Origin of the sequence: Stenotrophomonas sp. RIT-551 (assembly GCF_026241915.1) — a bacterium.
In the GTDB taxonomy this organism is placed as follows: Bacteria; Pseudomonadota; Gammaproteobacteria; order Xanthomonadales; family Xanthomonadaceae; genus Stenotrophomonas; species Stenotrophomonas bentonitica_A.
This window is the reverse complement of sequence record NZ_JAPJIU010000011.1, coordinates 57,672-114,178: the sequence shown is the minus strand read 5'-3', so window position 1 is coordinate 114,178 and position 56,507 is coordinate 57,672. Positions and strand designations below refer to the sequence as shown.

Annotated in this window: 58 protein-coding genes (2 of these 58 cut by a window edge); 7 read left to right on the top strand and 51 right to left on the bottom strand. The window is 67.0% G+C overall.

Annotated features, from left to right (window positions below; genetic code table 11):
• The 38 genes from ORK51_RS13815 to ORK51_RS13630 all read right to left on the bottom strand — a co-directional run.
• Positions 1-106 carry the start of an AAA family ATPase gene (locus ORK51_RS13815; RefSeq protein ID WP_266085213.1) on the bottom strand. The gene continues 1,727 nt to the left of window position 1, outside the view, so 106 of the gene's 1,833 nt are visible here — the first part of the coding sequence; its start codon is at positions 104-106; its stop codon lies beyond the left edge, outside the window.
• A 70-nt stretch (positions 107-176) separates the two neighbouring features.
• The gene (locus ORK51_RS13810; RefSeq protein WP_266085211.1) at positions 177-2,321 is read right to left on the bottom strand and encodes a putative bifunctional diguanylate cyclase/phosphodiesterase; all 2,145 of its coding nucleotides are present in this window, start codon (positions 2,319-2,321) and stop codon (positions 177-179) included.
• 179 nt (positions 2,322-2,500) lie between these two features.
• Positions 2,501-3,292, bottom strand: coding sequence for a flagellar biosynthetic protein FliR (gene fliR / locus ORK51_RS13805; RefSeq protein WP_266085208.1), 792 nt, complete (start codon positions 3,290-3,292; stop codon positions 2,501-2,503).
• Positions 3,293-3,303: 11 nt separating this feature from the next.
• A complete protein-coding gene (locus tag ORK51_RS13800; RefSeq protein WP_019184809.1) occupies positions 3,304-3,573 on the bottom strand; it encodes a flagellar biosynthetic protein FliQ in 270 nt (89 codons plus the stop codon).
• Between the two features lie 35 nt (positions 3,574-3,608).
• Positions 3,609-4,391, bottom strand: a complete 783-nt coding sequence (fliP, locus tag ORK51_RS13795) for a flagellar type III secretion system pore protein FliP (protein ID WP_019184808.1) — start codon at positions 4,389-4,391, stop codon at positions 3,609-3,611.
• Positions 4,392-4,393: 2 nt separating this feature from the next.
• Positions 4,394-4,795 (bottom strand): flagellar biosynthetic protein FliO, encoded by a 402-nt coding sequence (gene fliO / locus ORK51_RS13790; protein ID WP_266085207.1) that lies wholly within the window; start codon positions 4,793-4,795, stop codon positions 4,394-4,396.
• Complete coding sequence (fliN, locus tag ORK51_RS13785) at positions 4,792-5,130, bottom strand: flagellar motor switch protein FliN (protein WP_046273536.1); 339 nt, start codon at positions 5,128-5,130, stop codon at positions 4,792-4,794. Before fliN ends, fliO begins: the two co-directional genes overlap by 4 nt.
• The gene (gene fliM, locus ORK51_RS13780) at positions 5,127-6,134 is read right to left on the bottom strand and encodes a flagellar motor switch protein FliM (protein WP_019184805.1); all 1,008 of its coding nucleotides are present in this window, start codon (positions 6,132-6,134) and stop codon (positions 5,127-5,129) included. Before fliM ends, fliN begins: the two co-directional genes overlap by 4 nt.
• An 8-nt stretch (positions 6,135-6,142) precedes the next feature.
• Positions 6,143-6,661: a flagellar basal body-associated FliL family protein gene (locus ORK51_RS13775; protein WP_266085206.1), complete on the bottom strand. Its 519-nt coding sequence runs from the start codon at positions 6,659-6,661 to the stop codon at positions 6,143-6,145.
• A gap of 121 nt (positions 6,662-6,782) precedes the next feature.
• Complete coding sequence (locus tag ORK51_RS13770) at positions 6,783-7,943, bottom strand: flagellar hook-length control protein FliK (protein WP_266085205.1); 1,161 nt, start codon at positions 7,941-7,943, stop codon at positions 6,783-6,785.
• Positions 7,943-8,401, bottom strand: coding sequence for a flagellar export protein FliJ (gene fliJ / locus ORK51_RS13765; protein WP_266085204.1), 459 nt, complete (start codon positions 8,399-8,401; stop codon positions 7,943-7,945). The genes ORK51_RS13770 and fliJ overlap by 1 nt, the downstream gene beginning before the upstream one ends.
• Positions 8,402-8,404: 3 nt before the next feature.
• Entirely contained in the window at positions 8,405-9,784 is a 1,380-nt protein-coding gene (locus tag ORK51_RS13760) for a FliI/YscN family ATPase (RefSeq protein ID WP_266085203.1), read from the bottom strand.
• Complete coding sequence (locus tag ORK51_RS13755) at positions 9,781-10,416, bottom strand: FliH/SctL family protein (protein WP_046274284.1); 636 nt, start codon at positions 10,414-10,416, stop codon at positions 9,781-9,783. The genes ORK51_RS13760 and ORK51_RS13755 overlap by 4 nt, the downstream gene beginning before the upstream one ends.
• Positions 10,413-11,399, bottom strand: coding sequence for a flagellar motor switch protein FliG (gene fliG / locus ORK51_RS13750; RefSeq protein ID WP_026070041.1), 987 nt, complete (start codon positions 11,397-11,399; stop codon positions 10,413-10,415). The genes ORK51_RS13755 and fliG overlap by 4 nt, the downstream gene beginning before the upstream one ends.
• 13 nt (positions 11,400-11,412) lie before the next feature.
• Complete coding sequence (fliF, locus tag ORK51_RS13745) at positions 11,413-13,053, bottom strand: flagellar basal-body MS-ring/collar protein FliF (RefSeq protein ID WP_019184798.1); 1,641 nt, start codon at positions 13,051-13,053, stop codon at positions 11,413-11,415.
• A gap of 12 nt (positions 13,054-13,065) precedes the next feature.
• Entirely contained in the window at positions 13,066-13,428 is a 363-nt protein-coding gene (gene fliE / locus ORK51_RS13740; protein WP_019184797.1) for a flagellar hook-basal body complex protein FliE, read from the bottom strand.
• Positions 13,429-13,711: 283 nt separating this feature from the next.
• Positions 13,712-15,208: a sigma-54 dependent transcriptional regulator gene (locus ORK51_RS13735; protein WP_266085202.1), complete on the bottom strand. Its 1,497-nt coding sequence runs from the start codon at positions 15,206-15,208 to the stop codon at positions 13,712-13,714.
• Positions 15,205-15,582: a response regulator gene (locus ORK51_RS13730; protein ID WP_026070040.1), complete on the bottom strand. Its 378-nt coding sequence runs from the start codon at positions 15,580-15,582 to the stop codon at positions 15,205-15,207. The genes ORK51_RS13735 and ORK51_RS13730 overlap by 4 nt, the downstream gene beginning before the upstream one ends.
• A gap of 14 nt (positions 15,583-15,596) precedes the next feature.
• On the bottom strand, positions 15,597-17,009 hold the full coding sequence (gene rpoN / locus ORK51_RS13725; RefSeq protein WP_266085201.1) for an RNA polymerase factor sigma-54: 1,413 nt from the start codon (positions 17,007-17,009) through the stop codon (positions 15,597-15,599).
• Between the two features lie 263 nt (positions 17,010-17,272).
• Positions 17,273-17,905 (bottom strand): response regulator, encoded by a 633-nt coding sequence (locus ORK51_RS13720; RefSeq protein ID WP_026070039.1) that lies wholly within the window; start codon positions 17,903-17,905, stop codon positions 17,273-17,275.
• A gap of 87 nt (positions 17,906-17,992) precedes the next feature.
• Positions 17,993-18,574: a PilZ domain-containing protein gene (locus ORK51_RS13715; protein WP_019184792.1), complete on the bottom strand. Its 582-nt coding sequence runs from the start codon at positions 18,572-18,574 to the stop codon at positions 17,993-17,995.
• Entirely contained in the window at positions 18,571-18,867 is a 297-nt protein-coding gene (locus tag ORK51_RS13710; RefSeq protein ID WP_070427330.1) for a hypothetical protein, read from the bottom strand. The genes ORK51_RS13715 and ORK51_RS13710 overlap by 4 nt, the downstream gene beginning before the upstream one ends.
• Entirely contained in the window at positions 18,864-19,280 is a 417-nt protein-coding gene (gene fliS / locus ORK51_RS13705; protein WP_070427331.1) for a flagellar export chaperone FliS, read from the bottom strand. The genes ORK51_RS13710 and fliS overlap by 4 nt, the downstream gene beginning before the upstream one ends.
• Positions 19,281-19,408: 128 nt before the next feature.
• Complete coding sequence (fliD, locus tag ORK51_RS13700) at positions 19,409-20,791, bottom strand: flagellar filament capping protein FliD (RefSeq protein WP_266085200.1); 1,383 nt, start codon at positions 20,789-20,791, stop codon at positions 19,409-19,411.
• Between the two features lie 453 nt (positions 20,792-21,244).
• Entirely contained in the window at positions 21,245-22,564 is a 1,320-nt protein-coding gene (locus tag ORK51_RS13695; RefSeq protein ID WP_266085199.1) for a flagellin, read from the bottom strand.
• A 72-nt stretch (positions 22,565-22,636) separates the two neighbouring features.
• Positions 22,637-23,920: a flagellin gene (locus ORK51_RS13690; protein WP_266085198.1), complete on the bottom strand. Its 1,284-nt coding sequence runs from the start codon at positions 23,918-23,920 to the stop codon at positions 22,637-22,639.
• A gap of 371 nt (positions 23,921-24,291) precedes the next feature.
• Positions 24,292-25,494 (bottom strand): flagellar hook-associated protein FlgL, encoded by a 1,203-nt coding sequence (gene flgL / locus ORK51_RS13685; protein WP_266085197.1) that lies wholly within the window; start codon positions 25,492-25,494, stop codon positions 24,292-24,294.
• Positions 25,491-27,371 (bottom strand): flagellar hook-associated protein FlgK, encoded by a 1,881-nt coding sequence (gene flgK / locus ORK51_RS13680; RefSeq protein ID WP_266085196.1) that lies wholly within the window; start codon positions 27,369-27,371, stop codon positions 25,491-25,493. Before flgK ends, flgL begins: the two co-directional genes overlap by 4 nt.
• 8 nt (positions 27,372-27,379) lie before the next feature.
• Positions 27,380-28,594, bottom strand: a complete 1,215-nt coding sequence (gene flgJ, locus ORK51_RS13675; RefSeq protein WP_266085195.1) for a flagellar assembly peptidoglycan hydrolase FlgJ — start codon at positions 28,592-28,594, stop codon at positions 27,380-27,382.
• Between the two features lies 1 nt (position 28,595).
• Positions 28,596-29,693: a flagellar basal body P-ring protein FlgI gene (locus ORK51_RS13670; protein ID WP_192814286.1), complete on the bottom strand. Its 1,098-nt coding sequence runs from the start codon at positions 29,691-29,693 to the stop codon at positions 28,596-28,598.
• Positions 29,694-29,754: 61 nt separating this feature from the next.
• Complete coding sequence (gene flgH, locus ORK51_RS13665; protein WP_266085194.1) at positions 29,755-30,447, bottom strand: flagellar basal body L-ring protein FlgH; 693 nt, start codon at positions 30,445-30,447, stop codon at positions 29,755-29,757.
• A 22-nt stretch (positions 30,448-30,469) separates the two neighbouring features.
• Positions 30,470-31,255, bottom strand: coding sequence for a flagellar basal-body rod protein FlgG (flgG, locus tag ORK51_RS13660; protein ID WP_019184780.1), 786 nt, complete (start codon positions 31,253-31,255; stop codon positions 30,470-30,472).
• Positions 31,256-31,360: 105 nt separating this feature from the next.
• Positions 31,361-32,116 (bottom strand): flagellar basal body rod protein FlgF, encoded by a 756-nt coding sequence (locus ORK51_RS13655; RefSeq protein ID WP_019184779.1) that lies wholly within the window; start codon positions 32,114-32,116, stop codon positions 31,361-31,363.
• Between the two features lie 32 nt (positions 32,117-32,148).
• Positions 32,149-33,372, bottom strand: coding sequence for a flagellar hook protein FlgE (flgE, locus tag ORK51_RS13650; RefSeq protein WP_266085193.1), 1,224 nt, complete (start codon positions 33,370-33,372; stop codon positions 32,149-32,151).
• Between the two features lie 31 nt (positions 33,373-33,403).
• A complete protein-coding gene (locus tag ORK51_RS13645) occupies positions 33,404-34,090 on the bottom strand; it encodes a flagellar hook assembly protein FlgD (protein WP_266085192.1) in 687 nt (228 codons plus the stop codon).
• Positions 34,091-34,116: 26 nt separating this feature from the next.
• Positions 34,117-34,524 carry a flagellar basal body rod protein FlgC gene (flgC, locus tag ORK51_RS13640; RefSeq protein WP_019184776.1) on the bottom strand — a complete coding sequence of 136 codons (408 nt, stop codon included), beginning with the start codon at positions 34,522-34,524 and terminating at the stop codon, positions 34,117-34,119.
• Between the two features lie 3 nt (positions 34,525-34,527).
• Positions 34,528-34,923 carry a flagellar basal body rod protein FlgB gene (flgB, locus tag ORK51_RS13635; protein ID WP_070427343.1) on the bottom strand — a complete coding sequence of 132 codons (396 nt, stop codon included), beginning with the start codon at positions 34,921-34,923 and terminating at the stop codon, positions 34,528-34,530.
• A gap of 159 nt (positions 34,924-35,082) precedes the next feature.
• The gene (locus tag ORK51_RS13630; protein WP_070427598.1) at positions 35,083-36,027 is read right to left on the bottom strand and encodes a chemotaxis protein; all 945 of its coding nucleotides are present in this window, start codon (positions 36,025-36,027) and stop codon (positions 35,083-35,085) included.
• A gap of 105 nt (positions 36,028-36,132) precedes the next feature.
• Here ORK51_RS13630 and flgA point away from each other — a divergent pair, with 105 nt between their 5' ends.
• The 4 genes from flgA to ORK51_RS13610 all read left to right on the top strand — a co-directional run bounded on the left by flgA (position 36,133) and on the right by ORK51_RS13610 (position 38,835).
• A complete protein-coding gene (gene flgA / locus ORK51_RS13625; protein ID WP_019184773.1) occupies positions 36,133-36,780 on the top strand; it encodes a flagellar basal body P-ring formation chaperone FlgA in 648 nt (215 codons plus the stop codon).
• A 109-nt stretch (positions 36,781-36,889) separates the two neighbouring features.
• Complete coding sequence (gene flgM, locus ORK51_RS13620; RefSeq protein WP_019184772.1) at positions 36,890-37,192, top strand: flagellar biosynthesis anti-sigma factor FlgM; 303 nt, start codon at positions 36,890-36,892, stop codon at positions 37,190-37,192.
• Between the two features lie 2 nt (positions 37,193-37,194).
• Positions 37,195-37,527: a flagellar protein FlgN gene (locus tag ORK51_RS13615; protein WP_266085219.1), complete on the top strand. Its 333-nt coding sequence runs from the start codon at positions 37,195-37,197 to the stop codon at positions 37,525-37,527.
• 84 nt (positions 37,528-37,611) lie between these two features.
• Entirely contained in the window at positions 37,612-38,835 is a 1,224-nt protein-coding gene (locus ORK51_RS13610) for an ATP-binding protein (protein ID WP_026070036.1), read from the top strand.
• Positions 38,836-39,003: 168 nt separating this feature from the next.
• Here ORK51_RS13610 and ORK51_RS13605 read toward each other — a convergent pair whose 3' ends face one another.
• Positions 39,004-40,761 (bottom strand): EAL domain-containing protein, encoded by a 1,758-nt coding sequence (locus ORK51_RS13605; protein ID WP_070427345.1) that lies wholly within the window; start codon positions 40,759-40,761, stop codon positions 39,004-39,006.
• Positions 40,762-40,765: 4 nt separating this feature from the next.
• Positions 40,766-42,871 (bottom strand): sensor histidine kinase, encoded by a 2,106-nt coding sequence (locus ORK51_RS13600; protein WP_046272454.1) that lies wholly within the window; start codon positions 42,869-42,871, stop codon positions 40,766-40,768.
• A gap of 150 nt (positions 42,872-43,021) precedes the next feature.
• On the opposite strand from ORK51_RS13600, the gene ORK51_RS13595 reads away from it, so the two are divergent.
• Complete coding sequence (locus ORK51_RS13595) at positions 43,022-45,808, top strand: bifunctional diguanylate cyclase/phosphodiesterase (protein WP_266085191.1); 2,787 nt, start codon at positions 43,022-43,024, stop codon at positions 45,806-45,808.
• Positions 45,809-46,175: 367 nt separating this feature from the next.
• Here the strand turns inward: ORK51_RS13595 and ORK51_RS13590 are convergent, their stop codons facing one another.
• The 8 genes from ORK51_RS13590 to ORK51_RS13555 form a co-directional block, all read right to left on the bottom strand.
• On the bottom strand, positions 46,176-46,637 hold the full coding sequence (locus ORK51_RS13590) for a hypothetical protein (protein WP_266085190.1): 462 nt from the start codon (positions 46,635-46,637) through the stop codon (positions 46,176-46,178).
• Positions 46,638-46,653: 16 nt separating this feature from the next.
• Positions 46,654-47,733: a GAD-like domain-containing protein gene (locus tag ORK51_RS13585; RefSeq protein ID WP_266085189.1), complete on the bottom strand. Its 1,080-nt coding sequence runs from the start codon at positions 47,731-47,733 to the stop codon at positions 46,654-46,656.
• Positions 47,734-47,889: 156 nt separating this feature from the next.
• A complete protein-coding gene (locus tag ORK51_RS13580; RefSeq protein WP_046272453.1) occupies positions 47,890-48,195 on the bottom strand; it encodes a hypothetical protein in 306 nt (101 codons plus the stop codon).
• Between the two features lie 98 nt (positions 48,196-48,293).
• Positions 48,294-49,484: a methyl-accepting chemotaxis protein gene (locus tag ORK51_RS13575; protein WP_019184765.1), complete on the bottom strand. Its 1,191-nt coding sequence runs from the start codon at positions 49,482-49,484 to the stop codon at positions 48,294-48,296.
• Between the two features lie 134 nt (positions 49,485-49,618).
• On the bottom strand, positions 49,619-50,233 hold the full coding sequence (hflD, locus tag ORK51_RS13570; protein WP_019184764.1) for a high frequency lysogenization protein HflD: 615 nt from the start codon (positions 50,231-50,233) through the stop codon (positions 49,619-49,621).
• Entirely contained in the window at positions 50,230-51,369 is a 1,140-nt protein-coding gene (mnmA, locus tag ORK51_RS13565) for a tRNA 2-thiouridine(34) synthase MnmA (protein WP_070471585.1), read from the bottom strand. The genes hflD and mnmA overlap by 4 nt, the downstream gene beginning before the upstream one ends.
• Entirely contained in the window at positions 51,366-51,827 is a 462-nt protein-coding gene (locus tag ORK51_RS13560; protein ID WP_070427351.1) for an NUDIX hydrolase, read from the bottom strand. Before ORK51_RS13560 ends, mnmA begins: the two co-directional genes overlap by 4 nt.
• A gap of 1 nt (position 51,828) precedes the next feature.
• Entirely contained in the window at positions 51,829-52,293 is a 465-nt protein-coding gene (locus ORK51_RS13555; protein ID WP_266085188.1) for a hypothetical protein, read from the bottom strand.
• Positions 52,294-52,387: 94 nt separating this feature from the next.
• On the opposite strand from ORK51_RS13555, the gene clpS reads away from it, so the two are divergent.
• A complete protein-coding gene (clpS, locus tag ORK51_RS13550; RefSeq protein ID WP_019184760.1) occupies positions 52,388-52,720 on the top strand; it encodes an ATP-dependent Clp protease adapter ClpS in 333 nt (110 codons plus the stop codon).
• A 368-nt stretch (positions 52,721-53,088) separates the two neighbouring features.
• Positions 53,089-55,368, top strand: a complete 2,280-nt coding sequence (gene clpA / locus ORK51_RS13545; RefSeq protein ID WP_019184759.1) for an ATP-dependent Clp protease ATP-binding subunit ClpA — start codon at positions 53,089-53,091, stop codon at positions 55,366-55,368.
• A gap of 97 nt (positions 55,369-55,465) precedes the next feature.
• On the opposite strand, the gene ORK51_RS13540 is transcribed toward clpA, so the two are convergent.
• The 3 genes from ORK51_RS13540 to aat form a co-directional block, all read right to left on the bottom strand.
• Positions 55,466-55,834 (bottom strand): hypothetical protein, encoded by a 369-nt coding sequence (locus ORK51_RS13540; protein ID WP_266085187.1) that lies wholly within the window; start codon positions 55,832-55,834, stop codon positions 55,466-55,468.
• A 212-nt stretch (positions 55,835-56,046) separates the two neighbouring features.
• Positions 56,047-56,265 carry a translation initiation factor IF-1 gene (infA, locus tag ORK51_RS13535; RefSeq protein WP_005409596.1) on the bottom strand — a complete coding sequence of 73 codons (219 nt, stop codon included), beginning with the start codon at positions 56,263-56,265 and terminating at the stop codon, positions 56,047-56,049.
• 86 nt (positions 56,266-56,351) lie between these two features.
• Positions 56,352-56,507: the 3' portion of a leucyl/phenylalanyl-tRNA--protein transferase gene (aat, locus tag ORK51_RS13530; RefSeq protein ID WP_266085186.1), read on the bottom strand. Its footprint extends 594 nt past the window's final position; only the last 156 of its 750 coding nucleotides appear in the window; its start codon lies off the right edge, out of view — the gene reads right to left on this strand; the stop codon is at positions 56,352-56,354.

The following is a 56,507-nucleotide window of genomic DNA, read 5'->3' as shown; positions in this document are numbered from 1 at the left end:
GCAGGTCGCGGATGTTCCCGGAAAGCACGAACTGGCTCTTCAAGGGAAGGAAACGAACAAGATCGCGCTGCCAGCGCGGACCTTCAAACACATTCTTCCCTGACATCCTGCTGCCTGCTGTTCCCATGGTAGGGGGCAGGGTATTGCGCGCAGGCGCCAATTTCCAGCGCGTGCGGCTAGCCCGCCGCCGCGCCTGGCCGCGCCTGCGCCTTCCATCCGGCGGCGATCTCCACCCGCGGGCGCGGGTGGTCATGCAGCTGCATGAACCGCTCCGGGTCCACCGGGCGTCCCAGCAGGTAACCCTGCAGATAGTCGCAGCCCAGCCGTTCCAGGTAGGCGCGCTGCCCGGCGGTCTCGACGCCTTCGGCCACGATGTCCATGTCCAGCGCGTGTCCCAGCGCCACGATCGCCGAGACGATCACCACGTCTTCGGAGCTGTTCTCCAGGTCGCGCACGAAGGCGTGGTCGATCTTGATCTCGGTCGCCGGCAGGCGCTTGAGGTAGAGCAGGCTGGAGTAGCCGGTACCGAAATCGTCGATGGAGATGCCCACGCCCAGCGCCGCCATCGCCAGCAGCAGCGTCAGGCTCGCCTCGGTGTCGCGCATGACCGTGTTTTCCGTGATTTCCAGGATCAGCCGGCGTGGTTCGATCCGGTGGGTCTGCAGCGCCTCGCGCACTTCCCGCAGCAGGTTGGGCGAGGCGAACTGGATCGGGGAGAGGTTCACCGAGACCGTCCAGCCGTCATGCCCGGCGTCGTGCCACACACGCAGCTGGCGGCAGGCTTCGTCCAGCGCCCACCGGCCGATCTCGTTGATCACGCCGCTGCGCTCGGCCAGGCGGATGAAGCGGTCTGGCGGAATCAGTCCCTGCTGGGGATGGCGCCAGCGGATCAGGGCTTCAGCGCCACTGACCGACTGCCCGGCCACGCGGGTCTTGGGTTGATAGTGCAGGAACAGCTGCTCGGTGCCGATCGCGCGGCGCAGGTCGGCCAACAGCTGGAACTGCTGTTCGGCGCTGTCGTTCATCCACTCGGCAAACAGCACGTAGGCATTGCGCCCAGCCTCCTTGGCCTGGTACATCGCGGCATCGGCGAAGGCCATCAGCTGCCGCTCGCTGGCGGCGTGGTCCGGACAAATCGCGATGCCGACGCTGGCCGTCACCTGCAGGTCGTGGCGCGGCAGCAACGGCTCGCGGCCGACGGTCTGGAGGATGCGGCTGGCCAGTGTCGCCACGTCTTCGTCGTTCTCGATCGGCACCACCAGCACGAATTCATCGCCGCCCAGCCGCGCCAGCATGTCCGCCGGGCGCAGCAGCTTGCGGGTGCGGTCCGCCACGGCGACCAGCAGGGCGTCGCCGGTCTGGTGGCCGTAGGCATCGTTGACCTGCTTGAAGCCGTCCAGGTCCATGAACATCACCGCAAACCGTCTGCCGCGCTGCTCCGCTTCGGCCAGGGATTGCTCGATCCGCTGCTGCAGCAGGCGGCGATTCGGCAGGCGGGTGAGCGGGTCGTGCAGGGCCGCCTGGGTCAGCTCGGCGTAGGCATCGTCAAGCGAACTGCTCAGGTCGGTGTTGCGCAGACGCAGCAGCTGGGCCTCCATGCGCTGGTCGAGCCAGGACACGATCAGCACCACCGCCAGGATCGCGATGGTCAGGGCCAGTACCACCAGTGCCAGCCACTGCGCCTGCAGGCCCTCTCCGCCGGCGGCACCGCAGATGCTGCCCGCGGGGAAGCGGGCGGCGGCCATCCCGGTGTAGTGCATGCCCACGATCGCCGTGCCCAGCACCAGTGCCGGCGCGGCACGGTCGCGCAGGCGCCGATGGCTGCTGCGCAGGCGGAAGGCGATGAGCAGCGCGGTCCAGGAGGCGACGACGGCGATGAGCAACGACAGGGCCACCCAGCCGGGGTGGTAGTCGATGCCGGGCTGCATGTGCAGCGCGGCCATGCCCAGGTAGTGCATCGCGGCGATGCCGCTGCCCATCAGCAGTGCGCCAAGCGCGAGGCGGCCGTGCGGCAGGGTCGGTTGCGAGACCAGCCACAGCGCGAAGATGGACGAGGCCATCGCAGCCAGCAGCGAAACCGTGGTCAGGCCGAGCGCATAGCCGAGTGGGATGGGCAGGCGGAAGGCCAGCATCCCGATGAAATGCATCGACCAGATGCCCAGCCCCATCGCGCAGCCGCCGCCGATCAGCCACAACCAGGTGGTACGGCGCGTGGCCGCGGTGGTGACGCGGCCGGCCATGTCCAGCGCAGTGAACGAGGCCAGCACGGCAACCAGGAATGACACGATCACCAACCACGGGGTGTAACTGCCGATCAGCATGGATGACGCTCTCCTTGGTCAACGCCTGAGCGATACGACAGAACGCGCCGCCATCAGCGCAGAGCACGGGTGAAGATTTCGTCGTCAGCCAAGACTAACGCCACGCACCGGGGGGATCGCAAGTGGCAGGCGTGCAGGGCGATGCGGTGGCCACGCGGTTGTCCCGCAGGTGTCCCGGGTCAGCGGCTGACGCTGTCGGCGGCATCGAACGCCGCATCGAACAGGCGTTGCACGGGCGGGCCCATCTCACCGGCCAGCACGGTGAGCAGGAACAGCCCCAACAGCAGCGCGACCGGCAGGCCGAGCTGGATCGGGTTCAACGCGGGCGCCGCACGGGCCAGTACGCCGAAGGCCAGGTTGATCGCCAGCATCGCAACGGTCAGCGGCAGCGCCAGCGTGAGCGCGCCGCGGAACACCTGCAGCAGGAACGTCGGTGCGATGCTCAGGAACGCCTGGGGGTCGGGCAGCGCGGTGCCGATCGGCAGGGCCTTGTAGCTGTCCATCAGCAATGAGATCAGCGCCAGGTGGCCATTGGCGGTGAAGAAGAGCAGGCCGAACAGCAGATAGAACCATTGCCCGATCACGCCGGAGCTGCCGCCACGCAGCGGGTCGCTCATCTGCGCGAAGGCCAGGCCGGTCCCCTGCGCGACCAGCTCGCCGGCCATCGCACCGGCCTCGAACACCAGCCGCAGCACGAAGCCGATCGACACGCCGATCGCCAGTTCGCGGGCAATGGTCAGCACCGTGGCCGCATCGAAGCCGGTCCATTCCGGTACTGGCGGTAGCATCGGCGACAGCGCGATGGCCAGCGCGCCGGCCAGCAGCACGCGGATCCGGGAGGGCACCGCGCGGGTGCCGATCAACGGCATGGCCATCAACATCGCGCCGATGCGCAGCATCGTCCACAGGATCGTGCCGATCATGCCGAAGGCCTGCAGGCCGTCGGCGGCCATCTGGGTCGCGGAATCCACGGCGGCTGGCCTCAGCCGATCAGGTGCGGGATGCGCTGGAACAGCAGCGTGGTGTATTCGACCAGATGGCCGATCAGCAGGCTGCCCAGCGCGAACAGCACCACGGTCAGAGCCGCCGCCTTGGCGACGAAGGCGATGGTCGGCTCGTTGAGCTGGGTCGCGGCCTGGACCACGCCGACCACCACGCCGACGATCAGCACGGTGAGCAGCAGCGGGCCGGCGACCCACAGCACGGTGATCAGGCCACCACGGAGTTCGGTCAGGGCAAGTTCGGGCGTCATGTCGGTCTCGGGTCCGTATCGATCAAGCAGGGCGGTCAGACCGCATTGAAACTGGCGGCCAGGGTGCCCACCACCAGGACCCAGCCATCCACCAGCACGAACAACAGTATCTTGAACGGAGCGGAGACCAGCATCGGCGAGAGCATCATCATGCCCATCGACATCAGCACGCTGGCCACGACCAGATCGATGATCACGAACGGGATGAAGATCAGGAAGCCGATCTCGAAGGCGGTCTTCAGCTCGCTGGTGACGAACGAGGCGACCAGGATCGGGAACGGAATGGCATCCGGGCTGGAGTAGGTGCCGTGCCCGGCCATGCCCGCGAAGGTCATCAGATCGGTCTCGCGGATCTGCGCCAGCATGAAGGCGCGCAGCGGCTGGGTGGTCAGGGTCCAGGCAGTCTGGAAATCGATCTCGCCGTTGAGGTAGGGCGCCATGCCGCTGCCCCACGCCTTCTGCCACACCGGCAGCATCACCATCGCGGTGAGGAACAACGCCAGGCCGAGCAGCACTTGGTTGGATGGGGTCTGGCCGGTGCCCAGTGCCTGGCGCAGCAGGCCGAGCACGATGATGATGCGGGTGAAGGCGGTCAGCACCAGCAGCATCGACGGGATCAGGGTGATCGCCGTCATCAGCAGCAGGGTCTGCAGCGGCAGGCTCACCGGCTGCCCGCCGATCTTGCCGACATTCACATCCGGCAGTGCGGGCACGCCCGGCACGCCGGGCGCTGCCCAGGCCAGGGCGGGCAGCGCGCACAGCAGGGCAGTCAGCAACAGCGGCAGGTAACGGGTCCAGGAGGTACGGGGGCCACGCATGTTCAGGGTTCCTTGCGCAGCCGCTGTTGCAGCAACTGGGCGAAATTCGGGAGTTGTTTGAAATCGGGAAGGCGCGCCGGCGCCGGCGGCGGCAGGGGGTCGGGAAGCTGATGCAGCGTATTGATGCCGCCGGCCGTGACGCCCAGCAGCAGCTGGGTGCCATTGACCTCGACCACCACCACGCGCTCCTTGGCGCCGACAGTGAGGCTGGCGACCACGCGCAGCCCCTCGGCCGGGCGGAAGCCGCTGCCGGGCATGCGCTTGAGCAGCCAGCCCAGGCCGACGATCAGTGCCAGCACGCCCAGCAACGCCAGCACCGCACCGAACATGCCCGGTGCGGCGGAGGCATGCTGGCCGACCTTGACGGTCGAGGCGCCGGCCGCGATCAGCAGCCCGGCACTCAACGCAGTCTCCGGATCCGTTCGCTCGGGCTGACCACGTCGGTCAGGCGCACGCCGAAGCGATCGTTGATCACCACCACCTCGCCATGGGCGATCAGGGTGCCGTTGACGAACACGTCCAGCGATTCGCCAGCGCCGCGTTCCAGTTCCACCACCGAGCCCTGGTTGAGCTGCAGCAGGTTGCGGATCGGCAGGCGCGCGCGGCCGACTTCCAGCGACAGGGTCACCGGTACATCCAGGATCACATCCAGGTTGAGCTCGTCGCCGACGCTGGCGTCGTCCGACTGCAGCTGGGTGAACTGTGCCGGTGCCGGCTCGTTGGATTCGATATCGTTCATTGCGGGTCTTCCTGCAGTACGGGAACGCGTGGGCGGATGCCCGGGGGATGGGTGGCGGTGATCTTCACCGCGTTGAAACCGTTGGCGACGCCGAACTCACCGGTGAACACCGGCACGTTTTCCACGCACAGCGGCACCTGCTTGGGCAGCTCGATCGGCAGCACGTCACCGATCTTCAGGCGGGTCAGGTCGCGCAGGCTCATGCGCTTGGTGGCGAGCACGCTGGAGAGCGTGACTTCGGCGATGTTGAGCTGCTCGCGCAGCATCACGCCCCAGCTGGCGTCGCGGTCGTTGCGGTCGCTCTGGATACCGGCGTCGAGCAGCTCGCGGATCGGCTCGAGCATCGAGTAGGGCAGGGTGACGTGGATATCGCCGCCACCGCCATCGAGCTCGACATGCAGGCGGCAGACCACCACGTACTCGCGCGGCGTCACGATGTTGGCAAAGTGCGGGTTGATCTCGGAATTGATGTATTCCAGTTCCACGTCCATCACCGGCGCCCAGGCTTCCTGGAGGTCGGCGAAGGTCTGCTTGAGCAGCAGGTGGATCACGCGCATCTCGGTGGCAGTGAACTCGCGGCCTTCGATGCGGGTCGGGTAGCGGCCGTCGCCGCCGAAGAAGTTGTCCACGATCGCGAACACCAGCGTCGGCTCGAACACGATCAGCCCGGTGCCGCGCAGCGGCTTGAAGCGGATCAGGTTGAGGTTGGTCGGCACGTACAGCGAGTGCATGTAGTCATTGAACTTGATCAGCTCGATGCCACGCACGGACAGTTCGGCCGAACGGCGGATCAGGTTGAACAGACCGATCCGCCACAGGCGCGCGAAACGCTCGTTGACCATTTCCAAGGTCGGCATGCGGCCGCGGATGATGCGGTCCTGGCTGGCGAAATCGTACGAACGCGCCTCGCCGGGCGTGGGTGCGTCGATGTCGGTCTCGACCGCACCGGAATCCACGCCGTGCAGCAGGGCATCGATCTCATCCTGGGAAAGCAGGTCATTCATGGTCGCCCTTACTGGGTCACGAAACTGGTGAACAGCAATTCGTCGGCACCGGGCTTGCCGGTCTCGGCCTTGAGCAGCTTCTGCACTTCGGCCAGGGAACTGGCCTGCAGGCGCTCTTTGCCGGCGCGGTCGGCGATGTCGCTCGGCTCGACCTGCGAGAACAGCATCAGCAGCTTGGCGCGGATGGCCGGGGCATGGAGCTTGATCGCTTCCATCGCGGCCGGGTCACGGCTCATCAGCTGCACTTCGACCTGCAGGTAGCGCGGGCCGTCGAAGCTGCTGTTGAGGTTGACCACGAACGGCGGCTCCAGGCCGAAGTACTGCGCCGGGGCAGGCACTGCGGATTTGCTGGCAGCCGGCTTGGTGGCCTTGTCGTCTTGCTTGGGCTGGGTGAAGTACCAGACGCCGCCACCGGCGGCGCCGGCGGCGAGCACCGCGGCCAGGGCGGTGACCAGGAGCGGACTGCGCGGCTTGGCGGCCTTGTCCTTCTCGGCGGATTTCTTGGTTTTATCGGCGGCTGCGGCCACGAGGGGAAGCTCCAGAGGATTGCTTCCTGCCTACATGCAAACGGTGTGCCTGAATGCCGGGGATCTGGTGCGTCGGGTTTCTGGCGGCGCGGTGGAAGCCGCGCCGCCGCACCGCGCCGGGTCACGCGTAGGCGTCGACCAGGCCGCGCTGGCGGATCAATTGCGAGGGCGACAGCGTGGTCTCGGCCAGTGACGGTTCTCCGTCCTTGCCGGTCATCCCGCTGCCGGCGTTGCCACGTCCGCCGTCCGGCGCGGTCTGCTGTTGGCCCACATCGGCATGGCCAAGCTGGAAGCCCTGTTCGCCGAGCAGCTCGCGCAGGCGCGGCAGGCTGCTTTCCAGTGCGTGGCGCACATCGGCATGGGCACTGGTGAAGCTCGCATGGACCTTGTCCCCATCCAGCTGCAGGCGCACGTCGATCGGGCCGAGGTCGTTCGGGGTGATCTTGATGTGGGCGTGGCCGATCCTCTGGTCCGCCAGCCAACCGACCCGGGCGCCGACGGCATCATCGAAATCCTCACCGCCCAGGTGTGGGGTGGCGGTGGGGGAGCCGGTGAACAGGCTGGCCATCACCGGCTTGGCTTCGGTCATGCCGTGCAGGGCATGCAGCAGCGGCGTGGCCGGTGCATCCGGACCGTCGGCGGTTGCCGCGGTCAAGGCATCGGTGAAGGTCTTGAGCAGCGGGGCATCGTCGGCCGCGGCGGCGTCCGCAGTCAGGGCGGGCAGTGCGATGCCGCCCTCGGTGGAGGGGCTGGGAGGTGCCGGCGCCGGTGCGGCACCGTCGGCCGCCTGGGCGCCCGCCGTCAACGTGGGCAAGGCCGCATTGGCGCCCGTCGCCGGGCCGGCGAGGCCTGCCACGGCCGGGGTCGGCGCGGGTACCGGCAGGCCGTTCAACGCCAGGCCGGCCAGGCCCAACGGTGGCCAGGCGGCCTCGGTGTCGTCCGCTGGCTCGGCGGCGGGCTTTTCGGCACGGGCCGATGCTGGCGTGCCGGCGTCGGCGGGAGCGGGCGTGTCCTCGGCAGTCCTGGCACCGGACGTGGCAGGACGCGTTGCTGCGTGCTTGTCCTGGCGCGATGTGTCTGTCGCCGCGTGCTTTCCGGCATCGCGGCTGCTGCCCGCCTTGCGCGGCGTATCGCTGCGCGGTGCTTCGCTGCCTGGCTTGAGCAGTGCGTCAAAGTCCCGACGGTCGCCGCTGCGTTTGTCGTTGCTGTCGGCCCGGGCACCGGAAGGCGTGCTGCCCGCGTTCTGTGCCGGCGCGGCGCCGCCGAGCAGGGCGGCGGGCATCACGGGGTCTCTCCGTTCTCGCCGTCTTCGCGCTGTGACTGGCGCGAGCGACGCGCACCCAGGTCATCCATCTCGCGCTGGTCGCGGCGGTCGGTGACGACCTTTTCCTGGGCGCGGTAACTGGCGGCCAACTGTTCCAGCACCTGCTTGTCACGGCTGGCCAGCAGCAGGCGGGCGCGTTCGGCGTCGACCTTTTCGCGGTTGTTGTCCACGGTTTTGCGCTGCTGGGCGACCGCGCTGTCCAGGCGATCCAGGAATGCGCGGCGGTTCATCAGCTGGGCCGGGCTGGTGGCCGACATCTGGGCGCCGGCGTATTCCTCGGCGTAACGGCGCAGCTCATCCAGGCGCGACACATGCGTGTCGAGCGCACGCTGGCGCTCGGCCAGGTCGCGGGCGACCTCGTCTTCGTGGTCCTGGGCTCGTTTCAGCAAGGGGTCGAAGCGCTTGGATTGGATCATGGCTTAAGTCTCTGGTTCCACCAGCCGCTTGAGGGCGGCCTGACTGTGCGGCAGGTCGGCGGCCTTGCCGACGTCCTGGCCGAGGAATTCAACGATGTCCGACCAGCGCTCCAGCGCTTCGTCGGTGGCCGGGTCATTACCGCGCTGGTAGGCGCCGATCGCGATCAGGTCGCGGTTGGACGAGTACGCCGACACCAGCCGCTTGAGCTTGCGGATGCGCAGGCGCCACGGTTCGTCGGCGATTTCCGTGACCACGCGGCTGACCGAGGATTCCACGTCGATGGCCGGGTACAGCCCGCTGTCGGCGACCCGGCGCGAGAGCAGGATGTGGCCGTCGAGAATGGCGCGTGCGGCATCGGCGATCGGATCCTGCGGATCATCGCCTTCGGTCAGCACGGTGTAGAACGCGGTGATCGAGCCGCGGCCCTTGGCGCCGTTACCGGCACGTTCGACCAGGGCGGGCAGCTTGGCGAACACCGACGGTGGGTAGCCGCGGGTGGTGGGGGGCTCACCCACGGACAGGCCGATCTCACGCTGGGCCTGGGCGAAGCGGGTCAGCGAATCCATCAGCAGCAGGACGTTCAGGCCCTGGTCGCGGAACCACTCGGCGATCGCGGTGGCGCGGTAGGCACCGTGCAGGCGGGCCAGCGGCGGACGGTCGGCCGGGCTGGCGACCACCACGGCGCGACGCAGGCCCTCTTCGCCCAGCGTGCTTTCCACGAAATCGCGCACTTCGCGGCCACGTTCACCGATCAGGCCGACCACGATGACGTCGGCCGCGGTGTAGCGGGTCATCATGCCCAGCAGTGTCGATTTGCCGACACCGGAGCCGGCGAACAGGCCCACACGCTGGCCGCGCCCGATCGGCAGCAGCGCGTTGATCGCACGCACGCCCACGTCCAGTGGCTGGGTGATCGGCTCGCGCGCGAGCGGGTTGATCGAGACGCCGGCCATGCCGACGGTGCCTTCGGCGCGGATCGGGCCCTTGCCATCCAGCGGCACCCCGTCGCTGTCGATCACGCGGCCGAGCAGGCCTTCGCCCACTTCCACGCCGCCGCGGCCGAGCGAGGGCACGACCCGCGCGTTGGGCAGCAGGCCGTGCAGTTCGGCGCTGGGCATCAGGTAGGTGCGTTCACCGGCGAAGCCGACGACTTCGGCATCGACCCAGCCGCCATCGGCAACTTCCACCTTGCAGCTGGCACCCATCGGTGCCTCGCAGCCGACCGCCTCCAGCGTCAGGCCGACCGCGCGGCGCAGCACGCCCTCGCGGATCAGGCCACGGCCGTGCGCGGTATCCGGGCAGATGTTGTCCAGCCGCGAGGCCAGCCGCAGGTTGCGGGCGGCGGTCCAGTCGGCGGGCGGGGGCAGGGTCTCGGTGTTCATGGGGTGGTTCCGGCTTTGCGGATGACCGCATCCAGTGCGCCGCGCAGGCGTGCATCCAGGGTGCCGTCGATGCGCACGGCTTCGGCGTGTACGCGCAGGTCGCCGCGGCTCAGGCTCAGGTCCGGGGTCAGGCGCTGGTTCGGGGCCAGGTTGAGCACCGGGGCCAGCGCGGCGATGTCGTCCGGGTGCAGGCGCACTTCCACATCGCGGCTCGCGCCGCCGACCGCATCCACCGCTTCGTTGACCAGCTGCGCCAGCAGTTCCGGCTCGGCTTCATAGGCCCGCCCGACCAGGTTGCCGGCCACGCGCACGGCCAGCTCGCCCAGCGCGGCGACCACTTCGTTCTCCAGCCGCACCAGCGGCCGGCTGAAGTTGTCCAGGATGCCCTCGATCTGTGCGATCAGGCGGCGCACCTCGGCCTGGCCCTGGGCCAGCCCTTCGGCGTGGCCCTGATCGAAGCCGTCCTTCTCGGCACTGTCCTGGATCGCCTGGATCTCTTCCAGGGTGGGCAACTGCAGCAGCGGCTCCGGCTCGTGGTCCGGATCGGGTTCGGTGAGCTCGAACTGTTCTTCCGGTGGCGGCTCGGGCACCGCGAGCAGGTCCGGGGCAAGCCAGCGCACGGCATTGTTCACAGCATGGCCTCCGCGTTGCCACCAATGGTGACCGTGCCTTCATCGGCCATGCGCTTGACGATGGCCAGGATCTCGCGCTGCGCCACTTCCACATCCGACAGGCGCACCGGGCCCCGGGCTTCCATGTCTTCCAGCAGGATTTCAGCGGCACGCTGGGACATGTTGCGGGTGATCTTGTCGCGCACCTTGATATCGGCGCCGCGCAGGGCCAGGCCGAGGCGCTCGCCGCTGACTTCGCGCAGCACCAGCTGCAGCTCGCGGTCGTCCAGGTCCACCAGATCGTCGAACACGAACATCAGGTCCTGGATGCGGCCGCTCAGCGGTGCATCGATGCGGGCGATTTCGCCCAGGATCGCCTGGTCCTGCCCGCTGTCCATGAAGTTCAGGATGTTGGCCGCGCACTGCACGCCGCCCACGTTGGACGACTTCAGGTTCTGGTTGCCGGCGAACTGGCGTTCCATGATCTCGTTGAGTTCATTGAGGGCGTTCGGCGGAATGCCATCCAGCGTGGCGATACGCAGCAGTACGTCCACCCGGGTGCGCTCGGGCAGCAGCTTGAGCGCGTCGGCGGCCTGGTCGGTTTCCAGGTGGGCCATCACGATGGCGATGATCTGCGGGTGCTCATTGCGGACCAGGTCTGCGACGGCACGCGGATCCATCCACTTCAGCGCGTCCAGGCCGGTGGTGTTGCGACCCAGCAGGATGCGGTCGATCAGGCTGCCGGCCTTTTCGGTACCCAGCGCCTGCACCAGCATGTTGCGGATGTAGTCGTCCGAGCCCACGCCCAGCGAGGTCTTGGAGCCCAGCTCGCTGCCGAACTGGTCCATGACCCGCTCGACCTGTTCGCGCGTGATGTCGGTCATGGTCGCCATGGCGATGCCGATCTTCTGGACTTCCTTGGGCTCCATGTGGCGCAGCACTTCGGCCGCGTCCAGTTCGCCCAGCGAGAGCAGCAGGACGGCGGCGCGCTGCACGCCGGTCAGCGGGGGAGGTGCATCAATCATTGGCCACCCAGCCCTTGACCACCTGGGCCACGCGCTTGGAATCGGTCTTTACAGCTTCACGCGCCATGCGCAGTCGTTCCTCGTAGGAGTCCACCGGCAGGGCCAGCGGTTCATGTCCGGCCGCGTGCAGGCGTTCGCTGCCGATCGCGGGCAGGCCCTCGCCGTCATCGACCAGCTGCACATCGGCACTGTGGGGTTCCAGCGCGTCGTCCTTGGGCTTGGTCTGCCCGGTGATCGAGCGCAGCGCCGGGCGCAGCACGCCGAACACCAGGGCCAGCACCACGATCGCGCCGAGCAGCAGACGCAGTGCGTCCTGTACCTGCGGCAGCTCCCACCACTTCGGCCCTTCGACCGGGGTGACCTCACGCACGAACGGGGCATTCATCACCGAGACCGTGTCGCCACGCTCGGCATCGAAGCCGACCGCCTGCTTGACCAGCGCTTCAACGCGGGTCAGTTCGGCCGCGGAGAGGGCCTGGTCGGTCATCTTGCCGTTGGCACCGGCGCGCGGCACGTTGTCCACCAGCACCGCCACCGACACGCGCTTGATGCGACCGGCCGGTTGGCGGGTGTGCTGCAGAGTGCGGTCCAGCTCGTAGTTGCGGGTGGCGTTCTTGGAGGTTTCCGTCGGTGCCTGCGCGGTGGCCGGGGCGGCCGCCGGGCCGGGCGGGGTGTTGCTGGCGGCGCCGGGCACGCCCTGTGGGCCGGGCACGTTGCTGCTGTTTTCGCTCATCTGCTCGCTGCGCAGCTTCTGCGGCTCGCCGTTGTAAAGCTCACGGGCTTCTTCGATCACCGAAAAATCCATGTCCACGCTGACTTCCGGATTGACCCGGCCCGGGCCGGTCATCGGCTCGAGCAGCTCGCGGATGCGCTGGTTAAACGAGGTTTCCTGGCGGCGCACCTGTTCGAACTGGGCGGCATTCATGGCCGCTTCGCTGTTCGGGTCGGAGACGCTGAGCATGCGCCCGCTCTGGTCAACGACGGTAACGCGCTCGGGCGCCAGGTCCGGGATGCTGGCGGCGACCATGTGCACGATCGCATCGATCTGGCCGCGTTCGAGCTGCTGGCCACCGCGCAGTTCCAGCACCACCGAGGCACTGGCCACGTCACGCTGGCGGGTGAAGGCGCTGGGCTTGGGAATGGCCAGGTGCACGCGCGAATCACGGACCGGGCGCAGCGTATTGATCGTGCGCGACAGCTCGGTTTCCAGCGAGTGCTGGTAGCGCGCGTTCTCCATGAACTGGCTGACGCCGAAGCCCGGGTCGCGCTCCATCAGCTCAAAGCCAAGGCGGCCGCTGTCGGTCAGGCCGGAGCCGGCCAGCTTCAGGCGCGCATCGTGCAGGTTCTTTTCCGGCACGGTGATGCCGCCGGTGGCGGGATCCAGCTGGAACGGAATCTGTGCCGCGCGCAGCAGGTCGGTGGCCTCGGCCGTGGCCTTCTGGTCCAGCCCGGTGTACAGCGGCACCATGCCCGGCTTCTGCGACCAGAAGAACACGAACAGGCCTGCCGCCACGGCCACGGCGATCATCGCCATCAGGCCAAGCCGACGGGTGATCTGCAGGCTTTGCAGCCGGTCGAACCACTGCCCAGCCTTTTCGGTGTTCAGTGATTCTTTGGAGAGCGACAGGGCCATGCGTTTCTATCCTTACAGCGGCATGTTCATCACGTCCTGGTAAGCCTGGACGAGACGGTTGCGGACTTCCACGGTGGCGCGGAAGGCGATCTGGGACTGCTGCGAGGCGACCATGACCTTGGCCAGGTCTGCACCGGGTTCACCCAGTTCGAAGGATCTGGCCAGGGCGCCGGATTTCTGTTGCGCATCGTTGACGCCGGCGATGGCGCCGCGCAGCGTTTCGGTGAAGCTCGGGCCCTGGATCTCCTGGGGGGACACCAGACCCTGGATGGCATTGCTGCGCGGCAGCTCCGTCAGCGGGCTGACGGCGGGCTGCCCCATCTGGGTCTGGAAGGTGCGGATCTGAGAAAGGATCGAGGTGACGGAGTGCGACATCTGGAACGTTCCGAAGCAGGGGTGGGTTACACCGGGAGACGTTGCAAGTGCCGTGCCGAAATGGATGAGTGATTCAGTTTTGTAACGGTGGCCCGGCGTTGCGCGTCACGCAGCGCCCGAGCGCGTGGCGGCCTGACCGGTGTGGGCGACCGCGTGCCCATGCGGCGGGGTGAAGCAGCGCCGTGACGGAGAGTCGACGCCGGAAAACCGGCGGGGCGGACGGTCGTGGCAACAAAAAAGCCCGGGACATGCCCGGGCGTCTGGTTTCCGCGTGCCGGCCCGCTCAGCCGGCCAGTTCGGTCTGGTCGCGTTCGATCCCGTACTTGCGCAGCTTTTCCACCAGGGTGGTGCGGCGCAGGCCGAGCAGCTGGGCGGCATGGGCGACGACGCCCTGGGTGCGCTCCAGCGCTTCGTTGATCAGGTTCAACTCGATGCTGGCCATGTGGTTGCGCAGATCCAGGCCGTCATCGGGCAGGGCCGGGGCGCGGGCGACCGGGCCGGCGCCGTTGTCCGTGGCCGTGCCGCCCGGTGCACCTGGGGTGTGGAAGGAGAAGCTGCGCAGGTCCAGCCGCTCATCGGCCTGGGCCGGCGCTGCTGCCGCGGGCACGGGTGCGGCAGCAGCGAAGTCGCCGCGATAGCGGGCCGGCAGATCCTGCACGCGCACGTTGCCGCTGGGGTGCAGCACGGCCAGGCGTTCCACCAGGTTGGTCAGCTCGCGCACATTGCCCGGCCATTCGTAGGCGGCCAGCGCCTGCAGGGCTTCGCCGGTGAAACGCACTTCACCACGGCCGGTACGGGCCAGCTGCCCGGCAATGGTGGTCACCAGCGCCGGCAGGTCTTCGCTGCGCTCGCGCAGGGCCGGCACATCGATGGGGAACACGTTGAGGCGATAGAACAGATCCTCGCGGAACTTGCCGTCGGCGATGCGCGATTCCAGGTCGCGATGGGTCGCGGCGATCACGCGCACGTTGCAGCGGATGGTCTGGTTGCCACCCACGCGCTCGAAGCTGCGCTCCTGCAGCACGCGCAGCAGCTTGACCTGCATCGGCAGGCTCATGTCGCCGATTTCATCGAGCAGCAGGGTGCCACCTTCGGCCATTTCGAAACGGCCCTTGCGTGCGCTCAGCGCGCCGGTGAAGGCGCCCTTTTCGTGACCGAACAGCTCGCTTTCCAGCAGATCCGGCGGAATCGCGCCGCAGTTGATCGCCACGAACGGACCATCGCGACGTGGCGAGCGCTGGTGGATGGAGCGCGACACCACTTCCTTGCCGGTGCCCGATTCACCCAGCACCAGCACGGTGGTGTCGAACGCGGCCACCTGCTCGATCATCCGGCGCAGCTGGGTGACCGCCGCACCTTCACCGGTCGGACCCTGTTCCTGCACGGCGCCGGCCTGGTGCTCGGCATCCAGGCGCTTGAGGCTGGCGCGACGCAGCAGGCCTTCCATCTGTGCATGGCGCAGCGGCGCTTCCAGCGGCCACACATTGGCTTCGTGCAGGCCGTACTGCTGGGCGAAAGCGGTGGTGTCGCCGTCGATCAGCATGACCGGCGGCGGCAGCGCGCCCTTGCCCAGCCAGGCAAACAGTGCATCGCTGCGCTCGGAACCGTCCAGGCCACCGATGATCGCGGCCATCCAGTCGTTGGGGCGGTGGCGGGTGATGTCGAAATCGTTGGCGTCGGCCACCCAGCGCGGGTTGAAGTCCATGAACTCCAGCAGCGCGACGGTGCGCTCGGCGCGCACGGCGTCGTTGTCCAGTACCAGGATGCGGGATTCGCTCATGATCCGTTCCCCTTCAGGCCTTCCAGGATCGGCATCACTTCCTGGATGTAGGACAGCTTGCTGACGAAGTTGTCGGCACCGGCGCGCAGGGCATGCTCGCGGTGTTCGGCGTCATCGAAGTGGCTGGCGATGACGATGTAGGGCGCGTCATCCTGCGATTTGATCAGGCGGGTGGCCTGCAGGCCGCCCATCTCCGGCATGGCCAGGTCCATCAGCACCACCTTCGGGCGCAGCGACTCGGAGCGTTCGATCGCTTCCAGGCCATTGGCGGCGCTGCCGATCACATCGAGCCAGTCGACCTTGCGGAAGTGGCGCATGGCGGCGTTGATGAAACCTTCGTGGTCGTCGACCAGCAGGACGGTGAGCTTGTTCATGTCTTCCATTTCCTTCAGCCCACCCGGGCCAGGAGGTGCGGGGTGCTGGCATGGCTGCGGCGGCGTTCGCGCGCCGGGGCGATGTCCAGTTGTTCGCGGTATTTTGCAACGGTACGGCGGGCGATGTTCACCCCTTGGCGCGAGAGCAGGCCGGCGATCGCTTCGTCGGCCAGCGGCCGGGCGGCCGGTTCGGACTCGATCAGGCGGCGCACCATCGCTTTCACGGCCTGGCCGGACACACTGGCACCTTCCAGGCGCACCGCGAAGAAGTGCTTCAGTTCCAGGGTGCCGCGCGGGGTCTGCAGGTACTTGCCGGTGGTGATGCGCGAGACGGTGGACTCGTGCATGCCGATTTCGTCGGCCACTTCCTTCAGCGTGAGCGGTGCCATCGCTTCTTCGCCACGGGTCAGGAAGCCGGCCTGGCGCTCGATGATCACCCGCGCGGTGCGCAGCAGCGTGTCGTAGCGCATCGACAGACCGCGGGTCAGCCAGCGGGCCTCCTGCATCATGTCGCGCAGCGGCTGTGCGGCGTCGCTGGTCTCGGCCAGCGCCTGCTCGTACTGCGGGTTGATGCTGAGGCGGCGGCTGGTGGCCGGGTTGAGTGCGACGCGCCACTGGCCATCGGCGTGCCAGGCGACCACGTCCGGAATCACCACCCCGTTGCTGTCCGGCAGCAGGCTCTCACCCGGGCGCGGCTGCAGCGAGAGGATCAGGCGGACGGCTTCATGGATGTCGACGACTTCGGCATCCAGCTGCTTGGCCAGCGCCGGGTAGTCGTGGGCGGCCAGCGCGGCCAGGCCATCGTCGAGCACACGCTGGGCGAGGTGGCGGGCCGGTACACGGCCGGGCAGGCAACGCAGCTGCACGCTCAGGCATTCGTGCAGGTCCTGGGCGGCCAGGCCGACCGGATCGCCGTGCAGGATCTGCTGGCGCACCGCTTCCACGCCGGCCGCATCCACATCGCAGCGCGCACTGGCCAGCAGGGTCAGCTGGGCGAGCGGGGCATCCAGATAGCCGGCGTCGTCGCAGTGCTCCAGCCAGAAACCGGCCACGGCCAGCTCGCGGGCATCCATTTCCATCGCCAGGCGCTGCAGGGCGCGCAGCTGCGGATCGGACGACTCACCGGCCGCCACGCGCTGCATGCGGTCATCGTCGCCGTCCTGCCAGCCCGCACCGGGCACGTCCCACAGGGAGGATTCCGGCAGTTCATCGAAGGCGGCCACGTCCTGGGTGGTGCCGGCCGGATCGGTGTCGGCAGCGACCGGTTCCGGCGCCTCTTCCAGTTCCAGCAGCGGGTTGGTCTCCAACGCGCGGCGGATTTCCAGTTCAAGCTGCATGCCGTCCAGCTGCAGCAGACGAATGGACTGCAGGAGCTGAGGGGTGAGGTGAAGCTGCTGACCCATCTGGGTCGACATGGAGGCTTTCAAGGTGGTTCCCCGTTCGCACCGACTCCCCGGTGCGTTATGGAACACATCTTGCTTGTGTTCCCGTACGCCGGGAATCAGGGGGTTCCTGAGTCGGGTCGTCAAATGCCTGACAGAATGTAGGGGATATCCCGACATCAGCGCGGTATTTTGACGGACGTTGGCGCGCAGGCCTTGTCTTTCCGTGCCCAGCCTGCCGACCGGGCTTCAAAAATCCGTCACCCTGCGTGGCGGGGAAGCCGTGTGTGCCGGAGAACCGGCGCTGATCACTCCAGCTCGTGCTGGTGACGGGCAGCGAGCAGCACCAGGTCATTGGCGCGGCGGCAGCCCAGCGATTCCATCATCCGGGCGCGATGGGTTTCCACCGTCTTGACGCTGATGCCCAGGTCCGCGGCGATTTCCTTGTTGCTCTCGCCCTTGCCGATACGGCGCAGGATCTCGCGCTGCCGTGGCGACAGGGCTGCGACTCCAACCGGTTTTTCCCTGCCCAGCATGGGGGCGAGCATCTTGGCCGAGATCTGCGGGCTCAGGAACACCTGGCCGGCATGCGCGGCGCGCAACGCCAGTTCCAGTTCCTGCGGCGCGGCATCCTTGACCACGAAGCCGACCGCGCCACGATCCAGCGCATCGCGAACGTGCACGGCATCGTCGTGCATGGTCATCATCACCACGCGCGAGCCGGGCGTCCGCAGGAGAATGTCGCTCAGGGCCTCCAGCCCGGTTCGGCCGGGCAGGGACAGGTCCATCAGGACGACATCCGGGGAGTGCTGCACGCTCAGCTGCAGCGCCTGCTCGGCGTTGCTGGCCTCGGCGATGACTTCGACGTCGGCAAAGCCCTGCAGCAGACGGCTGAGGCCGGCACGGACCAGGGTGTGATCATCGACGATGAGAACGCGCACAGGCTGCTTGGGGAGCGGGGAGGCCGTCACCTTAACGGAGTGAAGGCCTACCGCCAAGCCGAATGCGTCACAGTCGGGGCCGTACGGTCAACGCAGGCGACGCGCTTCTGCGATCTGGCGACGGTGCAGCCGGAACAGATGCCGCTCCAGGGCCATCTCCAGCGCATCGCTGAGCCCTTCGAAACGCAGCCACAGATAGTGCGCGCCGGAGCCATTGGCCGCTTCGGCCACGATCACCACGGGCAGGTCGATATGGTCGGGCAGCCAATCGCAGGGCTGCAGGCGGATGACGCCCATGCTGCCCGGCGCGGCGCCGCTGCGGCTGCCCTGTTCCAGGCGGATGCCACGGCGTGACCAGCGCAGGGGGCGCAGTGGCAGGTCCTGCGCACTCTGCCGGACCAGGCGCCCCAGCAGCACCATGACCAGATCGAGCTTGGCTTCCAGGCGTTGCACCTGCAGGGTGGCATCGCTGCGGTCGTCATGCCCGTCATCGCCGCGGGCATCCTCCACCAGCGCCACGCTGCGCAGCAGGGTCTCGGCCGTGCCGGGGCGGATCACTGCGCTGCCGATGCGGAACTCGGCCGGCAGCGCCACTTCGCAGCTCAGCGTCTCATCGAACAGCTCGCTTTCGGCCGGGTGATGGATGGCGCTGGTGCGAAGCTCGTTCATGACAGGGATTCTGCGGTCAGGTACGCCTGCGCGGCGCGAAGGGACTGGTGCCCACTATGGATGTGGCGGCTGGCCTCTTCGCGCTGCCGCATCATGAACAGCATGATGCGCTGCTGGCGTGCCTGCAGTGAAGACAGCCCCGGCACGTCGGACAGGGCCGAAGGACCGGCCAGATAATTGCGCTGGGCGGCATCGAGCGCGTCCAGCTGCAGCCCGGCCTCATCGAAATTCTCGTCGTGCAACGCCGTTTCCAGCGCGTCGAGGCGGGCGTTCAGCGCGCCGAGCGAACTCATGGCGCGGCCTGCGCCGTGTGGCGCTGTTGCTGCGGAATTGCGTTCCAGGCCGAGTCGATCTCGCCCAGCAGTTCGAGGGCCTCGGTCAGCGCAGCCGGGTCGTTGTGCAGGTTGGCTTCGGTCAACCGGTGCATCACATAGTCGTACAGCGAGGACAGGTTGCCGGCGATCTCGCCCCCGGCCTCATGGTCCAGCGACCCGTTGAGGTGGCCCACGATGGCGCAGACCTCGCCGATCGCCTTGCCCTTGCGCGCCTGGTCGCCACGTTCCAGGCAGGCCAAGGCCAGTCGCAGGCGCTCGCAGGCACCAGCGAGCAGCAGCGCCACCAGCTTGTGCGGGTCGGCATCAGTAACCGAACTCTGCACGCCGACCTTGCGGTACTGCTCGGTGAATTGACGGTTGGAACCGTACATCAATCATGTCTCCTTCATGCGGGGCCGCGAAGTTCGCGACATCGTCGGCACCGGGTGGAGCCTGCGAGGTGTCCTGCCAGTGATATCGGCAGCGGGCCGGTTCAACTTGAGTCCGCTGCTGCGATCGATCAACCGCTGAGCTGCGAGAGCTGCGAGGTAAGGCTGGACATTGTCTGGCTCATCTTGCTCATCAGCGCATCGAGCGCGAGGAACTGCTTTTTGTAACGTTCGGATACGCCTTCCATGCGGACATCGAGCGCCTTGCGGCGCTTGTCGATGTCCGTCAGCGTGTTGTTGATGCTCTTGGTGCGCGAGACGAACGCACCTTCCTTGCCGACGGTAGTATTGACATAGCCATCGACCACAGCGAACAGCTTGGCCGCAGCGCCATCATCCCCCGTCAACGCGTCACGCACTGCGCCGCCCTGATTGACCAAGGCGGCATCGAACTTGGCGGTATCCAGCACCAGGGTGCCATCGGCGTTGGGATAGGCGCGGGTCTGCAGGCCGATCTTCTTCGGGTCCAGGCCAGCGGCCGAGAGATCCTTGAGAATGCCGCTCATCATGCTGCGCAGCTGGCTGGAGGCGCCACGCATCTGCGCATCGCCGGTCAGCGAGGAGGGCTCCTTGTTCTCGATGTCGTACTTGGTCGCGGTGTTGATCGCCGTGATGGCGCCGTTGTAGGCGGTAACGAAGTCCTGCATCACCTTGCGCGCGGCGGCGACGTCGGTGGTGATGGTGACGGTGCTTTCGCCGGTCTTCTTGAGGTTCAGCGTCAGGCCCGGCACCACGTCGGTGACGGTGTTTTCGCTGCTGGTGACCTCCACGCCGTCGATCAGCAGCCTGGCGTCCGCAGCGGGGGTCCGTTCGGACAGGCTGTTGGCCAGAGCGGTGAGCTTGGCATTGGAGGGGTCGGCGGTCAGCTTGATTGCATTGGCCGTACCGGACTTCTCCTGGGAGATCGACAGGAACTGATTGTCGCCCGAGGAAATCAGCGTGGCCTGGACGCCCGAGGCGCGCCCAGCCTTCTCGATCTTGGTGCGGATCGAGCTGAGGGTGTCGTCTGCTTCGACGTTGATGTTCAGCGTCTTCTGCTTGTCGCCCACTCCCACGGTGAGCGTCAGGGTTCCGGCGCCAAACGTATCCGTCTTCGGGAGCGAGGTGTCGGCAATCCACTTGTTGGCCGTGGCGAGTTCCTTCACGTCAATGGCGTGGGAACCGGCGGCCGCCGCATTGGTGCCGCTGACCGTCAATATCTCGTCTGTACCGGATTTGCTCGCCGAGAAGGTACGTGCGTCGAACGCCGTGTTGGCCTTCAGCGCCTTCAATGCCGTGTTCAGGGTATCGAACGCGGATTTGACCGTGCCGATCGCCGAGAGCTGCATCTTGGCCTTGGACTGCTGCAGGTTCAGTGCGTTGTCCGCCGGCTTGCGATCCGCCGCCACCAGGCTGCTGACCATGCCGGAAATGTCCAGTCCTGAACCGATGCCGCCGTAACCGAAGTCCGCCACGTTGTATCTCCTGTTTATAGCCGCTGCCGTGAAGTCGCAGGGCGATGCCATCAACGAAAGTAGCGGCCGTAGCCGCCAGGTCTTTAGAACCACGTTGATGCAGGACTTGTGCCAGCCAGGGCAAGGGCCGGTTTGGCACGCCGGTTGCACGTGTCCTGGGGCAGGGGCGACGGTACGCGCCTTTGCTGGGTAGCCTGCAAAATACCCTCCTCCAATGCAGAGGAGGGGTCAGGCTACTGAAAAGCGGGGGGAGACGAAGCCACCCGGGGTGTTCAGTCAAACAAACAGCGCTGATAACAGTTCTGCCGCAGGGGCGGGCCATGGCCACGATGATGTGGCGACCAGAGAGAGTCCGGTCCATGGCCATGGCCCGTTCCTGCGCGTGCATTGCGATGCCCTCGGATTGCCCCCGCCGCCGGCCGGAGCCGGCGGCGGGGACGATGCAGGCGTGGATCAGCGCAGCAGGCTGAGCACGTTTTGCGGCACCTGGTTGGCCTGGGCCAGCATGGCCGTACCGGCCTGCTGCAGGATCTGGGTGCGGGTCAGCTCTGCCGTTTCCTTGGCGAAATCCGTGTCCTTGATGCGGCTGCGCGACGCGGACAGGTTCTCCGAGGAGGTCTGAAGGTTGGCGACCACGGAGGTGAAACGGTTCTGGACAGCGCCGAGGTCAGCACGGGTGTTGTTGATCGATTCCAGCGCCTTGTCGACGATCTCCAGCGCCTTCTGCGCGCCACCGACGGTACCGATGTTCACGTCAGACAAGTGGGACGCTGTCGTACCGGCTTTTACGGATTCTGCCGTGATGCCCGTTCCAAAGCCAGTCACCTTGAGTGCATCCACGTCCGCGCCCGCCTTGATCGAGGTCAGGGTGATCGAGCCCGGAGTGACCTTTCCGTCGACCGTGGTTGCTTCCGCCATCAGGCCAGTTTCACCAAGCTTTGCGTTGATAGCTGCGGTAACTGCGGAGACGGCATTGCTGGTGTTGCTTGCAATGATGCCTTCGCGAGATGCCTGCACCGCGACAGCGCTGTCCCATGCAGCCTTGTCTTCGGCATACTGCGCTTTTTCTTCCGCAGTACCCGTGTCAGCGTCGGGCGCGGTTGGCTCAGTACCCGGATCGACCTCCGCGGGCACAGCGGTGACGTCGAAAGTAACGTCATTCAGCTTGATGTCGCCAATGGCAAGCCCGCTGATCTTTCCGCTGCTGAGGTCCGCCGTGGCGCCGAAGACGATTGAACCATTCTCACCGAACGTCGCCGCACCGAGCGAATCAGACTTGGCGTTGACGACCTTGTCGATGGCGATGGCCTGGCCTGCATTGGCGCCCACCTGGAACAGCTGGCTGGAGAACGAGCCGTCCAGCAGCTTGGTGCCATTGAACTCGGACTGCTTGGCAACGCGGTCGATTTCGCTGACCAGCTGAGTCACTTCGGCCTGCAGCGCCTTGCGATCGCTGGAGGAGTTGGTGGCGTTGGAAGCCTGCACGGCCAGTTCACGAACGCGCTGCAGGTTGTTGCCGATTTCGGTCAGCGAACCTTCGGCGACCTGGGCCAGGGAGATGCCGTCGTTGGCATTGCGGATCGCCACGTCCGTACCGCGGATCTGGGTGCCGAAGCGCTCGGAGATCGCCAGGCCAGCGGCGTCGTCCTTGGCGCTATTGATGCGCGAACCCGACGACAGACGCTGGATGGTGGTGGCCAGTGAGGAGCCGCTCGTGCTCAGGTTGCGCTGAGCGTTAAGCGACATGGTGTTGGTGTTGATGACTTGTGCCATGAGGAAGGTTCCTTGAGCAGTGCACGTACGAGAGGATCAGCCGCTCCTGACGTGCTTCAGGAGCGCCGTATGTCAGCGCTGCAACAGGCTGAGCACGTTCTGGGGTACTTGATTGGCCTGGGCCAGCATGGCGGTACCGGCCTGCTGCAGAATCTGGGTGCGGGTCAGTTCTGCGGTTTCCTTGGCAAAATCTGTGTCGCGGATTCGGCTTCGGGAGGCGGAGAGGTTCTCAGACGACGTCTGCAGATTGGCAACTACCGACGTGAACCGGTTCTGGATGGCGCCGAGGTCGGCGCGGACGCTGTTGACCGATTCCAAGGCTTTGTCGACGATTTCCAGGGCTTTCTGGGCGCCTGCGACAGTGGCGATATCGATGTCGGAGACATGAGCGGCGCCAGTTGCCGCGCTTACGTCAGTCGACTTTGCCGCGTCCAGCAGTGAAGTCAGGCCGGTCACCGCGAGCTTGCCGATGTCTGCCCCGGCTTTGACCGAGGTCAGAGTGATCTGGCCTGCGATGGGCTTGTTGTCCGCGCCCACTGCTTGGGCAGCCAGTAGGCCGGTTTCACCAAGCTTGGAATTCATGGCGGCAGCGATCGCATTCACTGCGTTCTGCGTGTTGGTCGACCGTGTTTCGTTGTACTTCGCCAGCGCGGCCTGATAGGCCTCGACCTCTTCCGGGTCAGCTGCTGCATCCGGCGCAGTTGGTTCAGCACCCGGGTTTGCTGCATCGAACGTGATCTTGCCCAGCGCAACATCACCAACGCTCACACCTTCGATAACGCCGCTCGTCAGGTCTGCGGCTGCGTCGAGTACCAGCTTTCCATCGGTGGCGAACTCAGCCTTGCCGAGAGATGTAGCCTTGGCATCCACCACGCTGTTGATCGCAATCGCCTGGCCCGCATTCGCACCCACCTGGAACAGCTGGCTGGTGAAGCTGCCGTCCAGCAGCTTGGTGCCGTTGAAGTCGGACTGCTTGGCCACGCGGTCGATTTCGCTGACCAGCTGGGTCACTTCGGCCTGCAGTGCCTTTCGGTCGCTGGAGGAGTTGGTGGCGTTGGAGGCCTGCACGGCCAGCTCGCGGATACGCTGCAGGTTGTTGCCGACTTCGCTCAGCGAACCTTCGGCCACCTGGGCCAGGGAGATGCCGTCATTGGCGTTGCGGATCGCGACATCGGTGCCGCGGATCTGGGTGCCGAAGCGCTCGGAAATCGCCAGGCCGGCGGCGTCGTCTTTTGCGCTGTTGATGCGCAGGCCCGACGACAGGCGCTGGATGGTGGTAGCGAGCGAGTTGCCGCTGGTGCTCAGGTTGCGCTGAGCGTTGAGCGACATCGTATTGGTGTTGATTACCTGTGCCATGGGTCGTCTCCCTTATTGGAATCCCGGTGGTGAATGGAACGAAGCGCCGCCGTTTTTTTGTTTTTGGCTGTGTGCTTCGCTGTTGCCAAATCAATAACGGCGCTTTGTCAACAACCTTTAGGCGGAGATTCAAACGGATTTGCCGGGGCGGGGCAGGTGGCTGGATTTCACGGCGCCAGGCCGGTGGGCCGCCGCAGGCCTGGAAATGCCGTGCAGCGCTACCAGGCATCGCCGCACGCGCAGACGGGTGCCGTGAGCGTCGCGGCACTACCGGAGGATGCCGGGCAGTCGGCGCGCCGCCCCAGAACGAAAAAGGCCGCGATGCTCAAAGCATCGCGGCCTTCAGGCCGACCAGGTTGTAGGGGGGGGGCTCAGCGGATCATGTTGAACAGCGACATCGACTGCATCTGCGAGAACAGGGTCTGGGCCGCCTGCAGGGCGGTCTTTTCCAGCTGGTACTGGCTCAGCGCGTCGGCATAGTCCAGGTCGCGCATCTGCGAAAGGGTGGTCTTGAGCGTGACCACGTTCGATTCCCGCATGTCCGAGGCATTGTCCAGCGCCTTGAGCTGGGCACCGCCGGCGGCACGGGAGTCGATCATCCGCTCCGAGGCGCGGGCTACGTCGCGCAGGCCGCTCTGCAGCAGGTTCTGCTGTGCCGCCTGCTGGGCGGGGGTGCCGGTATCCATCTTCAAGGCGCCGATCAGCGAATCCAGGGTGCCGAAGATATCGCGGCTTGACGCGGGGCTGACCTCGAAGATATCGCCGGCGGCAGGCGCACCCTCGATATGCAGGCGCACCCCGTTGACCACCAGGTCGTCGCCGGTCTTGAGCGTCCCGCTGGACACCACGGCGCCACCGGCGTCGAGCAGGTCATAGCTGTCGGTGCCGGTGAAGCGCACGCTGAAGCCCTCGCCATTCCAGCTGCCGTCGCTGTCGCGGGTGATGTTGGTGAGCACGCCGCTGCCGGTGTTGCCGGCGGCGGCCCTGCCGTCCACGTGCCCGTCACCGGTGACGATGCGCATGAAGATCTCGCTGCCGGGCAGGGCGTCCTTCACGTAGGTATCCGGACCCACTTCCACTTCGCGCTGGTTCTGGTCGCCGTTGTAGACAATGCGGCCATCGACCTGGCTGAAGGGCGGGCTGGCGTCATCGGTACCACCGAACAGATAGCGGCCGGTGCCGTCGGTACTGTTGGCCACCGCGAGCAGATTGCCGCGGATTGCCTCGATTTCCGTGACCATCGACTCCTTGTCGGCGGCGGCCAGGCCCGGATTGTTGGCATAGATGGTCAATTCGGTGATGCGACCCATCATATCGCCGACCTGGGCCAAGGCGTTTTCCTGCAGGCCGAGGCGGTTCTGCACGTTACCCGCGTTGAGCTGCATGCGGTCCAGCGATGCCAGGGTACGGTCCAGGCCGACCGCCGTACCGGCCGAGACCGGGTCGTCCTTGGCCGACACGATCTTGCTGCCGGTGGCGATCTGGCGCTCGAGGTGATTCATCTTTGCCTGCGAAGCGAGCATCAGGGACACCGACTGATTGAACATCATGCCGGTGGAAATGCGGTTGTTCATCGCGAGACGGCTCCGAGGATGGTCTGGAACATGGTGTCGGCGGTGGAGATCAGCTGCGAGGCGGCCTGGTAGGCCTGCTGCAGGCGGAGCATGTCCGAGGCCTCTTCATCCAGGTTCACGCCGGAAATCGAGTCGCGCGCCGCCTGGGCCTGGTCGGTGATCACCTGCTGTGCCATCAGGGAATACTCGGCCGAGCGCGCAGCCGCGCCGACCTGGGTGGTCAGTCCACCCAGTGCCCCACTCAGGGTGATCGTGCCGTCATTGAAGGTCTTGGCCTGCTCGACTTTGGCCAGCAGCAGCGCATTGCTGTTGTCCGAAGAACCGGCCGGGGTCGGCCCGATGGTGAAGGTATCCCCCTGCTTGGGTGCGCCGTCCAGCACGAAGCTCCAGCCGTTGGCGGTGATGGTTTGCCCGGCGGTGTAGGTGTTCGGGCCGATGCCATCGATGGTGTATTCGGTGGCACTGGTGAACACGATCGCCGCAGGATTGCGCAGCGCCGGGTTGCCCGCATCGGTCACCTTGACCCCGGTGAGCTTGCCGGTGCCGGTGTTGGCCATCGCGGCGCTGCCCTTGATCGGCGCGGCGGCGGCGATGCGCGAGGTGTCGGTGATCGCCACTTCCATGCTGCCGGCCACGCCTGCGGTGGGCTGCAGCAGGAAGCGGTCGTCCTTGGCCGGCGTACCATTCATGACCAGGCTGACGCCATTGAGCACCAGCGGGTCGGCTGCGGTGCCGGTGCCGGTCATCGGGATCGTGGCGCCGGTGTCGGCGCGGGTGGCCTGCCACTGGGCGCCATCGAACTTCATCACGATGTTCTGGCCATCCAGCTTGGACAGGTCGCCGAAGCTGGCGCTCATGCTGGCCGTGCCGGTGTTGCTGCTGTTGGCAGTGATGCGTGGGTTGCCGATGGTGAAGAAGTCGCCGCCCATGTTGCCGTACAGATCCGCGCCCTGGCGGTGGACGTCGTTGAAGCTGCTGGCCATGCCGATCGCCAGCTTGCCCAGCTCGGCCTGCGCCGGGGTCAGCACGGTATTGCGGAACTCCAGCAGGCCACCGATCTGGCCACCGAGCGTCTTGCCATCGATGGTGATCTTCTGGCCCTGGCTTTCCAGCGCCAGCTGCAGGCGCTCGGGCTGGTACGGATCGGTCACGGTGGTGACCTTGGAGGCGGTGGTGCCGACCACCAGGGCCTGGCCGCCGGCGGTGTAGACATTCATGATGCCGCCGTCCTGCATCACCGCGTTGCCGCCGGTGTAGCCGACCAGGTTGGCGATCAGCTGGTCACGGCGATCGAGCAGGTCCGGGGCCGCCGTGGCTGCGTTGCTGCCGATGGAACCATTGAGCTGGGCGATCTCCTGGGCCAACCGGTTGATCTCGGTGGCGCCGGCGATCAGGCCGTTGTTGACCTCGCCATTGAGGTTGTTGAGCTGGGTATTGAGCTGCTGGAAGCGGTTGGCCAGCGTCTTGCCGCTGTCCAGCACGTTCTGCCGGTCGGCGCTGCCCGAGGCGTTGGATGAGAGTCCGCTGACCGAATCGAAGAAGTTCGACCAGACCCCGGCCACGTTGGTGGAGGCGTCGGAGAACATGGCATCGACCCGGTCGGCCATCGTGGACAACTGCTTCAGGCGCGCCAGTTCACCGCTGCCATCGAGCAGGCGCGAGATGGCCAGCTGGTCCGCCACGCGGCGGACATCGGTGATGCGGGTGCCATTGCCGACGTCGCCATACCCGTAGTTCTGCGGGTTGGCGGTGGCGAAGTCCACCTTCTGCCGGCTGTAGCCAGGCGTTTTGATGTTGGCGACGTTGTGGCTGGTGGTCGCCAGGGCCCGCTGGAAAGCGAGCAGGGCGCTGGTGCCGGTGGAGAGTACGCTGGACATGGGTTACCTCAACGACGGATGACACCCAGCCCGGTCGGGCTGGCGGTGCTGGCAAAAGTGCGGCCCAGGCGCTCGCCGGCATCGCTCACCGCCGCAACGGCGCGCTCGATGGTCGGGCCGCCGGCGATCGCGGCGATCTTGGCCGCGTAGGTCGGGTCAGTGGCGTAGCCGGCGCGCTGCAGGCCCTGCGCGAAGCTGCGCACATCGCTGCCGGCCTGCAGGGCGTTCTGGTAGCGCGGGCTGGTCTTGAGCAGGCGCACGTAGTCGGCGAAGCTCTCGCCCACCGAGTTGTAGGCGCGGAAGCTCGCCGTCTCGTTGCGGCGCACGCCGTTGACGTACTCGTGGGTGCCGCTGGTGGCGCGCTCACCCTGCCAGCCGTTGGCCTTGATCCCGAACAGGTTGTGCGAGCTGTCACCGCCATTGCGGCGGACCAGCTTGCGGCCCCAGCCGGTTTCCAGCGCGGCCTGGGCGACCAGCGCCTTGGCATCCACGCCCAGTTCGCGCGCGGCCTGTTGCGCATGGCCCCAGATGCTGGCAACGAAGCCGGCCGGGGTATGCGGACCCAGTTCGGCCGCGGCGGTGGAGGCGGCCAGGTTGTCGACCGCGCTGGGGCCGCTGGCCGCCGGGCGGGTCACGCCGCTCCAGCGGTCATCGCCCATGGCCCAGTCGACGCTGGCTGGGTCGCTCCCGGCGGCTGCCGCATACGGATCGCTGCGGCCGATCGCCTCATGCATCTGGCTGCTTTCACGGCCGGCGATCAGGTCCAGCGCCCGTTCCATCGGCTGCAGCACGGCGGACGGTGCATCGCCGTTCAACTGCTGCAGCAGGTCTACCTCGCGCGGCGCGGGCGGCGCGGCACTGGCCGGCAGCGGCATGCCGGCGGCCGGTGCATTGAGGCGGTAGGCGCGCAGCGCCGCGGCCGGATTGAGCGTGGTGTCGACCGGCTTGGCGGCCTCGCCTTCGGCGCCGCCCAGCTGGCGCGCGATCATGCTCGACAGCCCCAGGCCGCGGCCGCGGGTCATCGCATCGGCGATCTTCTGGTCGTACATCTCGCGGAACATGGTGTTTTCGCCGGGGAACAGCGAATCGCCAAAGCTCGCCTCGCGCATGCTCTTGATCAGCATCTGCGCGAACTGGCCCTCCAGCTGGCGGGCGACCTTGTCGACCTTGGCCGGGCTGTTGGGCTGGGCGGGATTGAGTTCCAGGACCGGTTGGATGCGCATGTCAGATCACCTCGAGTTCGGCACTGAGCGCGCCGGCCTGCTTGAGGGCTTCCAGGATGGCGATCAGATCGCCCGGGGCCGCGCCCACGGCATTCACCGCGTGCACGATTTCATCCAGGGTGGTGCCGCCGTTGAACTTGAACATGCGGCTGCCATCGTTGGTGGCGGTGATGGTCGACTGCGGCGTCACCACGGTCTGGCCGCCACTGAACGCGCCCGGCTGGCTGACGTTGGCGTTCTCGTTGATGGTCACGGTCAGCGAGCCATGGGAGATCGCCGCGGCGCCCACGCGCACCTGCGCGCCGATCACCACCGTGCCGGTACGCGAATTGACCACCACCTTGGCCGGCGCACTGCCGGGGGTCAGTTCCAGGTTCTCGATGCGCGCCAGCAGGCCGATGCGTGCACCCGGGTCGGACGGCGCGTTGACCGCCACGGTGACGCCATCGATCGCACGCGCGGCGCCTTCACCAAAGGCATTGTTGAGTGCCGCCACCATCCGCGAGACCGTGGTGAAGTCATTCTTGTGCAGGTTCAGGGTGATGTCGCCACCGCCGCTGAAGACATCCGGCAGCGCACGCTCGACGGTGGCGCCATTGGGAATGCGCCCGACGCTGGGCACGTTGACCGACACGCGCGAGCCATCCTTGCCCTGCGCACCGAAGCCGCCGACGATCAGGTTGCCCTGGGCGATGGCGTAGACCTGCCCATCGGCACCGCGCAGGGGCGCCATCAACAGCGAACCGCCGCGCAGCGAGACCGCGTTGCCTACCGAGGAAACGGTGATGTCGATCGGCTGGCCGGGCTTGGCGAACGGCGGCAGCTCGGCATGGATGGCCACGGCCGCCACGTTCTTCAACTGCGGATTGACGTTGGCCGGCACGTTGACGCCCAGCTCGCCCAGCAGGTTCTTCAGGCTCTGCACCGTGAAGGGCGCCTGGCTGGTGCGGTCGCCGCTGCCATCCAGGCCGACCACCAGACCGTAGCCGACCAGCGCGTTGCCACGCACACCGCCGACCTGGGCCAGGTCCTTGATGCGTTCGGCGGAGGCGGGCGCCACCAGCGCGAACACGGCCAGCAGTGCCAGCACGGCACGCATGGTGTGGAACGACGCCGCGCGTCGCTGCCGGAACGGGGAGGGGAAGAAGGTCATGTCAGGCTCAGTACGGCGCCAGCGCCGAGTTGAAGAAGCGGCTCAGCCAGCCCATCGCGTTGGATTGGGCGATCGCGCCGCGGCCGCCGTAGACGATGCGGGCATCGGCAACGCGGCTGGAGGGAATGGTGTTGTCCGGGAAGATGTCCGCCGCGCGCACGATGCCCTGCACCTGCACCAGCTCATCGCCCCGGTTCAGGCGCAGGTTCTTGGCGCCCTGCACGACCAGGTTGCCGTTGGGCAGGCGCTGGATCACCGTGACGGTCACGCTGCCCTGCAGGCGGTTGCTCTGCGCGCTGGTGCCCTTGCCGGTGAAGTCGCGCGAGCCGGCGGCGCTGGCGCTGAGGATGTCCTTGCCGCCCAGCGTCACCGGGGCACCGAAGATCGTCGGCGTGCCGATGCTCAGTTCCGATTCTTTCGAGGTGGAGGTGTTGGCAGTGGTCTGCGCGGTGGTGTTCTCGGTCAGGGTGATCGTGAGCAGGTCACCGACATCGCGGGCGCGGCGGTCCGAATACAGCTGCAGGCCCGGGCCGGCGGCGTAGATCGCACCGGCCGTGGCCTGGGCCGAGGGGGGCATGATCGGTTCCACCGGCGCCATGGCCGGGTAGGGGCGGACATCGCCGGCGATCACGCAGCCCCCGAGGGTGGCGATGAGGACGGCGGCGGCGAGCAGGCGGAGGGTAGGGGCAAGACGCGACATGGCAGGTTCCCGGGTCGACCGATCAGACGTTCTGGTTGAGGTAGCCGAGCATCGCGTCGGTGGTGGAGATCGCCTTGGCGTTCATTTCGTAGGCGCGCTGCGTTTCGATCATCGAAACCAGCTCTTCCACCACGTTGACGTTGCTGCCTTCCAGCGCGCCCTGCACCACGGTGCCCAGGCCGTTGAGGCCGGGATTGCCGTTCTGCGCCGGGCCGGAGGCGGTGGTTTCCAGGAACAGGTTTTCACCGCGGGCCTGCAGGCCGGCCGGGTTGACGAAGTCGGTCAGGGTCAGTGCGCCGATTTCCACCGAGGCGGCGTCGTCGGCCATCTTCACGCTGATCGTGCCGTCGGTGCCGATGGTCAGCGACTGCGCGCCTTCGGGAATCTGGATGCCCGGCTGCACCGGGTAGCCGCTGTTGGTGACCAGCTCGCCATCCTGGTTGCGCTGGAACGAGCCGTCGCGGGTATAGGCCGAGGAACCGTCCGGCATCTGCACTTCAAAGAACCCGCGGCCGTTGACCATCACATCCAGTGCGCGGCCGGTCTGCTGCTGGCTGCCCTGCTCGAAGTTCTTGGCGGTGGCCACCACGCGCACGCCGGTGCCGATCTGCAGGCCGGTGGGCAGCTGCGTCTGCGCCGAGGACGCGCCGCCCGGCTGACGGACCTGCTGGTACAGCAGGTCTTCGAAACTGGCACGGTCCTGCTTGAAACCGGTGGTGTTGGTGTTGGCGAGGTTGTTGGAAACCACCGACATGCGCGTCTGCTGCGCATCCAGTCCGGTCTTGGCGATCCACAATGCCTGGTTCATGGCGTCATTCCTGTGTTGTAGCGGGTGGCCGCGTGGTGCGGCCCTTGCGAAGGGCAATGCATGGCGCGTGCCAGAACCGCGCCGGGATTACGTCACGGCGCGCGGTCAACCGCCCAGCCGCAGCAGGCTGTTGGCGCTGCGTGCGTTGTCATCGCCGTGCTTGATGACCTTCACCTGCATTTCGTACTGGCGCTGCAGCTGGATCATCTGCACCAGCGCACCGGCCGCATCCACATTGCTGCCTTCCAGCTGGCCGCTTTCCAGCGACTTTCCCTGGGCCTGCACGAAGGGCTGCTGCGGGTCGTTGTTGCGCATCAGGCCATCCAGGCCGCGTTCCAGCCGTGCGTCGTCGGCCTGCACCACGCGGATGCGGCCGATGTTGGCCATCGTCTGCGGGCCTTCGCCCAGCGGGATGATCGAGATCGTGCCGTCGTTGCCGATGTCCATTGCCTGGTGCGGCGGGATCGCGATCGGGTTGCCGTTCTCATCCAGCACCGGATGGCCGCCGGCGGTCACCAGCTGGCCATTGGGCGTGATCGACAGCGCCGCGCCGCGGGTATACGCCTCGCCGCCATTGGCGCCCGGTGCCTGCACGGCCAGCCAGTTGCCGGCCTGCAGGGACAGATCCAGCGGGTTGCCGGTGATCTGCTGGGCGCCCATGCGCCGGTTGAAGCCGGCATCCACGTGCAGGGCATCCACGCGCGAGGCATAGCCGGTCCCCTTGATCGGGAAGGCCTCGGTGTTGGCGAGCGCCTCCTTGAAGCCGGGGGTATCGGTGTTGGCCAGGTTGTGCGACAGCGTGCCCTGCGCCTGCAGGGAGGCGCGTGCACCGGTCATCGCGACGTAGAGTGCCTTGTCCATCGGTGTAGTCCCGTGTTGCGGTCAGTGGCTCATCAACGCAGGTTGATGATGGTCTGGGTGATCTGGTCCTGCGTGGAGACCATCTGCGAGTTGGCCTGGAAGTTGCGCTGGGCGGTGATCATGTTGACCAGCTGCTCGGTCAGGTCGACCGTGGAGGCCTCCAGCGAACCGGCCTGGATCTTGCCCAGGTTGGAGCTGTCCGGCGCACCGGTACGCGGCGTGCCCGAGGCGAAGCTTTCCGTCCACAGGTTGTTGCCCTTGGCTTCCAGGCCCTGTGCGTTGTTGAAGGTGGTCAGGGCGACCTGGCCCAGCGCCTTGTCATCGCCATTGGAGTAGCGGGCGTAGACGATGCCCTCTTCGGAGACGGTGATCTCGTTGAGCTTGCCCGCCGCATAACCGTCCTGCTGGGTGTTGCGCAGCGCGAACTTCTCGCCGTACTGGGTCGAGCCGCTCAGGTTCAGCGACATCGACAGCACGCCGGCACCGGTGGTCGGGATGAACGGATCCATGACGATCTGGCCGTTGGCCGGGCTGGTCAACGCACCGCTGTCGGAGAACTGCAGCGTGGTCGGGGTCCCAGCGGCCTTGCCGTCCACGTAGTTGTAGACCTGCCACTCGTTCGGGTTTTCGGTCTTCACGAAGTAGGAGGTCTGGGTGTGGCTCACGCCCAGCGAGTCGTATACGGTAATGCCGCCGGTGGAGTGGTTGTAGCTGTTGGAATCGGTCGGGTCGAAGGCGGCGACCGTCGGCTGCTTGGCGTTGGCCGGCAGGGTGAAGCTCACATCGACCTTGCCGGTCTGCCGCGGCGGGCTGTCGGTGGTCATCAGCTGCAGGTCGGTCAGGCGGCCGGCATCGAAGTTGGTGCCGTCCGCATTCGGGGCGAACACCTGCAGGCGCGCACCGTCCGGGTTGGTCACGTAGCCGGCCTGGTCGGTCCGGAAATTGCCGGCGCGCGAGTACACGCGCTCACCGTTCATGGTCAGGGTGAAGAAACCTTCGCCGGAGATGGCCATGTCCAGGCTGCGCCCGGTCTGTTCGTTGTTGCCCTGCGCAAACTGCTGCGCCACATTGCTCACCCGCACGCCGGAACCGACCGCGTTCTTTGACAGGCCATAACTGGTGGCCGAGAACAGATCGGCGAACTCCGCGCGCGACTGCTTGAAGCCGGTGGTGTTGACGTTGGCGATGTTGTTCGCGGTGACGTTCAGATCGGCATTGGCTGCGTTGATGCCGGACAACGAGACGTTGAAGCCCATGGGATGCTCCTGTGGATGCGGGTAAGGCGGCTCAGCTGATGCGGAGCACGTAATCGATCGGGGCCGTGCCCAGACCCTTGAGGTTGAGGTACAGGCCGTCCGTGCCGACCGTGACGCTCTCCACCGGGGCCTGCACGTAGGTGTTGAGCTTGGTCTTGGTGCCGGCGGTATCGGTATGCGAGGCGGCGATGGTGTAGGTGCCTTCGGCCATGCGGTTGCCGTTGGCATCTTTGCCGTCCCAATCGAAGGTGACTTCGCCGGAGGCCTTGGCTTCCACGCTGATCTGGTTGACCTTGACGCCGTTGGCATCGGTGATGTCCACCGTCACGAAGCCCGCACCGGGCGCGGCGACCATGCCGGTCACATCGCCGTCCTTCTCCAGGGCCAGCTTTTCCGACGGCACCAGCACTTCGTGGCCGACCAGGGCCGCGCCGCGCAGGATCTGGTCGCTGGACATCGAATCCTGGAAGCCCTTGACCGTGTTGTTGAGGTCGGTGATGCCCTGGACCTGCGACAGCTGCGCCATCTGCGCGACCATCTGGGTGTTGTCCATCGGCTTGAGCGGATCCTGGTGCCGCAGCTGCTCGGTCATCAGGCGCATGAAATCGGCCTGGTCCAGGGTGCTCTTCTTCTTGCTGGTATCGCTGTTGGGCGCGTTCAGGCCCAGTGCGCTGTAGATGTCGCTGCTGCTCTGGCCGACGCCGGTGGTGCTGCTCATGTGAGGGGATTCCTGCGGTAAGAGGGTCAGCGACCCATGGTCAGCGTGGCCAGCGCCAGTTCCTTGGCGGTGGTCAGCATTTCCACGCCCGCCTGGTAATTGCGCGAGGTGGAGATCAGGTTGACCATCTGCGCGACCGGGTCCACGTCCGGCTGGTAGATGTAGCCATCGGCATCGGCCAGCGGGTGGCCCGGCTCGTAGCGCTGGATCGGCGCGGCGTTGCTCTGGCTGATCTCCTTGACCTGCACCGTGGTGATGTTCGGATCGTTGCGGCTGGTCACCGACTGGAAGATCGGCTCCAGCGGCTTGTAGACCGCATCGGCCGAGCCGGCGACGGTGTCGGCATTGGAGAGGTTGGAGGCGATGGTGCTCATGCGCACGGACTGCGCCTGCAGCGCGGAACCGGCGATGTCGAAGATGGGCAGATTGCTCATGGCTTACTGCCCCGTGATCGCGGTGAGCATGGAGCGCACCTTGGATTCGACGAAGCTCAGCGAGGCGCGGTACTCCAGCGCGGCGCGGCCGTAGGCGGCACGTTCTGCATCCGGGTCGACGGTGTTGCCGTCGATGCTCGGCTGCACGCCTTGCTTGGCGATCTGGAACGGGTTCAATCCGTTGCCGATCTCATAATGCTGTTCGTTGGTGGTCCTCATCAGACCGTTGGCATCCAGCCCCTGGGCATTGCGCAGGGCGGCATCGAAGTCCAGGTCCTGGGCCTTGTACCCGGGGGTGTCGGCGTTGCTCAGGTTGCTGGCGATCAGCTTCATCCGCTGCTCGCGCAACGGCATGGCCTGGGCGTGGACACCCAGATAGTTCGAAATCAGATTGGGCATGACGCACTCCCACGGGACGATGCCTGGGGCAGTGCAAGCGGCGTGCCAGAGGGGGCGGCGGGCCGGTCCCCGGCGGCGTTTTCACGCCGGGGTGGATCCACGCCGGGCGTGGATGTCGCCTAGCGGCCGGGGGTCATTCCGGCCGCGGTGGGCGGCGTGTCATGCCGCCATCGCCACCTTGCGCAGGCGGTCCAGCAGGAAGTCCGCCAGCTCGTGCGGGGAGTACTTGGCCACGAACGCGTTCGCGCCGACCCGTTCCACCATCGCGTTGTTGAACACGCCCGACAGGGAGGTGTGCAGCAGCACGTACAGGCCGGCCAGGCCCGGGTGACGCCGGATTTCCGTCGTCAGGGTGTAGCCGTCCATCGCCGGCATCTCGATATCGGAGATCACCATGGCGTAGCGCTCGGCCGGGTTCTCGCCCGAGGCGTGGATCTGCAGCAGGTGGTCCAGGGCCTGCTTGCCGTCCGAGAGCAGGGTCGCCCCGACCCCCAGCTGGTCCAGCACGCTGCGGATCTGCTGGCGGGCCACGCGCGAGTCGTCCACCACCAGCACCTGCATCGGCGGGGCATCGGGGGGCAGGGCCATGGAGGGATCCAGCACCGCCTCACCGCGGATCTCGGCGATGTCGGCCAGCACGCTTTCCACGTCGATCACCTGGATCAGCTCGCCCTGGAAACGGGTCACGGCGGTCAGGTAGCTCGACTCGGCGCCCAGTTCGGGCGGCGGGTGGATGTCTTCCACGGCGATGTTGACGATGCGTTCCACACCGCTGACCAGGAAGCCCTGGATGGAGCGGTTGAACTCGGTCACCACCAGGTAGCCGGGCGCCTTGTCGGCATCGGGTTCACGCTCGGGGTGGCCGATCGCCAGGCCCAGGTCCAGCACCGGCACCGAGCGGCCACGCACATCGGCCACGCCGGCGAACTGGCTGGGCAGCCCCGGCACCTGGAACAGGCCGGGGCGGCGCAGGACTTCCTGCACCTTGAAGACATTCACGCCAAAAAGCTGACGTCCACCCAGCCGGAACAGCAGCAGGGCCAGACGATTGTGGCCGGCCAGGCGCGTACGCTGGTCGATGCGGTTGAGCAGGTCATGGGACATGGCCTTGGTATCGGCGGCACCACCGATGACTTGAGCGCGCCGTGCGCACGGCTTCGGCACGGCCCTTGCATCGTGCTGCCCATGTTCCTTGCCCGTGGAGTGCCCATGCGTTCTCTTGTCCTTGCCGCGCTGCTGCTGGTGGCGCCCGCCTGGGCCGCCGGTGGCTGGCAACCCGTGGACAGCATCCGCCAGGCGGCGCTGGGCACCCTGCCGGCCGGCAGTGAAGGTGACACCACGCTGGACTCGGCACTGCGCCTGCCGGCCTGCGGCCAGCCGCTGGCGGCCCAGCCGACCGGCAGCAGCACCGTGGAGGTCAGCTGCCCCGATGCGGGCGGCTGGCGTCTGTTCGTGCCCGTGAAAGTACGTCGCAACCAGACCGTGCTGATCCTCAACCGTGGCGTGGCCGCTGGAGAAACCCTCTCGGCGGCCGATATCACCACTGGCCAGCGTGATGCGGCACGGATCGCCGGTGCTGCGCTGGCCGATCCGGCCGCCGCGGTCGGTCGCGTGGCACGCAGGACCCTCAGTGCGGGCAGCCTGCTCTCGGCCAATGATCTGGTCGCGCAGCGGCTGGTGCGGCGGGGCGACAGTGTCGCGCTGGTGTCGCGGCGGGGCGGGGTGGAGGTCCGGGTAGCCGGACGCGCCATGGCCGATGCCGGCGAGAACGAGCGGGTCTCGGTCGAGAACCTGTCCTCGCGCAAGATCGTGCAGGGCACCGTCGCGGCCAGCGGTGACGTTTTAGTGACGCGCTGAACACCATTGTGAATACGCGCCACTTTCCCCGCGAAACCTGCAATATTCCCCTAAAGATGGCGTCCGCCCGGCCGTTATCCCTTGTGAACCGCATTCCCAGGACAACTCCATGAGCCAGAAAATCGACGGCAACCTCCCGGCCACCGCCCATCTGCGCAGCGTCGCTCCGGGCAACAAGCCGAGCGTCAGCACCGATGCCCCGGCCCGCCCGGTGGAAGCCGCTGACAGCCTGCGCCTGACCGGCGAAGCGACCAGCCTGCAGACCCTGCAGCGTGAACTGTCCTCGGCGCCGGCGATCGATGCCGGGCGGGTGCAGGCGGTGCGCGAAGCCCTGCAGAACGGCAGCTACAAGATCAATCCTGACGCGATCGCTTCGCGCATGCTTGAGCTGGACCAGCAGCTGCAGGGATGAAGCTGGCGATGAGCGAGCCGCTGCAGCGCCTCAGCGATGCCCTGGACGTCGAACGCCAGGCCTTGGTCGAGCATGACGTGCACGCGCTGATCCGTGCGACCGGCGCCAAACTGGAAGCGCTTCGGGCGCTCGAGTCCGCGCTGCCGGTCGGCCAGGCAGAACGCGTGCAGGAACTGGCCGAGCGCAACCACGCCAACGGGGTGCTGCTGTCGCGCCGCCGCCGCGAAGTGAACTGGGCCCTGCGCCAACTCGGCCGCAGTGAAGAATCCTCGGCGTATGACGCCAAGGGCCAGTCGCACATCCTGCACACCCGGCGGCCCCTCGCGGTCGCCTGATCTCCCTGTCTGGCAGCCCCGGGCTGCCGATGTGAACGTCACCGCGTATATTGAGCGCCTGTTTCCAGCCGCCTCGATGTGACCGTGACCGTAACTTCCACCCTTGTCACCGCCCCGTTGCCTCCGCATCCGGTCCTGCTTGCCCTGTTCGAGCGGATCAAGGAGGGCGTGCTGCTGTTCCGCGAGGATGGCAGCGTGGCCCTGGCCAATGCCGCGGTCAGCGAGATCCTCGGCCAGGCCGAACGCGATGCCGAGCAGACGCCGGCGCAATGGCTGCGCCAGCTGCTGCCACCGGATGCCCTGGAACATGCGCGCCTCAACGGCCACTGGAACGGCAGCCTGCCGGTCGGCGAGCGCATGGTCATTGCCCATGTCTACCATCACGACGACGCTGGCCAGCGGCACTACCTGGCGCTGTTCCGGCGTATCGAGGGCCAGGAGGACTACGAGCGCGAACTGCAGCAGCGCCATGCCGAACTGCGCCAGGCCTACCTGCGCCTGAACGGCACCCAGGAAAAGCTGCTGCAGTCGGAAAAGATGGCCTCCATCGGCCAGCTCGCTGCCGGCGTGGCGCACGAGATCAACAACCCGATCGGTTACGTGCATTCCAACCTAGGCAGCCTGCAGGAATACCTGCGCAGCCTGTTCACCGTGATCGAAGCCTACGAGCGCGCGTTGCGTGCGCCGGACCCGAAAGCACTGATCCCGGAAATCGACGACATCCGGCAACGCTTCGACATCGACTTCATCAGCCGCGATCTGCCGCAGCTGATGGCCGAATCACGCGAGGGCATCGAACGGGTGACCCGGATCGTGCGTGACCTGAAGGACTTCTCGTATTCCGGCCGCGATGAATCGTGGAAGCTGGTGGACCTGCATGCGGGCCTGGAATCCACGATCAACATCATCTGGAACGAGCTCAAGTACAAGGTCGCCCTGCACCGCGAGTTCGGCCAGTTGCCGCTGGTGGAGTGCCTGCCTTCGGAATTGAACCAGGTCTACATGAACCTGCTGCTCAACGCCGGCCATGCCATCGCCGACCGCGGCACGATCCACGTGCGCACCGGTGTGGACGGCGACACGGTGTGGGTGGAATTCGAAGATACCGGCGGCGGCATCTCACCGGACCTGCGCCAGCGCATCTTCGATCCGTTCTTCACCACCAAGCCAGTTGGCAGCGGTACGGGGCTGGGCCTGTCGATCTCCTACAGCATCATCAACAAGCACCACGGCCGCATCGATCTGGAGAGCACCCCGGGCGTGGGCTCGAAGTTCCGCGTGGTGCTGCCGATCAAGCAGCCGCGCTGAGCCGGCAATGGTCGTGCCGGCCGCTGGCCGGCATTGCACGGGCTTTCAGGTATCGCGTTCGGTTGAGCAAGAGCAGCCGACCAACGGTCGGCTCTACCTGGATATCTGGCGCGTGCAACGTAGAGCCGACCGTTGGTCGGCTGCCGCGTCAATCCGCCTCAATCCGACTCAGTCCCCGTCAACCGCCGGCAGCGCTGCCACCGGTGCGGTGTTCGCCCGGCGTTGTTCCTCGTGCGTGCGGAATGCCTGGTGGATGTGCTTGCGCAGCTCATCATCGTTCCAGGGCTTGGTCAGGAACCGGTAGATCGCACCGCGGTTGATCGCGTCGGTCACCGTGTTGAGGTCCGTGTAGCCGGACAACACCAGGCGGATCGTGTCCGGGTAGAGCATCTTCACCCGGCCGAGGAACTCGGTGCCGCTCATGTCGCTCATGCGCTGGTCGGAGAGGATCACCTGCACATCGTTGATGGCCAGCAGATCGAACGCATCGCGCACGTTGCCGGCGGCCAGGATGCGGTAGCCGTCGCGGCGGAACAGGCGCACCAGCGAGCGCAGCACGTTCTCTTCGTCGTCCAGCAGCAGCAGCGTGCGGTCCGGACGGGTCTCGGCAAAGGCTTCCGGGCGCAGGTAACGGCGGCGCAGGGTCATCCCGGCGGCGTCTGCGGACATCGGCTCGCCGAACAGATACCCCTGGAACACATCACAGTCGTTGCGGCGCAGGAAGCCCAGCTGCGCCTGCGACTCGACGCCGTTGGCGATCACCGTCATGCCCAGCTGGTGGCCCATGGCGATGATCGCGCGCGCGATGGCGGCCTCGCGATTGCCGGCCGGCGCGCTCTTGATGAAGCTGCGGTCGATCTTGAGCTTGTCCACCGGATAGCGGACCAGCGCGCTGAGGCTGGAATCGCCGGTGCCGAAGTTGTCCAGGCTCAGGCTGATGCCTTCGTTGCGCAGGTTGACCAGGGTCTCGTGGACGAAGTTGACGTTGTTGGTCAGCGCGCTTTCGTTGATCTCCAGCGTCAGCATCTGCGCCGGAACGCCGGCCGCCTGCATCAGCGACATCACCTCGGCGAAGAAGTTCGGGCGCAGCAGCTGCAGGGTGGAGACGTTCACTGCGATGGTGAAGTCATCAAACCCCTGGTCGCGCCACAGCCTGGCCTGCTTGAGCGCGCCTTCCAGCACCCAGGTGCCGATCTGTACGATGATGCCCAGCCGCTCGGCGGTACGCATGAAGCGCTCGGGCACCAGCATCCCCAGGGTGGGCGACTGCCAGCGCAGCAGTGCCTCCATTCCCACCACGTGGCCGTCGCGGGCGCTGACCAGCGGCTGGTAACGCAGCTTGAGCTCGCCGTTGGGGATCGCATCGACAATCTGGCGCGCGATGATGCTTTCGCTGTGCGCGCTGGAGGGCGTATCCACGGCGTGGATGCGCACCGCGTTGCCGCCTTCGCGTGCGGCCTGGTACAGCGCATCTTCGGCGTGGTCGAGCAGGCGCGAGACACCGGTGGCGTGTTCCGGGCACAGGCTCACGCCCAGCTTGCCGGTCATGAACAGGGTGTAGGGCAGCACCGACAGCGGCAGCTCGAGTTGCTGGCGGATTTCCTCGGCCAGATCTTCGGGCAGTGGCATGTCGGCGGTGCGCGGCACGGCCAGCAGGAATTCATCGCTGCCGTGGCGCCACAGCTTGCCGCGGCCACGCAGATGGTGCTGCAGGCGCTGGGCGACCAGCACCAGGGCCTGGTCGCCGACCTCGGCACTCATGTTCTCGTTGACCGAGGCGAAGTGGTCGATGTCCACGTGCATCAGCATCAGCGGCGTGCCGCCGGACGCGGCCTCGGTCACCATCGCCTGCAGTTCGGGATTGCCCGCGCCCAGGCGGGCCGGGGCGTCCTCGATGCTGACCAGGGGCAGGGAAGGGTTCCACATGAGCTCAGTGTTCCAGTGCGTCGTGAGCCGTCGCGCCGGTGGCGCGGTACGGCAGGTAAAGGTCGATCAGGGTACCGGCGCCATGCGCCGATTCAATGCGTAATGTGCCACCCACGCTCTGCGCGCGCTCGCGCATGACGATCAGGCCCAGCCCGCGCGGGCCATCCGGGTCGAAGCCCTCGCCGTCGTCGCGCACCTGCAGGTGCAGGCCGTGGTCGTCCACATCGCGCAGATGCAGGTTCACCTGGCTCGCACGCGCATGGCGCAGCACGTTGGTCAGGCTTTCCTGGGCGATGCGGAAGCAGGCCTGTTCGATATCGCCGGCCGGGCGCCGGGGCAGGGACTGGATATCGGGCAGCAGCTCGATCGCCGCCGAGCGGAACAGCACGCCGGCCTGCCAGCGCAGCGCCGCTTCCAGCCCGAGTGCATCCAGCTGCGGCGGGCGCAGCAGGGTCGAGATGTCGCGCAGCTTGCCCACGGTCGCATCGGCCAGTTGGATGATCTGGGCCAGGTCCTCGTCGCGGCGGGCGGCGTCCTGCTCATCCTGGGCCGCATACGCGGACAGTTTCATCGCGGTGATCGCCTGGCCGATATCGTCGTGCAGATCGCGCGAGATGGCGCGGCGTTCGTCTTCCTGCAGCGAGAACAGCCGCCCGGCCATCGCCTGCAGCTCGCGGTTGCTGGTTTCCAGCGCCTCGCGGATGCGCTCGGGCTCACTGAGGTCGCGCACGATCAACAATTTGCAGTTGCGGCCGCCATACCGCACATCGCCGACCGCCAGGCCGGCCTGGAACGCCTGGCCGTTGAAGCGGCGCATGCCGATCACCTCGCCGGCCCCGCCATGGTGCAGCGGCAGCTGGGCGAACAGCTGGGCGCGTACACGGGGCAGATCGTCGGCGGTCACCAGCGCGGCCAGCGGCTCGCCGAGCAGGGTGTTGTGGCCATACCCGAACTGGGTGGCGGCGCAGGCGTTGGCGTACAGCACGTGTTCTTCGGACAGGATCACCACGCCATCGGGCAGCACCCGCACCAGCTCGCGGAACTGCTCTTCGCGCTCACGCAGCAGGCGCCGCGACTGCTCGCGCTCGGTGACGTCCTGCAGGGTGCCCAGCACCCGCGGGCGCCCGGCATCGTCCTGGCCGCTCTCGGCGCGCAGGTGCACCATCAAGGCGCGCCCGTCCATTGCCAGCAACGGCAGCAGCACATCGATCTGCACCGGTTCGCCCGAGCTCATTTCCTGCAACAGCTGTTCGCTGAGCGCGGCGGTGGCCGGATCGGCGGGCACCAGCAGTTCCTCGAAACGGTGCCAGCGCCGGGCCTCCGGCGCGCGCCGCCCCAGCAGGCGGTAGACCTGGTTGGCATAGCGGCCCAGCCCGGTGGCCGGATCGATCTCCCACGCGCCGATGCGCGCCATCTCGTGCGCCTCCTCCACGCGGGCCAACGCCTGGTCGCGGCGCAGCAGGGCCTGGTCTTCGCGGGTACGGTCGATCGCGATCAGCAGTCGCGCACGGCGGCCACCGTAATCGATGAAATTGCTGCGCATCTCCATGCGCCGGGTGCTGCCATCACTCAGGCGCAGATCGGCGGTGATCACGCACAGCTGCTCGGGGTTGGCGCGGATGTGGTCCAGCTTGGCTTCGAGCAGGGCCTCGTGACCGGGCGGCCACAGCGCCGTGATCGGCATCGCGGTGAAGGTTTCCCGGCTGTAGCCGAAGAAGCCCGCCGCCGCCGGATTGACGTCCAGGATCGCCAGCGATTCCAGGTCATACACCAGGATGGGGCCGGGATTGCCTTCGAACATCTGCCGATGACGGGTTTCCGAACTCTCCAGCCGCGCATGGGTGTGCAGCACGTGCTGGGCCAGCGGCCGCAGCAGCAGATAGATCAGCGCCGCACTGGCGACCACGAAGAACGTGCCCTTGATGGTCTGCCACTGCGCCGCGGTCTGCAGGTCGCCGGCCACCACCTTGACCGCCGCATCGCTGCACAGGATCCACACCAGGGCCAGCACCAGGTAGGCCACGACCACGCGCCAGCGGTCGCGGCGCAGATCGCGGGCCAGGGGCGTGTCGGCAGCGGGTGCGGAAGGGCCTGGCAGGTGGGTCGGCATGGGGCAGGGCGGGGCCAGTCGGACAAGGCGAGCGTCATCTTACCTGCCCGGGGTGAGGATGCAGGTCGCCAGGGAACTCAATAATCCGCAATCTCCGCCGTTAACGATTGCGTTCCCCGGTTGTCGGGTGCGTTTTCGGAGTTACAGGGCGTGGACCAAGGCATTATCGCGAGTCTGCTGCAGCACCCACTGGCCTCGGCGCTGGTGATCCTCGACCGTGCCGGTCGTCCGATCGCCGCCAACCCGGCCGCGCGCGAGCACGGCCTGCCGGCAACCGTCGCCGCGTACGGCGAGGTACTGGAAGATCTGCGCCTGCTCGCCGCGGACGGCGGGCTGGTGCCCTGCCAGCTGCCCGGTGGGCCCGGTGGCCGCTTCGATGGCTGGATGCGCGCCGTGCACGATCCGGATGGGCATCTGCTGGCCTTCACCCTGAGCGTGCCCGAGCCGGTCGCCGCCTATGCCGGCAGCCGTTGGGAAGTCGCCCTGGATCATGCCGGGCACGGGCTGTGGGACTGGGACCTGCCCAGCGACAGCGTGCGCCGCTCGCGGCGCTGGGATGGTCAGCCCATCGAGGACTCCCACAGCCATGCCGAGGGCGTGAGCGCGCTGCTGGAGAACGTCCACCCGGACGACCAGCCGGCGGTGCGGCTGGCGATGGATGCGCACCTGCGCGGCGAGAGCGAGGCCTATACGGCCCAGTTCCGCGCCCGGCACCCCGATGGTGAGTGGCGCTGGGTGCTGGATCGGGGCCGGGTGGTCACCCGCACGGCCGATGGCCAGCCGCTGCGCATGGTCGGCACCCATACCGACATCCAGGCCCAGAAGCAGATGGAAGTCCAGCTGCGCGAGCAGCAGGTGCACCTGCGCGAAGCCCAGCGCATCGCCAGCATGGGCAGCTGGTCCTGGGATCCGGAGGCGCGCCGGTTCTGGTGGTCGCCCGAGTTCCGCGTACTGCTGGGCACCGGCGAAACACCGCCGCACGGTCGCCGCCATTGGCTGCGTCAGCTCGAACCGCAGTCGCGCGGCCGGTTGCGCAATGCCTGGCGCCGGATGTGGCGCGACGGTGCGGCCACCACGCTGGAGCTGGAGCTGATCCGCGACAACGGCGCGCTGCACCTGCGCGTGTGGATGCAGCCGCTGATCGGGCCGGACGGTCGCATCCAGCGCCTGCTGGGCCAGGTCCAGAACATTACCGAACAACACCAGACCGATGCGCTGATCCGCTGGCGTACCGAGCTGCTCAACCGCGTCTCGGCCCTGGGTCGTATCGGCGGCTGCGAGATCGAGGTGGGCACCCGCCACATGCAGTGGACCGAGGAGTGCTACCGCATCCACGGGTTGCGCAAGGAGCCGATCAGCCTTGACCAGGCCCTGAGCCTGTACACCCAGGATTCGCGCGATGCGTTCGAGGCGGCGCTGGTGCGGATCGCCGAGGGTGGCCTGCCCGAGCAGCTGGACCTGTGCTTCTACCGGCAGTCCGGACTGCGCATCTGGGTGCAGGTGCTGATCGAGCTGGACCGCCGCGATGGCCTGCCGACGCGGTTCGTGGTGCTGTTCCGTGACATCACCCGCGAGCGCGAAGCCAACGAGCGCATCGAACTGCTGGCCCATTACGACCTGCTCACCGGCCTGCCCAACCGGATGCTGCTGCGCGAGCAGACCGCCGATGCCATCGAGGTGGCGCGCGATCGCGGCAGCCCGCTGGCGATGCTGTTCATCGACCTGGACGGCTTCAAGACCATCAACGACACCTTCGGCCACGCCACCGGCGATGCGCTGCTCAAGGCGGCCGCCTCGCGCCTGCACCAGAGCCTGCGCAACAACGACCTGTTCGGCCGCTTCAGTGGCGACGAGTTCATCGTCGTGCTGCGCGACCTTGCCGCACCCGAAGACGCCGGCCATGTCGCGCGCAAACTGATCGCCTCGCTGGCCGAGCCGCTGCACCGCGGCGAGAGCACGCTGAAAGTCGGCGCCAGCGTCGGCATCGCAATGCTCGATGAGAGCCGCCAGGATTTCGAATCGCTGCTGCGCGCCGCCGATGCCGCCATGTACGCGGCCAAGGAAGCCGGGCGTAACACCTACCAGTATTACAGCCAGGACGCCCTGGCCAAGATCCAGCGCAAGCTGGAGATCGAGCACGCACTGCTCGGCGCGATCGAGCGCGAAGAATTCACCCTGGCCTACCAGCCGCTGCTGCATGCCGAGAACGACCAGCCGCCAGCCATCGAGGCCTTGCTGCGCTGGCATCGGCCCGGCATCGGCTACTGCAGCCCGGCCGAGTTCATTCCAATTGCCGAGAAGTGCGGCGAGATCGTGCGGATCGGTGACTGGGTGCTGGCCGAGGCCTGCCGCCAGGCCGCCGCGTGGGACGCCGCCGGCCTGCAGTTCGACCGCGTGGCGGTCAACGTGTCGGCCGTACAGCTGCGCGACCGCGGGTTCGCCGAACGCGTGATCGACATCTGCCATGCCCACGGCTGGCCGCCGCAGCGCCTGGAGCTGGAGCTGACCGAGTCCGCCCTGATCCGTGACACCGACGTGCTGCGGCACTGCTTCGAGGTGCTCGAACGCCACGGCGTGCCGCTGGCGGTCGACGACTTCGGTACCGGCTTCTCGAACCTGCACTACCTCAACCGCTTCCCGGTGGGGCGCCTGAAGATCGACCGCAGTTTCGTCCAGGGCATGCTGCATGACGCCGGCACGGCCGAAGTGACGCAGGCGATCGTGCACCTTGGCCACGCGCTGGGCATGAAGGTCGTCGCCGAAGGCGTGGAGACCGAGCAGGAGGAGGCGATGCTGCGCCGCCAGGGCTGCGATGAGATCCAGGGCTACCTGTACTCGCGCCCGCTGGCGCCGCGCGATCTGGCGCAGTGGTTGAAGGCCGGCGACACGCGTATCGCACCGCTGGAGGCGGTGGTCGCGCTGAGCCACGCCGTCTGAGCGCGCGCGACCCGCGGCCCATTGGCCGGACGCGGACGGTCCGCAGTGGAGCCAACCGTTGGTCGGCCGTTTCCGCGGCAGCTGACCAACGGTCGGCTCTACCTATCCACGCGTCCGTATTGGGTCCTGACGCCGGGGCCCCGGTATCTTCGCAACCGTGTCGCCTTCGTAGGTCTGCACGGCCATGCGGTAGATGTCAGTCCAGCCGTCATCGGCCCCCGGTCCCCACCGTTCTTCATGCCGTTCCTTCTTCAGGCCGGTATCGCTGCTGGCCGGCGAGGGCAGAGAGGACAGCCCGACAGTGGCGTATCCAGATCGGGTGCCGCTGGACCCCGATCGAACAGGGAGGTGCGCAGCTTGGATGCCCTCATTCTTCGGTCAGATCGCTGAGATCCAATATCACCGGCGCAACGCTGTGCTTCACAATGTCGCGGATCTTTCCCGCGTAAGGACGCAGCGAATAGAAGCGAATGGTGTGAATAGGATTGAACTCCAGCCAGGTGCAGGAGGAATGCCCGATGATTACCGGCATGTTGAAGTTCACGTCCTTCGGGTCATCCAGCGGGAGCATCCATTGGCCGCCATGACAGGTACGGACACATTCCCCCAGGTATCGAGCGAATACCACATGCAGGGCGGAGCATTCGTCTTCATCGAGGGTCGCGGCCATGATGTCGTGGAGCTCTTCAAGTCGATCAAGGCTTTCCACGCGGCCATCCAGATCCACGCCCCGCGCCTGCGCCTGATCGATCAGCCAAGCCAGCTGGCCGTCCATGAGCATCAGAAAGTCGTCAAAGGTCTCAAGTGCGCGTTCCCGGTCAATGTTCATGAGGGTCTGCCAAGCATCACCGCGTCCCCCAGTGCCTTGACCATTCCCATGCCTTGAACGCGTCCTGCCGGATCAGTCGGGTCTCCCAGCCTTCCACCAGGCCCTCAGGGCCGGGGGTGTAGACGTCATCTGCCGCCAACGGACCCAGCCTGTCGCGGGTCATGGCATACACCGAGTCGCCCTGCATGTCCGTCACGTCCAGCTCTTCCGGCTCGAGCAGGGTCAGCAGAAAACGCAACCGCCCATTGCGCTCGTCAGCGTCGCTTGCCGCGAGCATCGACGGGTGCACCTGGATGGCACCGGTGTACGGGTCGGCAATGATTTCCACGGCGGTGTTCTCACCGCAGACGAAGACTTGGCCGAAGGCCGTTACTGCAAATGCATGGAAGGTATCAATGCCTTCCAGACGGCTGTTCACCAGCAGCGGCGCCAGTGTGGCGGAATAACGCTCAGGATCGACCAGCATCAACCGGTCTTCAAGGTAGCGCGCCAGACCGTCGCGTTGCCACAGCGCCAGCAGCGTATCAGGCAGCCGACCTTGCCAGCGATCAAGCAGAGCGCCATCCACCGGTTCGCCCGCCGTGCTGGCAGTGAATGCGGCCAGGAACCCGGGCAGGTCGTCCGGTACGCGATGCGCCACCGCCTGCAGATCGGACCGATCCCGCTGCGGTGTCGCCATCTTCAACAGCTCAAGGGAGCCGAGCAGCGCCTGCGCACGCATCCCCGACGCATCGTCATCAGCACGCGTGACGACGGCCATGGCTGGATCCCGCCCTTGCAGCAGGGTGCCTGCCGGAAATCCCTGCCATTGGGCTTGCAGAACCAGGAAGCGGGCACTTCCGTCGCCTTCATCGTCTTCAAAGACAATGACCGGTGTGCCGTCTTCAAGCTGTGCGGCGGAGACCTCGACTGTGGCATCGACAGTGCCCAGTGCGGGGTTGGTGACGTCGACGAGCGCTGCGTAGCGCTGCTGAAATCCCCCGGTCTCGTCGATGGTGGTGCTCAGCGCCTGAAGCGTTGCCGGCTCCAGGATCCACGGTTGCGCATCGTCCGCGAACGCTTGAAGGACGATTGCGAGGCGCAAGGCAGGCGTCATCATCGCGCTGGGGTTTGCAGGGAGGAACGCGGAGGTTGATGGCAGCCCCGGCAGATGTCGATGCTGCTTGTCGCAATCGACCGGCGTTTCAGTAGATCAACTCAGGGCGCGACCGAGTGCGCTCGGCCACCCGCAGCGCAGATCGGGCAGGCAGCGTCAGCGCGCCGCCGCATCCAGATCATCACCGCTCAGGCCAAGATCCCAGGCCAGCCCGGCCAGGGCGGGGTCGACGGCGGAGGGCAGGGCGACGATGCCCGGCGCGGGGCGCTTGGCCAGCTGCGCGAGTTCCTGCTGGGCCAGCTGCTCCAGCCGTGCGATCAGGGCGCGGCCCTGCAGCGGGGCAACCGGCGCTGCCGCAGCGGCAGGCGCCGCAACGGCGGTGACAGTCTCAGTGCGCTGCACCGCCGGCTCCAGCTCGGCGGGGACAACGGATGCAACGGACAACACGGACGCGTTCAACATCGGGTAATCATCTGCAGCCAAGGCGGGTCGTGCAAGCACAACGGCCCCGGGGAAACCGGGGCCGTTGGCTGTGCCGGGGTCGGCACGGGACATCTGGATCAGAACAGCTCGACCGCGCCTGCGGCCATGCTCTGCTGGGCGACCGCCTTGTGCGGCGGGCGCTCCCACTCGGTGCGCATGTCACGCAGGCGGCTGCCGGTGCGCTGCAGGGCGGTCACGACCTCCTCGTCGAACACGCCGCCACTGCGATGCAGCAGCTCCTGCAGGGCGACGGCCTCGCGGTTGATCGCCGTCAGGCGGTCCAGGTGGGTGTGCACGCCGCCCAGGGCCTGGGTGGCGATGTCTTCGAACTGCAGGGCGCGCACGGCTTCAGCGACGCTGCTGTCGATGGCGCGACCGCATTCGGAGATCTCGCGCATGCCGTCACCGAGCGAAGCATTGATCTGGGCCACGTTCTCCAGCATCTGCGCCGCTTCGTGGCGCGCTTCGCGGGAACGGTCCATATCGCGGGAGGCCATGTGCGAGACCGTCTCGCGCACCTTGGCGATGGCGTCCTTGGAGCTGTGCGCCAGCTTGCGGATCTGCTCGTTGAAGGTGGTCGAGCGCTCGGACAGGTTGCGGACTTCGTCGGCGACCACCGCAAAGCCACGGCCGGCTTCACCGGCACGTGCGGCTTCGATGGCCGCGTTCAGGGCCAGCAGGTTGGTCTGGTCGGCGATCGACTTGACGTCCTCCAGCAGCGCGAAGATGCCATCCAGGTGCTGGGCCATCTGGTCGATGTGCTGCACGGTGTTGCTGCTCTGGCCGCTGACCTGTTCCAGCGCCTCGACCAGCTGCTCCATCCGCTGGCTGGCGTGCTGGGCGAAACGGGCCACGTCGACGCCGGCACCGCCTTCTTCGCCGGCGCGGTCGACGATGCGGGCCAGGGCCTGGCTCTGCTGGCGCGACTTGCGGTTCATCGCATCGAAGCTGCTGCCCAGGCCACCGACCGCATGACGGATCAGGTCGCGGGCACGTTCGACTTCGCCACGCGAGCCGTCGATTTCGTTGCCGACGAACGAGCGCAGCTCGGTCAGCAGCTGGTCCTGCTCGCGCATGATGCGGGCCTGCTCAGGCGAACGCTGGGTCTGGGCGCGGGCGCTCCACCAGGCAAACCCGAGCCAGCTGAGCGTCATCGTGCTCAGGATCGCCCAGCGCAGGGCGGCGGGCCACTCGAAGCCGATGGCAAAGGGAAGCAGAAGGGTCAGGACCAGGGGGGCGGCCAGGCGGATGAAGAGGCGTGAGTACATGGACGTTCTCGGGGAGGTGCACGGATGCTGTATCGGCCGTACCCCGGTTTGCTTTAGTCCTGCACCACACATTCGATCAAAAACCGCGCGTCCCGGCCCCCCGGGTGGAGCCACCCGATGGGTGGCTGCCGAGCTCAGCGCAGCTGGCGCGCGACCGCTTCCAGCATCGTCTTGCGCGAGAACAGGAAGTCCCAGTACTGGCCACCGGTCTGGCGCCACAGCACCGCCGAACGGACTGCGGCCAGCAGCAGTGCACGGATCTCGGCGACCACGCCTGCCTGGCCGAGGTAGTGCGGGTTGCCCTGGACCATCACCCGCGGCTTGAGGTTGCTGATGGTGTCCGCGTACAGGCCACCCAGCGCGGCGAGCACGTCCGGGTGGGCGCTGTCGCCCAGCTCGCCGGCCTGGGCGCGGGCGCGCTCGATCCCGGTGCTGACCTTGGCCACGATCGCGTCCTCGCGCACGAAGCGGCGCTCAAGCTGCAGCACCGACAGCGCCAGGCGCGGCAACTGCTCGTCCTGGCCCTGGCTGCTGAGGTAGTTGTGCAGCAGGCGCAGGCCGGGGGCGACATTGCTGGCGCTGCCGTAGATGTCCTGCGGGCTGGCCGCATCGATGCGGAACACGCTCTCCACCGCGGTGCGGACCACGGCGGCTTCGGAGTGGCCGGTTTCGGCGATGCGGCGCACCTGCTGCAGGGCCTGGGCGATGCCGGCCAGAGCGAGTACGCGGTCGTCGACGGAAAAACTCATGCAGCAGATACCTCGAAAGGAGAAGGGGTGGCGCGAAGGCGTTGTTCCAGCGGCGCATCGGTGGCGGCGATGACGGCGCCACCAAGGCAGACCTCATCGTCATACAACACCAGCGATTGGCCCGGGGTGACGGCACGCTGCGGGCGCGCGAAGCGCACGTCCACGGTGCCATCGTCGCGCACGGTGACGGTGCATGGCTCGTCGGGCTGGCGGTAACGGGTCTGGGCGGTGCACTCGAAGCGGCGCGCGGGCGGGGCGCCGGCGATCCAGTGGGCGGCCTCCGAATGCAGGCGGGTGGACTGCAGCCACGGGCTCTCGCGGTCCTGGTCCACGTACAGCACGTTGCTGGCCACGTCCTTGCCGACGACGTACCACGGGGCCGCCGGCCGGCCACGCACGCCGCCGATGTTCAGGCCCTCGCGCTGACCGAGCGTGAAATAGAACACGCCAGGATGTTCGGCGATCAGGGCGCCATCGGGATCGCGGATCTCGCCCGTCCTGGCCGGCAGGTAGCGGCCGAGGAACTCGCGGAAGTCGCGTTCGCCGATGAAGCAGATCCCGGTCGAATCCTTCTTGGCGTGGGTCGGCAGGCGTGCATCCCGTGCGATCCGGCGCAGGTCGTTCTTCTGCAGGTCGCCGATCGGGAACAGGGTCGCGGCCAGCTGTTCCTGGCCCAGCTGGTGCAGGAAGTAGCTCTGGTCCTTGCTGCGGTCGGCGCCGCGCAGCAGCGCCCAGCGGCCGCCCACCTGGGCGATCCGCGCGTAGTGGCCGGTCGCGATGCGTTCGGCGCCGAGCTCGCGCGCGGCGTCGAGGAAATGCTTGAACTTCACTTCGCGGTTGCACAGCACGTCCGGGTTGGGCGTGCGGCCGGCGGCGTACTCGGCCAGGAAATGCTCGAACACGCCCTGCCAGTACTCGCTGGAAAAATCGCGGAAGTGGAACGGGATGCCGAGCAGGCCGCAGACTGCCACCGCATCGCGGCGATCATCTTCGGCACGGCAGTCGCCACTGCCGTCATCGGCCCAGTTCTGCATGAACAGTCCCGCCACCGGCTCGCCCTGCTGGACCAGCCGCCAGGCCGCGACCGAGGAATCCACGCCGCCGGAGACACCGACCATGATCCGTGGGGGGCTCATGCGGCCTCCTTGACGATGGAGAGCGGGTGGCGTTGGCCGGCCAGATAGTCGGCCACCACCTGCCAGACCAGCGGGCTGCGCAGGCGGCCGGGCTCGGCCTTCAGCTCGGCCGGGGTCAGCCACACGGCCCGCAGGATCCCGGTGTCCAGCGGACGGGCGGGATCGTGCGAGACCGGCTCGGCCGCATAGGCAAAGCGCAGGAACGGCGTGCCGTCCGGGGCGGTCCACTGGTAGGTGCCGATGAAGGCGCTCAGGCGCACCGTCCAGCCGGTCTCTTCCAGCGTTTCCCGGCACGCGGCGGCGGCCAGGCTCTCGTCGGGCTCCAGGTGGCCAGCGGGCTGGTTCAGCACCTGGCGGCCGTCGATCGCCTCCTCGACCAGCAACAGACGCCCGTCACGCACCACCACGGTGGCGACGGTGACATGGGGCGTCCAGCGCGGTTCCTGCACGGCATTCACCTCAGTATTCGTCCTGCTCGGTCAGCTCGAGCTCCATGGCATCGGCCGTACGCACGGCCGCATCGATCGCGTCGCTGAGCGCTTCGGGGGTGGCGTTGGCATCGACCTTCACCACGAACATCGCCAGCTGGTCCTGCTTCACCCAGGCGCCCATCTTGGCATCCTGCGAGTCTTCGAGCAGGCGGTTGGCCACCGCGGCGGGGAACTGCTTGCCCGGCGAATTGTAGGCCGGCGACCAGATCTCACGGATCCTGTGCTTGCCGAATTCCTCGACGGTGGAGCGCACGAAGGCCAGCTGGCTGCGGCCGTCATCCATGTCGAACACCATCTTGTAATCGCCGTCCTCGTCCACCTCGTAGGTGTACTTGAGCGTGTCCAGCGCTCGCCCGACGGCCTTGTCCGCTTCGGCCGCATGGGCGCCGGCGGCAGTGACGGCCAGCAGCAGTGCGGCAGCAATCCTTTTCATGAAATCCCTGTGAACATCTGGTTGGAGAGTGCAGATTGTGAAGGCCGCAGGGGGCAACGTCCAATCCGGCCGGGCGGGGCCCTATAATGGAGGGATGCCCCGCGAGACTTCCCACGAAACTCATCACGACCACGGCGTGCTGCTTGAGCCTGCACGTCCCGAGGTCGCGCCGCCGCCGCTGTACCAGGTGATGCTGTTGAACGATGACTACACCCCGATGGATTTCGTGGTGACGGTCCTGCAGCACTTCTTCTCGATGGACCTGGACCAGGCCACCCAGGTGATGCTCCACGTGCATACCCGCGGCCGCGGCGTGTGCGGGGTGTTCACCCGCGAGGTCGCCGAATCCAAGGTCGCCCAGGTCAATGAATTCTCGCGCATGAACCAGCACCCGCTGCTGTGCACGATGGAGAAGGCCAGCGGCTGAGCCGCCCCTGGCCTCGCCACAGGCGCGCCAGCAATCCGCACTGTTCCAGCCATGGCGACAGCCGTGCGGCCAGCCTCAGCCGAGCCGGAGCCATTCGGTTGTCCGGCATCCGCACCCACCCTGAGCATCGCCGGGCTGCCGCCCGGCCGCTGTACCGGCCAGCGCTGGCCCGGGGTGGCGTCACGATGACATCACCATCACGTTGAAGCTGCCATTTCGTGGCGGCAAGTTCGTGCATGATGGAGGCCGTCGAATGGATCGGCGCGATCGGCGGAGTGCTAACGCCGTCTGAACGCACTGATCCGCTAGGGTGATGGAAATCGTGAAGGTTGGCCGCATATTGTTCCTAACTGCCGCCGGAGTTAATCATGTTCAGTAAAGACCTCGAACACACCATCGGACAGTGCTACAAGCGCGCCCGTGAGGCCCGGCATGAATTCATGACGGTGGAACACCTGCTGCTGGCACTGCTCGACAACCCGTCCGCCCAAGCCGTCCTCAAGGCCTGCGGTGCGGACGCCGAGCGCCTGCGCCAGGAACTGGAACAGGCCATCGAGGCATCCGTCTCGCGCCTGTCCGAAGATGATGGGCGCGATACCCAGCCGACCCTGGGCTTCCAGCGCGTACTGCAGCGCGCGGTCTACCACGTGCAGTCCTCGGGCAAGAAGGAAGTCACCGGCGCCAACGTGCTGGTCGCGATCTTTGGCGAGAAGGACTCGCATGCCGTGTACTACCTCAACCAGCAGGACGTGACCCGGCTGGATATCGTCAATTACCTCTCCCATGGCATTGCCAAGCTGGGCGAGGAGGGCGAAGTGCCGCCGGCCGCCGATGGCGAGGGCCGGGCCGAGGGTGCCGAAGGCGAGGGCAAGGGCGATGCCCTGGCCGAGTTCGCCAGCAACCTCAACGACCAGGCCCGCAACGGCAAGATCGACCCGCTGGTCGGCCGTGCCGATGAGATCGAGCGCACCATCCAGGTCCTGTGCCGCCGCCGCAAGAACAACCCGCTTTACGTGGGCGAGGCCGGCGTGGGCAAGACGGCGATCGCCGAAGGCCTGGCCAAGCGCATCGTGGAAGGGTCGGTGCCGGATGTGCTCGCCGATGCGGTGATCTATTCGCTGGACCTGGGCGCGCTGGTAGCCGGGACCAAGTACCGCGGTGATTTCGAGAAGCGCCTGAAGGGCGTGCTGACCGCGATGAAGAAGCTGCCCAACGCGGTGCTGTTCATCGATGAGATCCACACCATCATCGGTGCCGGCTCGGCCTCGGGCGGCACCATGGACGCCTCCAACCTGATCAAGCCGGCCCTGGCCTCGGGCGAGCTGCGCTGCATCGGCTCGACCACCTTCCAGGAATACCGCGGCATCTTCGAGAAGGACCGGGCGCTGGCCCGCCGCTTCCAGAAGATCGACATCGTCGAGCCGACGGTGGGCGAGACCTACGAGATCCTGCAGGGCCTCAAGCCCAAGTACGAAGCGCACCACGGCGTGACCTATGCCGATGACGCGCTGCAGGCCGCCGTGGACCTGTCGGTCAAGCACATCAACGACCGCCTGCTGCCGGACAAGGCGATCGACGTGATCGACGAGGCCGGTGCCCGGCAGCGGCTGCTGCCGGACGGCGAGCGCAAGGAGCTGATCGACATCGAGGAGATCGAGACCATCGTCGCCAAGATGGCGCGGATCCCGGCCAAGCAGGTCAGCGCCACCGACAAGGACGTGCTCCAGCATCTGGAGCGCAACCTGAAGATGGTGATCTTCGGCCAGGACCCGGCCATCGAGACGCTGTCCTCGGCGATCAAGCTGGCCCGCTCGGGCCTGGCCAATCCGGAAAAGCCGATCGGCAACTTCCTGTTCTCCGGCCCGACCGGCGTGGGCAAGACCGAGGTGACCAAGCAGCTCGCGCTGCAGCTGGGCATCGAGCTGGTCCGCTTCGATATGAGCGAGTACATGGAGTCGCATTCGATCAGCCGCCTGATCGGCGCCCCTCCGGGCTATGTCGGCTTCGACCAGGGCGGCCTGCTGACCGAGAAGATCGTCAAGACCCCGCACTGCGTGCTGCTGCTGGACGAGGTGGAGAAAGCCCACCCGGACATCTTCAACATCCTGCTGCAGGTCATGGACCGCGGTGTGCTGACCGACACCAATGGCCGTGAGGCGAACTTCAAGAACGTGGTGCTGGTGATGACCACCAATGCCGGCGCGGCCCAGGCCTCGCGGCGTTCGATCGGCTTCACACGCCAGGACCATGCCACCGACGCGATGGAAGTGATCCGCAAGAGCTTCACGCCGGAGTTCCGCAACCGTCTGGATGCGATCGTGCAGTTCCAGGCGCTGGGCTTCGAGCACATCCTGCGCGTGGTGGACAAGTTCCTGATCGAGCTGGAAATGCTGCTGCAGGAAAAGCACGTCAGCCTGTCGGCCACGCCGACGGCGCGCGATTGGCTGGCCCACCATGGCTTCGATCCGCTGATGGGTGCCCGCCCGATGGCCCGCGTGATCCAGGACAAGATCAAGCGTCCGCTGGCCGACGAGCTGCTGTTCGGCAAGCTGGTCAACGGTGGCAAGGTCAGCATCGATGTGCGCGACGACCAGCTGTTCGTCGAGACCGAAGCCGAGCCGGAGCGTCTGCTGCCGGCCACGGTCTGACCGCGCGGTAGACGCCGCGCGGCAGATGCCTGCACCGTCATTGAAAAGCCCCCGCAAGGGGGCTTTTTTTTCGGGTGCGCGGCAGCCTTCGGTGCGGCTACTGGCGGGCGCGCGCCTTGCGGGTGAATTCTTCGGCGGTGATCGGCTCGACCGCACTGATCGTGCAGCTTTGTCCGTTCGTGCGCAGCCTGCTGGCTCCTGCGCCACAGAGTTGGCCGTCCCGGCCGGGAGTGACAAAGGCCAGTTTCGGGGACATGGCTGCGCTGCTGCACGAGCGCTCGAAACGGACCAGGTAGTGCTGGTCGCCATTGCGGAGCAGTACATCGCGGTCGGCCCCATTGCGCACCAGCTGCTGATCCGGGGACAGGGTGATGCAATCGCCGGCAGCGGCCGGTTCGGCGGCCTGGAGCGAGGCAGCGGTGGCCAGGCAGGCAGCAAGCAGGAGCAGGGAAGGCAGGCGTTTCATGGCGGGGGCCATCGGGTCGGGATCCGGATTGGATCGAGGCCCACACTGGGCGTTTTCGCGCCAGGGCGAATCTGCATCAAGGCATCCTGACCGACGTCAGGGTGCACAGGGTCAGGGTGACGCTTGGCAGGGGTAGGGTGATGGCTGAATGGCGCCCACGCGAAAAGGCCAGCACCTGGCTGGCCTTCTGGCGGGAACAACCCCCGGACCGCTTATTTCATGCGGTAGGTGATGCGACCCTTGGTGAGGTCGTACGGGGTCATTTCGACCTTGACGCGGTCGCCCGTCAGGATGCGGATGTAGTTCTTGCGCATGCGGCCGGAGATGTGGGCGATGATTTCATGCCCATTTTCCAGTCGTACGCGGAAAGTGGTGTTCGGCAGCGTCTCGCTGACGGTGCCTTCGAACTCGATGGAGTCGTCTTTCGACATGTAGTCCTGTGCAGTTCTGTAACCGGCCGAGCTGGCCTGAAGAGCGGGCATTTTACGCGCGTCGGGCGTTTGATGCAAAGTTTTGGTTAAGGCCGGGCCCGCGTGGCCAGATCGGCCGCCGCCAGCGTCCCGAACAAATCCCGCCAATCGCCCGCGGGAGCTGGCTGTTGGACCTGTTCACGGACAAGGGCCAGGAAGCGTTGGCGTGGCCAGTGCTCGGCGCCCATGCGCAGCAGATGGTC

Coding starts and splice junctions, on each gene's coding strand:
- ORK51_RS13810 (WP_266085211.1), bottom strand. CDS start 2,321: ATGCTGATCGGCAGTTACACCCCGTGGTTGGTGATCGTGTCATTCCTG.
- ORK51_RS13800 (WP_019184809.1), bottom strand. CDS start 3,573: ATGACGCCCGAACTTGCCCTGACCGAACTCCGTGGTGGCCTGATCACC.
- fliP (WP_019184808.1), bottom strand. CDS start 4,391: ATGCGTGGCCCCCGTACCTCCTGGACCCGTTACCTGCCGCTGTTGCTG.
- fliN (WP_046273536.1), bottom strand. CDS start 5,130: ATGAACGATATCGAATCCAACGAGCCGGCACCGGCACAGTTCACCCAG.
- fliM (WP_019184805.1), bottom strand. CDS start 6,134: ATGAATGACCTGCTTTCCCAGGATGAGATCGATGCCCTGCTGCACGGC.
- ORK51_RS13770 (WP_266085205.1), bottom strand. CDS start 7,943: ATGCCCGCCGCCCTGCTCGGCGGCGCCGCGCCGGCACAGAACGCGGGC.
- fliJ (WP_266085204.1), bottom strand. CDS start 8,401: ATGATCCAATCCAAGCGCTTCGACCCCTTGCTGAAACGAGCCCAGGAC.
- ORK51_RS13760 (WP_266085203.1), bottom strand. CDS start 9,784: ATGAACACCGAGACCCTGCCCCCGCCCGCCGACTGGACCGCCGCCCGC.
- fliF (WP_019184798.1), bottom strand. CDS start 13,053: ATGGCCCTGTCGCTCTCCAAAGAATCACTGAACACCGAAAAGGCTGGG.
- fliE (WP_019184797.1), bottom strand. CDS start 13,428: ATGTCGCACTCCGTCACCTCGATCCTTTCTCAGATCCGCACCTTCCAG.
- ORK51_RS13735 (WP_266085202.1), bottom strand. CDS start 15,208: ATGAGCGAATCCCGCATCCTGGTACTGGACAACGACGCCGTGCGCGCC.
- ORK51_RS13730 (WP_026070040.1), bottom strand. CDS start 15,582: ATGAACAAGCTCACCGTCCTGCTGGTCGACGACCACGAAGGTTTCATC.
- ORK51_RS13715 (WP_019184792.1), bottom strand. CDS start 18,574: ATGAACGAGCTTCGCACCAGCGCCATCCATCACCCGGCCGAAAGCGAG.
- ORK51_RS13710 (WP_070427330.1), bottom strand. CDS start 18,867: ATGAGTTCGCTCGGCGCGCTGAACGCCCGCCTCGACGCGCTGGAAACG.
- fliS (WP_070427331.1), bottom strand. CDS start 19,280: ATGTACGGTTCCAACCGTCAATTCACCGAGCAGTACCGCAAGGTCGGC.
- ORK51_RS13695 (WP_266085199.1), bottom strand. CDS start 22,564: ATGGCACAAGTCATCAACACCAACACCATGTCGCTTAACGCTCAGCGC.
- ORK51_RS13690 (WP_266085198.1), bottom strand. CDS start 23,920: ATGGCACAGGTAATCAACACCAATACGATGTCGCTCAACGCTCAGCGC.
- flgL (WP_266085197.1), bottom strand. CDS start 25,494: ATGAACAACCGCATTTCCACCGGCATGATGTTCAATCAGTCGGTGTCC.
- flgK (WP_266085196.1), bottom strand. CDS start 27,371: ATGTCCAGCGTACTCTCCACCGGCACCAGCGCCCTGCTCGCTTTCCAG.
- flgJ (WP_266085195.1), bottom strand. CDS start 28,594: ATGCGCATCCAACCGGTCCTGGAACTCAATCCCGCCCAGCCCAACAGC.
- ORK51_RS13670 (WP_192814286.1), bottom strand. CDS start 29,693: ATGCGTGCCGTGCTGGCACTGCTGGCCGTGTTCGCGCTGGTGGCGCCC.
- flgH (WP_266085194.1), bottom strand. CDS start 30,447: ATGTCGCGTCTTGCCCCTACCCTCCGCCTGCTCGCCGCCGCCGTCCTC.
- flgG (WP_019184780.1), bottom strand. CDS start 31,255: ATGAACCAGGCATTGTGGATCGCCAAGACCGGACTGGATGCGCAGCAG.
- ORK51_RS13655 (WP_019184779.1), bottom strand. CDS start 32,116: ATGGACAAGGCACTCTACGTCGCGATGACCGGTGCACGCGCCTCCCTG.
- flgE (WP_266085193.1), bottom strand. CDS start 33,372: ATGGGCTTCAACGTCTCGTTGTCCGGCATCAACGCAGCCAATGCCGAT.
- ORK51_RS13645 (WP_266085192.1), bottom strand. CDS start 34,090: ATGAGCAGCACCACCGGCGTCGGCCAGAGCAGCAGCGACATCTACAGC.
- flgC (WP_019184776.1), bottom strand. CDS start 34,524: ATGAGCAATCTGCCCATCTTCGACATCGCCGGTTCCGCGCTGCAGGCG.
- flgB (WP_070427343.1), bottom strand. CDS start 34,923: ATGCCCAATCTGATTTCGAACTATCTGGGTGTCCACGCCCAGGCCATG.
- ORK51_RS13630 (WP_070427598.1), bottom strand. CDS start 36,027: ATGTCCCATGACCTGCTCAACCGCATCGACCAGCGTACGCGCCTGGCC.
- flgA (WP_019184773.1), top strand. CDS start 36,133: ATGCGTTCTCTTGTCCTTGCCGCGCTGCTGCTGGTGGCGCCCGCCTGG.
- flgM (WP_019184772.1), top strand. CDS start 36,890: ATGAGCCAGAAAATCGACGGCAACCTCCCGGCCACCGCCCATCTGCGC.
- ORK51_RS13605 (WP_070427345.1), bottom strand. CDS start 40,761: ATGTGGAACCCTTCCCTGCCCCTGGTCAGCATCGAGGACGCCCCGGCC.
- ORK51_RS13600 (WP_046272454.1), bottom strand. CDS start 42,871: ATGCCGACCCACCTGCCAGGCCCTTCCGCACCCGCTGCCGACACGCCC.
- ORK51_RS13590 (WP_266085190.1), bottom strand. CDS start 46,637: ATGAACATTGACCGGGAACGCGCACTTGAGACCTTTGACGACTTTCTG.
- ORK51_RS13585 (WP_266085189.1), bottom strand. CDS start 47,733: ATGACGCCTGCCTTGCGCCTCGCAATCGTCCTTCAAGCGTTCGCGGAC.
- ORK51_RS13580 (WP_046272453.1), bottom strand. CDS start 48,195: ATGTTGAACGCGTCCGTGTTGTCCGTTGCATCCGTTGTCCCCGCCGAG.
- ORK51_RS13575 (WP_019184765.1), bottom strand. CDS start 49,484: ATGTACTCACGCCTCTTCATCCGCCTGGCCGCCCCCCTGGTCCTGACC.
- hflD (WP_019184764.1), bottom strand. CDS start 50,233: ATGAGTTTTTCCGTCGACGACCGCGTACTCGCTCTGGCCGGCATCGCC.
- mnmA (WP_070471585.1), bottom strand. CDS start 51,369: ATGAGCCCCCCACGGATCATGGTCGGTGTCTCCGGCGGCGTGGATTCC.
- ORK51_RS13555 (WP_266085188.1), bottom strand. CDS start 52,293: ATGAAAAGGATTGCTGCCGCACTGCTGCTGGCCGTCACTGCCGCCGGC.
- clpS (WP_019184760.1), top strand. CDS start 52,388: ATGCCCCGCGAGACTTCCCACGAAACTCATCACGACCACGGCGTGCTG.
- clpA (WP_019184759.1), top strand. CDS start 53,089: ATGTTCAGTAAAGACCTCGAACACACCATCGGACAGTGCTACAAGCGC.
- ORK51_RS13540 (WP_266085187.1), bottom strand. CDS start 55,834: ATGAAACGCCTGCCTTCCCTGCTCCTGCTTGCTGCCTGCCTGGCCACC.
- infA (WP_005409596.1), bottom strand. CDS start 56,265: ATGTCGAAAGACGACTCCATCGAGTTCGAAGGCACCGTCAGCGAGACG.